The following is a 57,671-nucleotide window of genomic DNA, read 5'->3' on the forward strand; positions in this document are numbered from 1 at the left end:
GGTTGAGTTTACTGTGGGCGCAATAAACTGGCGGGATCTTAGTGCTGAGTAAGACTGATGGCCGGGAATCGCTGACTATGGGCGAGCAACAAAAGCCGGCGCCCAACCTTGCCACCATTGCCTACGCGCCCAGCGATGTCAGTGAATTTACGAATCAGATGCGGCCAACATAACTGACGTCGACTTTCAGGTACGCGGTTATAGCCTGCATAATCATCGGTTACCACATAACCGATGAATTCCCCTAACAGCGTATCCGCTGCCTCTTTACCGCGTGAAGCCTGAGTTAGAAAATAGCAGGCTTGCAGTGTGACTAATGACCATAACCAGCGACACTCGGTTCCATGGAAATGCCTGGTTTCATCCGCTTGCACGACCGGTTGGCTGCGAACGTAAGTGCCGATTTGCCGATACGGATCGCCTAAAGCTGCCGTGGCTTTTGCCTGGGCCTGAGAGATTGCACCCAGGCTGAAACTCAACTGCCAGTGCTCGTACAGATAATCCTGAATGTTGCGTATCGATAAATGGTAGCGCCCGGATAAATGGGCGATTAACGCCACCAGGTTCGGTCCCATCTGACCAGCCGGCACGCTATCGGGGGTCTGCGCACAATGATATTTACCACAACCGCGACACTGTCCGCCGAAGAGCTGGTGTTCGATCACAGAAAAGCGCACCTCCGGGATATCAAACACCTGATGGCGACAGCGAGGATCGGATTCTATCGCCACCGATCCACCACAACCACGGTTCAGCTGTGTCAATATCCTTCGGCGGTAGTCCTCGTCATCAATTCTACGTTCCGGGGAATAACCCATGATGATCCTCTGCTCGCCCTCTCTATGACTTTAATAGTGCCTCAAAACTGAAGCTCCAACTATCTTGACAGAGGGGGAGAGTGAGCTACCTATCGATCGCACACTCACTGGAATCAATATGATTTATCTCAGCACATGGCAGAATATTTTCAGCAGACCACGGTACTGTAAATGAAGTTACAGTATCGAGAGACTCAATCAGTGCTGTAAATGTATCGGGATCTCCATTGTTCGCATCGATTACTAGTTTGCTTTGATCCTCAGCAACTATTTCTAACTGACCCATTGCGTAGGTTGAAATCTTGTTATCAGAAGAGCGTGTTAGATCGGTAAAGTCTTGAGCAGTTGATAATGTGAATACACCGTTCGTGCTAAGCCCACTATTCACAGTGATATTAAAAATGCCAGTTATCGCTTGCGTTTGCGAGACCACCGAAACGGATGTTTCCATATTCGAGATATTATCTTGACTATCCTCAGTAATAAACACGTACTCTGAAGCAAGAAAACGACTTGTTGAAACAGCAGTGTTAAATGAATCGAATTTCTCGACACTTATTCTAACCTGATCATCAGCAGACCCAACAGCCTCATAGCCATCCCATCGTTCAGATAATAAAAGCCCAAAGGTTTGACTACTTGTGAAATTACCACCGTACGTTACGCCATTGGTAAGGCAGTCTTTTAAACTTATTGTATTAGATGCCGCAGCGCCTCCTACTTCATCCACAGTCTCGTACGTGCCTCCGCCATTGCATGCGTATGATTCTTCTACTTTGATGCCGTCGCTAGATTCGCTGACTAGCGTTACATTGTCATCATATTTCATGCTTTCAAAAGCGGGATCGTAAAAGCCTGCATACAGCCTTATAACCATTTGCTCAAGAATTGATTGATAGCTTGTAGCATTAATGACACCGCCCTGACTATTGCCTCGAACTTCAACCTCATTAAAGCGCTCGCCTGTAGAGTGGTTGATAACCAGATACGATCCCGGTTCGACTGCGCAGGAGCTTCCGCCGTTGCAGAGTGTTTCGCTACCGTCGGCAGTCTGCACCTGATACCAACCATTATCAGGCCATGTGATCGTATTGTCGTTTACTGTAATATCAGAAGGAGATACTGAGCCACTGACCTCTATTCCGCGAAAACGCTCACCGGTAGAGTGGTTGATAACTAGGTACGATCCCGGATCGACTGTGCAGGAGCTTCCGCCGTTACAGAGTGTTTCGCTACCGTCGGCAGTCTGCACCTGATACCAACCATTATCAGGCCATGTAATCGTATTGTCGTTTACTGTAATATCAGAAGGAGATACTGAGCCACTGACCTCTATTCCGCGAAAACGCTCATCGGTAGAGTGGTTGATAACTAGGTACGATCCCGGATCGACTGTGCAGGAGCTTCCGCCGTTACAGAGTGTTTCGCTACCGTCGGCAGTCTGCACCTGATACCATCCATTATCAGGCCATGTAATCGTACTGCCGCTTACTGTAATATCAGAAGGAGATACTGAGCCACTGACTTCTATTCCGAGAAAACGCTCACCTGTAGAATGGTTAATAACCAGATACGATCCCGGTTCGACTGCGCAGGAGCTTCCGCCGTTACAAAGTGTTTCGCTACCGTCAGCAGTCTGAACCTGATACCAACCATTATCAGGCCATGTAATCGTATTGCCGTTAACTGTGACAGTCGCATGTAAGCTACTGCATAAACCAAACATATAGGTAAATACTAGTAGTCTACTGTATTTTTTAGCTTTGACTGTTTTCACACAATCAATCCTGTCATGCGATACTGTAAAGATACACATAATTATCGTTTTCATGAATTATAAATACTTGTAGTTTGAACTCTGTCTACTCATTTTGGTTTAAAACACGTTGTATCTGAGTGGTATACTTTTTGAAATGCACTCATTGACAGCTCTATCGATGTTTGAAAAATCTATCTCAGTTCGATCTATGGCACTTCTTTCAGGCCAGCCGCTTTCGGCTCGTATGTCGCTAGTAGAGTCTGAAGTTCGATCATTAAGCGTTAATCTCCCAGAGCTGACATCTCTGGTGTTTCCGTCTACGACAACGGGTTTTTCAGTTGTCACTTGAATAGCAGCAGTCGAGGCAGATGCATTTAATGCAAATGAGGCTCGCAATTTGGACTTGTCGGAGGTTCTATCTCCCCATTCTACTGTAGCTATAAATGATGAAACGCCATAGTCTATGCCTTTTGGCAAAGACTTTTTCATTTCTTTAAACTTATATGTTTTGGTTCCATCGTATGCAGCATTAAAATAATGATCTGAAAATTCATTGACATAGCTAGCTCCAGAAAAGGAAACAGAAGTGCCGTCACTCGATTCTGATGTCATAAATAGGTCAGCTATTTCATAGTATTTTGTAGGTACATTCACTACTGAGTAGCTACCAACGTAAGACTTGTTGTGAAGAACACAGTTTTCTACAATATTCACAGCCTCGTGGTGGCTTAAGAAGTACTCCAATTGCTTAGTTGTGATGCTTCCGCCACCTGGACAACTCACGCGTACCTCTCTTACACCATTTTTATTTGAAACATCACGCGTGGCAAGTTGGTTACTCTCTATGCCGGCACTGAACCTTTCTATTGTCTGAAGATCAATGATTAGATCTATAAAATCAGGCGCTGCAAGCGTTTGTAATACCACTGCGTCTCTGGGGGAAATGCCATCTACATCGCAAATTGTATTTCTAAATTGCTGTCCGAACGCTGGGGTGGTAGTACAGACCACTGCAATAATAAATGCCAGTCTGTTCGAGTATTTTTGATCGATCATCAATGCTCTCCACTAAAGGTATTTCAGTTTGTAGTTAATTGAACGGTCGCTACTTGAGAACTGGCCCCTTGGTCGTCAATTGCTACAATCGAGAAATCATAGGATGTCGCGCCTTGCAGCCCAGTTATATATGCACTTTGAACGTAATCACGTTTTACTTCGGTTGATGTTGTTTCGTTCATAACAAGGTATTCAATAACACTACCATCGGAGTCTGTCGAATGATTCCAGAACAACTCCAGCGCAGAGCTTGAGTAAACAGCGCCAGTGAAATTACCCGGAATAGTAGGCGGCGAATTACCGCCTCCTCCGCCACTACCCCCACAAGGTACTGCTTGAACATTCCCTCCGGAGTGAGGTCCAAGTTCTATGCAAGCGACCGGAGACGATTGAGAGTTGACATCAACTGCCGATACTTCGAACGTATATTCCTGACTCGGTGATAGGTCTGTCATCCACCAGCTTTCACCGTTGCCTGAATACCCAAGCGACCCATTACGAGTTACTTCATAGTGATCCAATCCTGCACCAGCATTGGAAGGTGGATCCCACGCTATTTCCGCTGCGGTGTTGGAGTATCGAGTGCCAGCGACATTTCTGGGAACAGTGATTCCATTTCCACCGTTACCATTGTCATCAAAACTCCAAACTTTTACATAGTCGACCACCACATGATCCCTACCCGTAAGTCCAAAGTCTTCGGTACCGTCTTGGTTCTTTTTGCCAAGTTCAGCTAAATTACGAGCTATAGCTGCATTTTCGCCCTGAATACCTGGATCGTATGAGACATTGGAGCTTTGCCTCTGATCAAACACTCCAGAATTTATTTCTCTGGTCAACAGTAGATAGTGAGGAACGGTAGGTACATTCGTTGTATCTTCTACTACCGGGTATCCATCCAAGAACCAAACTAGTTTGCTGCTACTCCAATACAGTCCGATTTTATGCCACCCATCGGTTAACAAGCCACCAGGAAAACTGGATGTAGTTGTAACTTCTGTGCCTGTCCCACCACTATTTGAGTTTCCACCGCCAGAATAACTAATACCTGTAGGGCGATCCGCATTGTCTAGTGTATTGTTACTGTTTCCTGTTCCTCCATTGCTTATTGGATTACCAAGCACCTTCATATACAGAGTATTTTCAGTGCTAGCAGGGGCCGCTTCGTATTCGTAAATATCAATCTCCACGCCATTTGAAGGATTTGAATCGTAGGCAATATTGCCGCCGATCACATCACCATTTGCGTCGTAGTCCGCTGGCATTAACCAAAACGAATGACGGTGTCCTCCCATAGACATATTTTCAAAATTGACTTTTATTTCGAAGTAATGTCCTGGGCCCCATCTGTGTTGGGGTGTAGTGAGTGGCTGTCTATTTTGATCAGACACAAACCCATGTGTTGTGAGAAAAGAGGTGTAGGCCCTGAAATTGCCGTAATTTACATCTTCAGGACCATCTGGTTCCGAGTATGTTTCATCTCGCTCTGGGTCGGTAACTGAGTAATCAACAATTCCTCTTTGAATCAGCGCGTCTTCAGGATATGTCCAAGTATCAATGTATGACGTCTCACCCAAATGATTGTTGTACCAAGCAGACCATCTTCGTCCATCCTTGGTTGGATACACGTTAGATGTCTTGTGTTCCCCGGTTTGCATCGTTTCGTGGCGCCAATTACCGTTTCCGACTATACTCCCGCCTGAAAATCCATCATCCCATGCAAGAGAAAACTGTGGGCTCCCTACTATTGAAGGATCGTCAATACATGGTGTCGTATTGCTCGTGCACGCCAGAGATATTGTTGGAAATGCTAGCAGGAAGAATAACATGTATCTCATCATCTCAAAGCTCACGGGTTTTTTAGGGACAAATAATCGCTGCAATGGAAACTACGCTATCTGCATAGGCCTTCATACATAGTCACCAAAAAAGTAAGGTGGTTAGGTTTTCAGGCCAGTAATTTCACTGACTGATCAATGATTTTGCGAATCAGCGGAAGAATGGCAATGCTCGGGATGCAAAGCTGCTTTGCAGGAAATGCAATTGCATTCAACGCAACGCGGCTTTGCATTTTCTGCAATAGCCTAAACAATTGAAGATAAAAGAGATTAGCGAATACTCATAACTTTTTTCTGAGAAAATACTCGGATGCCAGGTGTTGCTTTGAGCGTTGACGAAATATGTTCGACAAATGTTCCAATGCGAATACTTCGGTAGCGTTCAGGTAAAAATACGGCATTGATGGACAGTGATCGTGGTTGCCACTCTGGTAGTATTTTAGTTAATCGACCAGTTTGGAGGTCGTCGTTTACATACCAATGAGGTAGCACACCAAATCCTAATCCATTGATTATCGAAGTGTGCATGGCAAAGAAGTTGTTGGTGGATAGCACAACATCGGGATAAATATATCGAGCTTGCTGGCTCTTCATCGAAGTCAGTTGGATCTGTCCCCCGTCTATGGGATCGAGTGCTACGCAGGGTAGCTTTTCTACACAAGCTGCATTTTTGATCGACTTGCTTCTAACTAACTCTGGGGCAGCGACTAAAGTGCGTTGCGTTATTGCAAGTTTTCGGCAATCTAGTGATGAATCATCATGGTCACCAAGGCGAATCCAGAGGTCACATCCGGTTTCGGAGAACTTTACCGATTCATCTCTTAAGATCCAAGTTAATCGCATTTCAGGATATAGCTTCTGAAACTCGACCGTAGATTCAGTCAGCACATGTTGCCCTAAGCCTATAGGAGCAATGACTTTGAGTGCGCCAGACATGGATTGTTCTGCACCACGGTATCTATCCTCCATGCGATGCCAACGATTGAGAAGATCCGTAGCCTCAGAGAGAAAACGATGACCGGTTTCGGTGAGCGCGAACTCATGCGAGTCGCGCTGGATCAACGACTGCTTGATGTGCTTTTCGAGTTTCTTGATCTTACGACTTATTGTTGATGGTTCAACGCCAAGTTCTTTGGCAGCTTGTGAGAATGAGCCGTTTTCTGCAGTACGTGCGAAGACTTCAAATAAATCAAACTTGTCGGTAGACATTAAGCATTGTTCCCAGACTCCTTACCGGCCGCCATTAGCATGAGGAATAGCAATGACAATGACTTGTCATGCTCTGTGTTTGGCTTCCTGCCTTGCCGATGCCCGAATGTACGCGTGAAGCGTCGGTTTGGAGATCTGCATCATTGAACAGATCGTTGCAATCGGCGTTTCCCCTTCTTGATACAACTGAACAGCGAGCTTACGTTTATCTTTGCTGAGAGCTTTGGGTCGACCACCTTTTTACCGCGAGCTCTCGCAGCGGCAAGACCGGCCTCTGTGCGATCCCGAATAAGATTGCGTTCGAATTCTACCAGTGCACCGAACAGATGAAACGTGAGCTTTCCCGCGGAGCTACTGGTGTCGATGGACTCATGCAAGCTGATAAGGCCAACACTACGTTCATCAAGATAACTAACCCAGGCAATGAGGTCTTTTAGCGTCCGTCCCAGACGATCCAGTCGCCAGACGACCAACACATCGCCCTTTCGCAGTTGCTCACGGACTTTCTCAAGACCAGGTCGAAAAGCGGTGACACCACTGACTTCATCCTCGATCACAACCTCGCATCCCGCCGATGTCAAAGCATCTCGTTGGAAGTCGAGATTCTGATCGACGGTCGACACTCTGGCGTAACCGATTTTCATTGCCGTACACCTCTGCAACAAGTAACGAAAGCCGTTGAAAAAACGTCTAGCTTGCCATTTGAAGAATCCAGCGCAGCACCTTTCCCTCGACCCACAGGACCATCCTCAACGTTCCAACACGCCAGCAAGACTATAATTCATGAGGTATCGATTTTTCAACGAGGTAGATCAGTGTCAGCCGGTAATTTTACTTTGGGCACTGTATGCCGTTCGTTTGACACATGAGTGTTAGGCGGATCATGAGTAGTGGACCCCAAAAACTGTACAGCGACCTGAGTGCCTCTCCAAGTTATGCAGCCTTCCTGCCTGCGGTTTCAGTGTATACCGTATCGGGGGTTTGATTGTCCAATGATTGATGACGGCGTTCAGTGTTGTAGAAGTTGAAATACTCACCTAGCCTGAAAATTTCGTCACACTGAACAAAACGGTAGTGTTGCTTCGGCTTGATCAGTTGTCGCGATTTTGTACCTTGTCAGTACCGTTCGGCAATCCAATAAACACAGGCCCCCTTTCCCCCAGTCGGCAGGCGGGTCGTTCCACTGGTCTATGACTATGTGGCCTGAAGCCGTTGAAGGGCGAGTAGAAAGTTGGATTTCTCCAGGGATGCACTGCTGAGTCGAAGCTCGATCCGGCGCGTGTTTCTCAACACCACTGCACCGATGTTGATTAAGCGTTGACGCAGGGTCCACACTTGGGCTTTGGCCAGCGTTGTGCCTGCCAAGCCAATTTGCCTGACGCTTTGCCAGAGCACGTAGGCCAATGATGAGAACATGACCCGAAGCTGATTGCTCCACCAGGCAGAACAACTGGTTCTGTCTGCGAACAAGCCCATCTGCAGCTCCTTGTGGCGGTTCTCCATGGTGCCTCTTTCACAATACACCTGGCTATAGAGTTGCTCGGCATCGCCTGGCAGGTCTGTGACGATGAATCGTTGATTGGCACCGATGGCGTTGCGTTCGAGCTTGGCAACAATCCGTCGACTTCGACGCCAACTGCCGGCCTGGTAGTCGATATTCAGGAAGTGCTTGATCGATGGCAAATCCACGTCGTGATAGTCAAGCCAGTGCCAGCCATTTTCCAGTGTGTCTACGGTTGTCTGGCACTCGCGCAGCAGAACCTCATTGCTTCGGTAACCAATGATGTAGCGAACATCATGACGTTCACACCAGCTCAACAGCAAGGGGCGGTAGAAACCGGCATCGCCTCGGAATACGATATTGACCTTGGGCCAATGGGCCCGGAGTCCTTTGACCAATAACGACAATACGGCTGCAGAGTGATAGGAATCAGTACGATTGACAGGGCGCAGATAACTCACCAGCAAATGATTCCCGCAGTACACATACAGCGGCAGGAAAGCATATCCGCCGTAGTGGCTGCTATAGCTTCGACCTTCCTGGCCGCCAAAAACTCTATCATCGGTGCCATCAAAATCCAGTACCAGAGATTTTGGCGGCCGGTCGTGCGAATCAATGAATTGCTGCAGTATCAACTCATGCATCTGAAACACCATTGTTCTTGCTTCAGAAGACGACAATTGACTGGCTACTGCTTCCATTCGACACAAGGTCGGCGCACTACCCATCGGCGCCATAACACCAACAGCACTTTGTAACGCGGCATCATGACGTAACTGCTGGTGATCATTCAGATCGGCAAAGCCTGCAGCAATGCCATAGACGCGCTGACGAAACAACGCCTCCCACTGGTGTGTTATGGCCGTTCGATCGCGCGGATCGGGCAGCAATCTGGAAGCGGCCTTGCACAAGCCGAGGCGATCGTCGGCGGCCCGTAACAGTTCGACGCCACCGATGCCGCTGACATCGCCACCGTCAAAGTTGATATGAAGGGAGCGTTTTTTTACCTTGCGGTTCAGGGTACAATTTGTCACTGGCGGAGTGTGTCTGTGTTTGATTGTAAAGCTTTGGTAGGCCTACAATTTTAGCGGCACTCCGCCACCTCTGCGCGAAATTTTCAGGCTAGGAGAATCTAATCACACGCAAATTCGAACCACGCTCCCTTAGGGTCAGTAAAAAAACGATCCTCGTCATACACCGTAAAACTACATTTTGCCATTTCTTTGAGGTTTTCTTCCAAAAATTCTGCATAGATTGTTGCTGAAATTACTCGATTTTCACTTACGAGTTTGAAGAACTTCGTCCACTCTAGGCTGGAGACAGATTCGTCGCAATGCTTTGACGAGTTTTCTTTGGCAACAACATTTAGGGGATGGTAATGCGTATCGTGAGCGAGAACCTCACCGCTTTTTACCTCTCTCGGTAGATTTGCTTCACCGTTTACGTCTTCAAATTCGAAATTCCTTTCATCGCCTGACCAAACACCTGTTTCCTTCCACTCAAGGATTATCGTGCAACCACCAACTTCAACGTCCATATTCTCCCAAATAAGAGCGTCGGATTTATTCCCTCGATTGGTATTCAAATAGCCGTTCGATTTGGCAGCCTTGACAACAACCTCGCCAGAATCAAATTCATGCTTCGCAATGATCAACCACTTGTTGTCTATGTATTCAGTTCTAGGCTCTGAAAAAAAAGCAAAAAATACTCCGCCTACTGCAATCAAAGATAAGATTAAAGAGGGTATTGATAACACATCAATTTCACGCTTGAGCGTCCAACCGTTCATGAGACCAAAACTCTGCCACTTCGCCTTTTCATCTGAATATTACTCGCATTTTGGCTTTGGGCGCGGTGCTGTACCTGCACACTCTGGACAAAATGCGTCAACGGATGACAAAACATCTTCATTTACAAGTTGATCCCATCCGCTCGAAGCTATTCTCCGGAAATTCTTATAGCTATCATCAGACAAAAACCAGATAGTCATACCATTTGTCTGAGCTTCCTCGAGGCTAGAAACCTGTTTCTCGCAGCCTCTTTTTTTCCTATCACTTCCACTTAATTTTCCTGCATCAAGTACTATTTCTCTAGTCTCGTCGTCCATCGAATCTAATATCATTCTAGAAATAATGAGAAAACTAGCGTCGTACGAATGGTTTGTGAACGTAAGCGAGATTTCACGACCAGCTAAGCCATATACTTGTTCGGAAGAAATTGTTGTCTCAAAAGCTGAAAATTGACCAATGTTAAACTGGCTCCATAAATCCTTCCAACCAACCGCCGAGGTAGAAAATCCAATGCTATTGGATAGCGATTCAAGCCCACTAGCATTCATGACCCTAACTTCTCGCCGGGCTAGATCTCTGGCCTCTGTTACTGGACTATCAGAGTAAATCTGGGCTGGTTTTTCTGACCAGAATGTTATTGGAACGAGTCCGTTCTCAGTAAGCGGCTCAATAACTTGAGCACTCGATTCGCTCATCATAAAGTCATGCAGTATTTCGGAGTCTCGGAATAAGAATGGGACCTGAAACAAATACATACTATCGCCGAATTGATGCAATTGATTTGTTGGTACTATCGATAATTCTAACAGGCCATTCGAAAGTGCAGTCACGGCATCGGAAGACTCATAAAGCGAAGAAGACGGAAATAATTCAACGCAAGTTTCCCCATCCGTCCTATCTTCGACTACACTCTCAAAAAGTTCAGCGCTCGCTAAATCATCTGGATCGTTGGAAGGTACGTTCAACTTTAAAGTATTCTCACAGGCGTGACCCGGCAGCGCAGTCAAAAGAAGAAAAGCTGACAAGTAAAATGAGTAATGCATTTGATAATCCTCTCTGATTTATAAAAAGTAGGAATCGACGCTGATCTGCGAACGCAATCTAAGCCACAAACGACTTACCGAACAATCGTTAAGAGCTGCTGCAAAAACTATTCTGACCGAGAGGGCCACCCAACGGCTAATGCGACAGGTTTATGCACCAAATAGAGAACGCCAGCTCCAATACTGATACCAGACTTAACAAAAACCCAATCATTTCATGCTTCGAACTTCAGAAATTGGCCGAAAGCAGTCCAAGAAATAAATATCGGAAACTGAAATCGGCAGATTACATTCACATTCTAATAACTAATTCAGACCTCCCCCTCAATCACCCTATTCCTCAACCGCATAGCCTCTGAATAATCATCATCCTCAAACCCTTCTCGCTTCAACACAACTGGCTCATCCATCAGTCCGTTGATCGCCTCTTCAATCTGATTCAGTTCCACGCGGAAGAATTCCTTCCGGTTATTGACTACGTTCACGCGTTTATCATCAAAATGCTGATGCAGCTCGTTCTCCATCCTGGGAGCATCTTCCGAGTAGATGATGCCGTGCACATCGAATGAAAATGGCACGCTGGCATCTCCCAGTTCCTTCACTCGGTCCATCGGATCGAGCCTGCGTGTCAAGCCTATCTTGTAAACACCCTTGCCGAATGAGCCTTCATTGCTGATCACGTAAATGAATCCACAGCGTGTCTGTTGTGCCATGCTCATCGCGCGCTGCTCGTTCTGGCGGGCACCTTCCAGCATTTCCTCTAGATACCGGATTCGCTCCTGCTGTTCCAGTGTCTGCTCTTCTGTCGCGCCGGAGATCTCTTCTCGCGCTTTCTCCAGCATCTGCTGGTAGGCCTTTTCTTCTTCCTGCGCCTTTTTCAGCGCAGCATCGTATTCACGCTGAGCCTTGCGCTCCTCTCTCAACTGCTCCCGTTGCTGCCGCTGTTCTTCTGCTTCCTCTCTGGCCTTGTACTTGTCCTGATAGATGAGCGTGCATTCGCGTAGCTTGGATTCCACATACTCAAGGGATATTCCAAAACGCTGGTCGTTCATCAGCTTTTCGAGGTCATGAGCCAACTTGCCAACGCGCTCAACGGTTCGAGCGTAATTGGAGTGTCTGATCGTTGCGAACAGCTTGTCGCACTCCAAATTGAATGACCTGATCAGCAGCTTTCCGTGCCGGGACGCCTGTGCTCGCTCGGAGGCATCCTTCAATACATCCATCCCCGTCAGTTCTTTCTTTTCGCTGATCAAGGCTCTTTGAAAGTCTCTCTCTCGCTTGATCTCTATCTTGAATCGATCACTGCTCTGATGCAGATATTCAGGCTCCTGATAATGTGCATAGGCCACCAGACTGTTCTGGCGATCATACAGGTCAAGCTCCAGCCTGAGACTTTGCAACTGCCGCTCCGCGCGCACCAGCTCCTCGGATTTCTCGGCAACTTTCCCCTGCAGATTCGCATAATGCTCATGCAGCGGTCCGGTGTTATCGAGAACACTCACGATATCCGAATGCCGGGATTCGAGCCGCTCGACATCGTCTTGCAAAGCTGCCTGCCGCTGTTGCAGCTCTTCGTAGACGGGGCGCATCTCGGCCGCTCGTTGCGAAATGGCACAGACCTCCGCATTCAACTGCTGTAGATCACTAGTCGCCCGCCGCCTGTCGTGTGCCGTTTCTTCCTGCCAGGCCAGAAATCCGGATTGCCGCTCCTCGAACTCGTTATCAAGCTCTACCAGCGACCGGTATACCCGGTTATAGCCGTGTCGAAACCGGTGATTGCGATATCGACTGACGCAATAACAGGCGAGTAGAAAGACGATCAGACCGCCTAGCGCAATCAGAAGATGTGTAGCGGGAACACGTAGATAACCATCCACCATCCCCCACCTGGGAAAATTTTCCAGTAGCCATTCCATGCTACTCAACCACCGAATCGATATAGCGCTTGCACAAGCTGTCGCGAGCCTTCACTCGCCGTTCCAGTGCTTGCTTACCTGCTGCAATGACAGCCTGGCGTGCGGCCTTGTCCCTGGCCTTCTGGCGCGCGATTTGTTCCTTTTCCTTCAGCGTCCGGCTACGCGCTTGTCTCTCCTGCTCCCTCAGTTCGGCAACTCGCTGCCGTTCCAGAGTCGCTTCTGCTTTCAGCTGCGCAGTGCGTTGTCGCTTTTCTTCACGCGCGACTTCACGTTCATGGCGCGCCTGCGCTGCAGCGGCCTTGCGTTCTTGCCGTTCACGCTCTCGCGCAGCTCGTCTTTGAGCCTTGTCGACTTCCTTCAACGCCTTGATGACAAGGCGACCAAAACTCCTTGCCATGGTCGCATCCTGCAAATCCAGTAATAAACATGATCAGCGAACCACGACACCAGTCGGTTGAGTTTCTTTCAAACCGAAGACGCTCGCCTGTCTACCCTGCAATATATCAGACAGCTTTCGTCAAAATCCACTCGAATAACCTCCCCTTTATATGAGTGGGTTTATCCGTGGTCCCGTCGGCTCACAACTCGATGATCATCGCTTGCCACATCGATCAATGACAGCGGAACCTCTCAATCGAGCTGACCATCAGCGCTACTCCTTCTTACTTCGGTTAGTAGCCTCCATCACCCCAGCGGCGGCATCAACACACACTGCTCCCGTTCCAGGTTCTGATGCCAGAGGGTGTTGGCAAGATCGCAGCCATTGACATCCCAACGACGAATCTCGGATACCGTCACGCCATCCACGGTGGACACCAGCTGGTAGGTCTCCGGATCGCCCGTACCGGCCAGCACTTCGAGCGTATCACCCGTGTCGCTGACAATACGCAGGCGACCGCTGTCGAACCAGGGTGCTTCTTCGCCACGGCCATCGAATACCGCGTCAATGTCGAGCGTCTGCCCATCGGTCCAACTGGCACTCACCGTAAACGTGGAATTCAGGCGATTCAAGGAATGCCAACCCGTTTCGGGGTCGAACCGATTGAAGCGATGATCCCAGTCTCTGACTGTCACTTCGACATCCCCGTCGGTGCAATCGTACTGCCCGTTTTCAATCCGCAGATAGCGACGCACGGTATAACGGTCGCTCGTACCGATCTGACGATGCGAGGTGTTGTCCTGAATCGAGGAGGCCGTCATCGTTTCACGAACATCTCCCTGCTCGACAACCAGTGCATCGTACGCGCCGCGATAACCTGTCCAGGTATTACCGCCATAATCAAAGCCGTCGTACTGATTGGTGTATGTGCCGAACCCTGACAACAGTCGATACCCCGGAATATTGCAGTCACTCACATTGAAGCCATGCCTGTAATAGGCGTGATAACCGAACTCGACTCGATGCTCGACACTGCCTCCATCGACGCAGCCTCGACGGTACAGCACATCTGACTCATACGTGGAATTACTACTGCCTTCCAGAAACTCCTCCGAGATGTAGTTGCCTGCCGAGGTGCGGTTGAGAAAGCGCAAGGTACCCTGATGCTCGGTCAATCCGTTATTGCGCATCAGGACAGTGAGCTGCTGAAGAAGACCGCCAGCACGGTCGAGCGACAGCAAGGCATCATCGCCAGGCTCGCTCGGATTGCCATCGCCACCCTCACCATCGCCGGCTGCCAGTGTCAACGCGCTTGGCGCCGAACTCGTGCCAGCCGCATTGCGTGCAACCAGCGTGACCTGCAACTGACCCGATTCATCGCGATAGGCCGTTTCGTCGCCGATGAAAAAGCTGGTGCCATCGGTACTGCCAACGGCCTCGCCATTGATCTCCACATCGTACTGGTAGGCTTGTCCCTGGACACGATCCCAGAAGAGCTCGAACGCCTGCGAGGAATAACGACTACTGCGTAGACCGCCTGGGGCTGCCAGTGCTGCCGAGTTGAAGGGCGGTGTTGCCGAACCGGTGTCGATACTTGCACTGACGCTTGACGAACGCTCGCCGCTACTGCTGATGGAGGCAATGGTGAATTCGTTTGCGGTGCCAGGCTGCAGGTCCGCGATGAACAGACTCAGAGCATCGCGTGTGTCAAGTACTTCACCATTACGGGTGATCTCGTATCCGCTGACATGACCATTATCGGTACTGGCACGATCCCAGAACAGTTCAGCGGCCGTGTGAGAATAGACGGCATATCGAAGGTTGCCGGGGGCCGTGGTGTCTGCCTGCGCTCCGGTTGCCAGCAAAACGCCGGTGGCAAGAAAAGCGCCCTGCACGAGTCGTCCTGAATTCTTCATCCTTTTCCTCCGTTTGCGGTTGGTCCAGCGACTTCAGAAAATCATTCTATTGCGTGGACCATGCGCTGACTTGGTAATAATGGCCACGGCAACTCAGACAGGTATCATCGAAATCCACTCGTATGACTGCCCCTTTTTGCTTGAGCAGGCCTATCTGAAGGCTCAGCAATACAGAGTGGACCGTACGGCAGAACCTGATCACCCAAGCGGAGGCATCAGCACACACTGTTCCCGCTCAAGGTCTTGCTGCCAATAGGTGTTGACCAGCTCACAGCCGTTGACATCCCAGCGACGAATCTCGGATACCGTCACGCCATTCACGGTGGACACCAGCTGATAGGTCTCCGGGTCGCCCGTGCCAGCCAGCACTTCAAGCGTGTCACCCGTGTCGCTGACAATGCGCAGACGACCGCTGTCGAACCAGGGGGCTTCCTCGCCGCGCCCATCGAACACCGCGTCGATTTCAAGCGTCTGCCCGTCAGTCCAGCCTGCGCTGACGGTGAAGGTGGCATTCAGACGATTGAAAGCATGCAGCGCCGTTTCCGGGTCGAATCGGTTGAAGCGAAGATTCCAGTCACGCACCATCAATTCGTCTTCACCCTGTTGGTAGTCGTATTCCCCGTTTTCGATGCGCAAATAGCGACGCACGTTATAAAGATCGCTGGAACTGATCTGTCCCAGCGAGGTGTTGTCCTGAACCAAGGAGGCCGTCATCGTCTCACGGGTATCTCCGTGCTCCATAACCAGTGCATCGTACGCCCCGGAACTACCTGTCCAGACATTACCCGCATAATTGAAACCATCGTACGCATTGGTGTATGTGCCGTACCCGGAAACAAACCGATTATCCGGAACCTGGCAATCGTTCATGATGAAGCCGTGTCTGTAAAAGCCGTGATAAGCGTATTCAACGCGGTGCTCGACGCTGCCACCGTCAACACATTCACGTCGATACAGCGTATCGGACGAGTAGTAATAGTTACTGGTGCCTTCCAGAAACTCTTCCGAAATGAAGTTACCTGCTCCAATACTGTTGAGGACGCGCAGGGTGTCCTGATGTTCGACAAGACCATTACTGCGCACCAATTCGGTGAGTTGCTGAAGAAGAGCGCCAGCACGTTCGAGCGACAACAAGGCATCATCGCCAGGCTCGCTCGGATTGCCATCGCCACCCTCACCATCGCCGGCTGCCAGTGTCAACGCGCTTGGCGCCGAACTCGTGCCAGCTGCATTGCGTGCCACCAGCGAAACCTGCAACTGACCCGATCCATCGCGATAGGTTGTTTCATCACCGACGAAGAAGCTGGTGCCATCGGTACTGCCAACGGCCTCGCCATTGATCTCCACATCATATTGGTAGGCTTGTCCCTGAACACGATCCCAGAAGAGCTCGAACGCCTGCGAGGAATAACGACTACTGCGTAGACCGCCTGGGGCTGCCAGTGCTGCCGAGTTGAAGGGCGGTGTTGCCGAACCGGTGTCGATACTTGCACTGACGCTTGACGAGCGCTCGCCGCTACTGCTGATGGAAGTAATGGTGAATTCGTTCACGGTGCCGGGCTGAAGATCCGCGATGAACAGACTCAGACCATCGCGTGTATCGAGTACCTCGCCATTGCGAGTGATCTCGTAACCGCTGACATGACCATTATCGGTACTGGCGCGATCCCAGAACAGTTCAGCGGCCGTGTGCGAATAGACAGAATAACGAAGATTGCCGGGGGCCGTGGTGTCTGCCAGCGCGCCGGTTGACAGCAAGATGCCCGTGGCAAGAGAAACGCCCTGCACAACTCGTCCCGATTCCTTCATCCTTTTCACCCGTTTGCGGTTGGTCAAGCAAATTCAGATAATCATTATATTGCATGAATCAACGGCGGGCCTGGTAATAGTGGCGAGGTTAACCGAGAGTCGTTGCTCGAAGATATTCTGATAACGTTGAGCTGCGACAAGGATTCCATCGAGCCCTCCCACCGCCAGAGACGGCATGAACTGCAACGGCAGTCTATCCGGACGTCATTCGTTCATGATGACGCATAACAATCGTCTTCAATCGAACACCATGAACGGTGTCCATCAGAATCCATGGGCAGAATCGGAATACTGGCATACGGCTCCCTGATAGAAGATCCGGGAATCGAACTCGGACCGCTGATTGTCAACCGAGTCGTCGATGTGAAAACACCTTTCAACATCGAATTTGCGCGATCGAGCCGAACCCGCGATGGCGCTCCAACGGTGGTGCCTGTGGTTGGCTTCGGTGCGGCGGTAATGGGTGTGGTTCTGGTCCTCGATGAATCCATTGATATCGAGCTTGCACGAGACCTGCTGTGGCGAAGAGAAACCCGAAGCGAAGGCTCGAACCGGCATTACCGGCATGCCAAGCGCCCGGTATCGAACCAGATCGTGGTTGCGCAGGTTGAGGACTTTCACAATGTGGATACCGTCCTGTACACCAGCATTACGTCCAACATCCCGAACCCAACGCCACCAATACTGGCCCGCCTGGCCATCAACAGCGCCGCTGGATATGCCGGTTCAATGGGGCGGGACGGCATAAGCTATCTGATTTCGTTGAAAAGACAGCTTATCGAAACCCCTCTGATGACCGACTACGAAGCTGAAATCCTGAAACTACTCGGCGCATCTTCCCTGCGCGGTGCACTGCAGCATGTACGAGAAATCGCCACCACCGGACAGGCACCACCCACGATTTTCTGAATGTTCTAGACGATCGCACTGTGATGAGCCATGGGACGGCAGCAATCCTAACCGCACTCCGGCGTCACCCATTCACAGGTTCAGCTTGCGCACCTGTTTCGACACTCTCCCGTCCTTCTTTTCGAGAAAGACAATCTCGCCAAACTCGATATTCAACCAGTCGTCAGCCTCTTCAGTCAAAGGCTCCGAGGCAAAGATCGCGGAGGTGGCCTCGTCGTCCGGGCACATATCCACCCTGTAGGAGTCTTTGTGCTCCTGAAAATTGCAACCCGTCAACAGGTACATCGGCTCCAGCAGCATCGACAGGGCATGGTCATCTGTTCCCGGTCCCGATTTTCGCAGCTCTCTCCAGTCCGCCGCCATCTCGGTTTCTCCGTTGTGCCCCAAACCGTAATTGATACCGATGATTCTATCGGGCCTGACCAGAGCAATCTTCAGCTTGGTCAGAGCCACCAGGTCATGCTTTTTCATCGACTGGAGAATGACGTCCAGCATATCCTCGAATGCCGATTGAATGCCGTCGTCGCTATCATTCTCGATCAGTGACAGCAACAGCACATACAGGAATTCCGTATCGGTGGTGCCTCGCATCTGCTCGAGATACTCGTTCTTGCAACGTGGCAGCAACTCTCTTTGCAGCACCTTCCAACCCGGCAGGGCACCGTTCTGGGCAATGATCCACGGGGTCTTCTTGAACGAAAACGGATGGCAATTCTCGTCCGCGATGACAGTAACCGAATCATAGGACGCAGCTCTCACATGAGCCAGCAGCGTACTGCTCTGCAGACTGGGAATGATGCCTTTGGCATTGTCATCGTAGAACGCCGCCATGGGGCGGCGGTAGAGCAATGGCTCTTCGGGTTTCAGCAGGTGTTCGCTCCACGCCCCGAACCCCCATCCCGCCAGTTGCAGAAGCGGGTGCAACTCCGGATCCAGGCTTTGATTGACCAGGCTGTTATCGGGTCCCAACAGCAGGCTTTCGATCGATATTTCCGGCCCGATATAGGCAAGCACTCGGCACATGCATTTCCCCAAGCTGTCGTATGAATGGAATTCGAATACAGTCGGTGAGAGGCATCGTTCACCCGGCAAGGACAAGCACATCGCCTTTGACCGGTCTTCAGTGAACAACGTCGACTGCATGCCTTCAGCCACCTGGCTGACTGCCAGCCTGACAATAGCGCAGACCGACCGCCAGCCCTTCCGCTTGTCGTATCTACTCGCTGGCAGAGATGACTGCGCGAGACATGGCATCTCCACTGGGACTTACCCCGACAACCCCGAATCTCATGACCAACAGACTCAGAAGGTTGTCCATGGACTCCCTCGCCGACAGGCGTCCTGCTGATAAACTCCAGCAGATCACCAACGAATCCGTGGTTGCGACGAGCGCTTGATGCGCCCTGCCGGCACCACACCGGGAGACAGCCATCCATACCGCACAGCCTGTACTGGGACGCAAGGGAACACTCCTCCTGCTGATCACTCTGGCAGCCTTGCCGCCGCTGACCATGGATCTCTACCTGCCCGCCCTGCCACAGATGGCCGAGACGTTCTCGACCAGTCGCAGCATGGTCAATCTGACGCTGGGCGCGTACATGGTGGCCTTTGCCATCGGCATGCTGTTCTGGGGGCCTCTGAGTGAGCGTTCCGGTCGCAAGCCCATCCTGTTCATTGCCCTGGGACTCTATATCGCCGCCAGCCTGCTGTGCACGCTGGCATTCAACATCAATAGCCTGATTGCCTTCAGGGTATTGCAAGGGTTTGCCGGTGGCGGGGTGACGGTCGTCGGCACCACGATCGTCAAGGACATGTTCGATGGCCGTGAGCGGGAACGGGTCATGGCCACGATCATGTCTCTGGTTCTGATAGCGCCGATGATCGCGCCAGTGCTGGGTGCCTTTCTGTTGAAGATTGCATCCTGGAGGGCGATGTTTGTTGCACTGGCAGTGTTCGGTTGCAGCGCAAGCGTACTCGTCACCCTGTATCGAGAAACCCTGAAAGAGAAGTCCACCGGCTCTCTGCCGAAAGCCTGGGGCCGATTGTTTGTCGTGTTGGCAAACCCGCGGTTCTGCTATCTGTTGCTGGTCTTTTCGCTGGTACCCATGTGCCTGATGTCTTTCCTCGGCATTGCCGCCTATGTCTACGTGGATGAATTCGGCATGTCGGAGCAGGCATTCAGTTTCCTGTTTGCCGCCAATGCCTGTTTTGCGATGATCGGGCCAACCCTCTACATGCGGTTGTCGCAAGTCATACCTGTTCGGCGACTCATACTGGGCAGCTTCATGGTGTTCATCGCCAGCGGTACAGCCATGCTGTTGTTCGGCCGACTGTCTCCCTGGTTCTTTGCCCCTCTGGCTGCCATATCGACCGTGTCGGTCATCCTGGTACGTGTACCCGGCGCGAACCTGCTGCTGGATCAGCAAACGCAGGACACCGGTTCCGCCGCCGCCCTCATTCAGTTCTGCGCAACCATCGCGGGCGCTACCGGCATTCAGATCGTGTCTGTCAATTCGCACGATCTCATTCGCAACTACGGCATTCTGCTGATCGTGATCGGCATCGCCTGTAGCGTGTTGTGGACACTGGTACAACACCGGACGTTCGTGGCCGACAAGCTGTTTCAGCCGTCGCGGGTGTAGCCGGCAGAGGCCTGGTATCGAGAAGCGATCGCGGCAGTGAGCTAGAGAGTCGCTGTCAACTTCTCGATGATCGAGCCCGACGCACCCACCAGCAACGGCGCCAATGCGCCGAGCGCGGTCAACAGTCGCTCTCGTGTGGTGTCACTCAGTAGCGTCTCCGGCAAGGAGGCATCGACTTGCAGCTCGCGCAGCTGCTGCCTGATCATCCAGCTGGCAGGGGCAAATATTGCCACCAGCGTGAGCGTGAATATCACCCCCCAGAACAGCGACAGGCTGTTCGAATAATGGCTCATCAGGGCCAGCGCATGTGGCTCCTGAATCAGACTGACAGGCAACTGATAGAACAGCATCATCGTGATCACGCTGGTCACCAGCACGAAGGCCGTCCCGCGAGAGGCCTGTTCCAGTTGATGAGCTCGCCTTTCCAGCTCCTGCTGAATGTCGTCACTGGCGACAATGGGGCGTGTGGCGACGCTGGTCACGGCAGCGGCGCTCGCAGCCGCCAGCAAACCGAACAGATACGGCAACAACGCCAGCCAGGCAAACGCACTGATGCCCTTCTCCGTACAGCTGCCCGGCAACAGGTGGGAGACCACGTCTCCGGCCACCAGCACCGAACAGATATTGCGATAGGTCAGCGTCAGCGCTCCCATCAGGCTCGGCACCCTGGCAATGAGGTTGACCGCGATCAGCAAGGTGATGATGCCAGCCAGGATCAGCAGCGCCTGTTGACGCGCCTTCGATGGCAAATGAAACGCCTGCACCATCATCATCGCAAAGACGGTCATGCAGGCAAACAGGTGAAACAGGCCAAAGGATATGAACGTCACCAGCCCCGGAAAGAAGCGCATGTCCAGATCATCCTGATAGAACGTGGGCAGCCCCGGCAGCTGGGAATTGATCGCGAGGTAATTGGAGACGTCGGCATCGCTGGCCCCACTGCCGGGGATCGGACCATTGATCAGGTCGAGTGCAAGAAACCCCGCAATCAGGGGGCTCAGTGGCAAGACAAGCCACAGGTAGGCGCTTCGCGTGTGAATGAGAACGCTCCATTACAAGCTCAGGACATGACTATTGCATGGAATCCACCCGACTTGCAGGATTTTTTGGCCCCTTCCCTTCACGCAGACAGGCTGCACCCGAACCGCGGAACGCAGCCGATGTGCAACTGATTCGTAGCGCCGAGCATGAACTGGCCAGTGGAAAATGCACACAGTCTCTACAGCGAACAAGAGAACCCATTTTTACCGCACGGCCTGTAACAAACTACCTGACAAACGGCCAGTCCGCAGGAATACACTGCGCGGTAGAAGCTGCCCTGTCTTGCAACCGAATCAAGGAGGTCCTGCAATGTACAAACTCACCTTCCGGCTCTGTACCGGTATCGCCCTGTTGGCTGGCAGCGGATCTGTCGTGGCTGACGATGTGTTCCAGGTGCTGGTGGAGAACCAGACCATGACCTGGGGCGCCAACACCTTTGGCTACATGCAGGTTCAGGACGCCACCACCTGGCAGACCCTGTGCGAGTATTCCGTGTACACCCTGCAGGACACGCCATCCGGTAACCGGGATGACACGAGCTGCACGGTAGACCCCGGCATCTACAACGTCATCAACCACACGACACGCCAGCGCATCCATGGAATCACGGTCGGCGATCTGGATGGGCTCTACACAGCGCCCAGGGTGGACACCATCGATGGCAGCTGGGTCCAGTACGACCCTTACCAGATCACTCAGGCCGATACCATCTACAGCGAACTGAACACCGTACCCTCGCCTGCCCAACTCAGCGCCCAGGTGTATTCGAGCACGGCAGTTGAATTGTTCTGGGATCGCTCGGATGTACCCGGGTTGCACTATGACATCTACCAGGCCGATCAGCTGATTGACCAAACAGAGGGCACCAGTCATTTTCTGAGTGGTCTGCCATCCGGTGAGCACCTGGCATTCACGGTCGTTGCCAGAGACGCCTCCGGCAGACAATCCACTGCCAGCACCATCATCGTAGAAACACCTGCGGACCCGAATACCGTCATTCCTCCGAGCACTCCGTCGGGGCTGCGTGCCGCGGTGTACTCCTCGAACTCACTGGAGCTGTTCTGGGACCGACAGGGACCGGGACAACAATTCCTGGTGTACGACAACAACAATGATGTTCTGACCAGAACCGATGGCACCAGCTACTTTGCCAGCGGCCTCCCCCTGCGAAACGAACATCTCTTTTCCGTTAGAGCCATCGATGATGCCGATCAGCTCTCCGACGCCGCCTCCATCATCGTCTCTGTCGACGATCCTTCTTCACCCTCTGCCATTACGCTGGACAACGCCGACAGCGTGCTCAAGGCAGTGGTCGAGATTGCCAATCGGGAACCTTTCGAGCAGGCGAGCGACCGCATGTCCCATGGTGTGGGTCCCGTACTGCAATCCGCCTACAACTTCTTCGCCGAAACCGAGCAGCCAGCCAACGGCTTGACCCTGATCGAGGGCACGGCCGGTGGCATTTCGAATGAAGGCTTCGGCGGTCTGAACGGTGGCGAATATGTCTGCAATGCCGGTGGCAGTGCAAACGCCTTGTCAGTCTTCGGGGGCGAGATCAGTCAGGGCTACAGAATCAGCCTGGACAAGTGTGTACTGCCTGACGGCACCTACAGTGGCACGGTCACCAGCTCTTCCGGCGGCCGCTCGGGGTATTTCGGCAGTCAGCATGAGAATACCGCAGTCACGCCGGTGGACGATACGCTCACCTATCAATACAGCGGATCGTACAACGGAACCTACAACCGTTATCAGGGCATTGGCACCGATACAATGACCGTCATCCTTTATTCCGAAGAATCAGCCGATGGCGTTCGTGTCATGAGAATCACGGATTTCGAGTCGGTATTCAACAGCCAGCTCAAGCGGGAGAACGGCTCCTTTCTCAACATTCTCTACGGCAGTATCGACGCCACGATCTCATTCGCCGCGGAGCTGCCCAGTGTCTCTACCGATACCCTGAGCGTCTTCATCGAGCTGGATTACAACCCTGACTCCGATGTCAACGAACCTGTCGGACTCTGGCATTCCGGTTCTCTATCCGTCACCGCCTCGGATGGCAGCTCCCTGCTGGCAAGCCTTGATGACACCGATGGGGACGGCACTGTCGAGAGCATTGTCCTCACGGTGGGCGATGACATGATCAACCGACCACTGGACGAGGGCTATCTGGTGTCCTGCCGAGTCGAGTCGTTTGAGGCTTGCAGTCCGTGATCGACCCATCAGACGGGTGTATCAGGGGCAGCAGCAGTCCTGGAACACCATGACTCGTGTTTCAGTGATGCGGTAGCCTGCTGCCTGGAATGGCAGGGCACCGGGAGCACCTTGCACCAACAGAGTCTGGCGTCCCCGGAAAAACCCGATGGACAGAGCGGACCGACCATACCGGCCCGCTCCGACCGACCACTACCTGACGCCATACCGCTCATGGAAGGCATCAACACGACTACCTGACACCGACGTCACCACTTTGCCCGTGTAAGCGGGATGGCAATTCGAGCAGACTTCAAGACTGGCGTGATCCGATCTGGTGGAGGCTGTCGAAATCTCTGTCCCGCAGTTGCCACAGGCAAAGACCGTGGGCTTCAGGACCGGATGTATATGCTTTTTCATGGCAGTTTTCTCGTTGTTGGTTTGAAACAGGATCAATTGCGACCTGCCATCACCCCACCATCCACGTTCAGGATGGATCCGGTGATCCAGGACGCCTCGTCGGACAGAAGAAACTGAACCGCTGCTGCCACCTCATCCGCTTTACCGATACGACCAATGGGGTGGAAGGCGTTGAAGCCTGCCAGCGCCTCGGCAACCTGCTCTTCGGGGATGAAGCTGTTGTACACCGGCGTTTCCACCACCGCCGGAGCTACCGCATTCGCCCTGATGTTCCTGTCACCCAACTCCATCGCCAGGTGCTGCGTGAACGCGTGCAGGCCTGCCTTGGCCATGGAATAGGCCGCTGAAGGCGTCGCCTTGATGGCCTGATGGGCCCACATGGAACCGACATTCACGATGGCACCCGGACGATCGGCATTGATGAGTTGCCTGACAATGGCCTGGGTCAGAAAATAGGTACCGCGATTGATATCGTGGTAGCTGTCGTAATCCTTACGTTCGGCATCTACAAACGGCTGCGGAATGAAGACGCCCGCATTGTTGACGAGGTAGCGAATGCCCGGAAAGTCGCTGTCCAGACGGCTTGTCAGCCGTTCGACATCAGCCACATCGCCCAGATCAGCCTGTACAAAACTGGCACCGCTGATGGTGCTGGCTGCCGCTTCCCCTTTCTGCGCATTGCGACCGATCAGTACGGTTCGCGCCCCGGCCTTGCTCAGACGCTCGGCAACGCGCAAGCCGATTCCGCTGGTACCACCCGTGATGACGACTGTTTCATTGTTGAACATGATTTTCTTCCTTTGTTGGCATCCTATTAGAAGGTAGGACAATGGATCAAATAAAAAGCGACCTTGCTGAAACGGCTCGATCGCAGACTTTCTCCTGATTCATCCTACTGAATGGTAGGCTGAACGGACGTACTGACACTCTCTGGCAGGACTTTTGACATTCACCTCAGACACCCAACTAGTAGGTAGGTTCAATCGGCAAATGAAAACCAATCGGTTAATGAAAACTATGACTTCAACTGAGAAACCAGTGTCTGCTTCAACTTCTTGAAGACAGCGTCATCTCCCATGGCGTTCGCCATCAGCAGACCCCCTTGCAACGCCGCCAGAAAGGCACTTGCCTGGGCAGGCGCCGAGCCGTCGAAGTTCAACTCTCCGGCACTCTTGCCAGCGGCCAGAACCTTGGTCAACCACTCCATGTGCTCCCGAAAAAAACCTTCCAGTGAAGGTTTCAGCTGCTCGGGCAACGCGCCGACATCCGATGCCATCATCCCTGCCAGACAAATGCAGTGATTGCTCAGGGTATTGGTATACAGCTGTGCATATCGCTGCAACCGTTCGACGCTTCCTGACACACTGGATTCGATGGAGTTCAGCTCGGCGATGAATGTCGCTCGGTATCGCTCGAGCAACTCGGTTTCCAGAGCGTGCTTGGTTGGAAAATGATGGTGAATACTGGCTTTTCTGATACCGACTTCTGCCGCAATATCGGCATAACTGAACCCGTTGAAACCACGAGCCTGCGCCAGCGCTTGCGCACTGTCCAGAATGAGATCTCTTGTCGGGTTGCTGTTCATGTGGCGAGATTACCTTCCTACTAGTAGGGTGTCAACACCATTTCGATGAAAACCCCTACCAGCACTCGTTCCGCGCCCTCAGCGTCAGCCATTGACCGGCACTCGCCCCTCGGCCATCCGTTCAATCAGTGTGTCAGGCACTCCGAACACCAGCCCGGCGATTGCCCCCAGCGCCATGGCACGTCCACAGCTGTCTCCGCCGCAGCGAATGTTGTCACGTACGGCGGATTCGAAATCGGTGGCATGCCTGAGCAGATGCCAGACCACTGGCATGGAATGCTCGGCATAGCAGGCCAGGCCAAAATGACTGGCTGTCTCCAGCGGCTGATAGGCATCGAGGGTCAGCGCTTCTCGCATCCTCTCACCCACATGACCGGGCATCGCCTCTGCCGATGAGGTCAATGCATCAGTCAGGGACTTGCCTTGCAGGATTTCATCCAGACAGTGATATAAGGCACCGGCGGCAGCCAGCACATCCTCATTGACCGAAATCACCTTTGCAGCAGAGTTCGCCGTATCCGCTGATTGACCGGCAGCGAACAGACCCGCAACCACACACAGGGCCGGCATCTGATTGTCGTCCATACCCGATGCGTCAGCGATATCCGCCTCTTCACGGATCATGCGAGCCACGAGTTGTTTTGTGGGTCGGTCTGCATAGCCCACGTAGTGCCCGCACGGGCCAAAGGACTCGAAGAAGTGTTGTCGATGCGTGTCTGTCTGGTATTGCCCATCGACAGCCAACTGCCCAACGATGCGCGCAGATTCCCCATAGTGTGACAACTGACCTGCACGCCTGGCCGCATGCGCAAAGTAGCCCTTCTTGCCTTCATACACGGCAGCATCCGGCTGGCGGAACAGAACATCACCACTGCGGGCAATCGTCTCGATCTGCTCCTGGTCATACAGCCAATGCAAACCCATCGCTGCCGCATCGGCGACCAGTACGCCCGCCAGGGCATCTTCACGGTTCATGTGTCTCTCCACGGTGGTCTCAAAGCGCTGAGTGTAACAAGCCCCCCGGGTCAGGGAGCGAGGCTGCACCAGCGTCAGGTCACCACCGGCAACATCATGGACACCAGTCAGATGTCACTGACAGACCAGACTGTCACGCAGGAGCTGAAGAACAGGCTGTACTGATAACTGAACGGCGTCAGGCCATCATGTCCACCAGCTGCCCGGTGCGTTGCGAGCCCGCAGAGAAATCGCCGTCATCGGTGGCGAGCTGCCTGTCCACGAAGGACTGGATCTCGTCGACGCTGGCACCGGAATCGGCAAGCTGACCTGTTCCTGCGAACAGAGCGTTCTTCGCATCTTCTGGCAGTGTGCCGCCAAGGGCTTCCATCGGGGCGACGCGGGAGGAAGGGCCGCCATCGCCTCCACCAGGAGGCATGGGCGGAGCGGTCTGTGCGTGTGACAAGGACATGGCTGTCGACGTCAAATCGTTGGAGGTGCTTACATTCATGTTCGGACACCTGTTACAGAGCTATATCTGCTCTTCTACGGTTAACGACTCAAGAAATATCCATCTTGAACGCTGTGGCAGGAGACGAGCGTTCTGCACGAAAGACGTGTGTGAAAACAGGCAACAGGCCGCAAACCAGCGTCAGAAAAATGCGACTGATCGCGTTTTCCTGCCATGCGAACGCAGCCACGTCACACGACGTGACAGGCTGCAAACCGCTGTGGCGCAATCTCGCGCAGCACCGGAGCGTCACTTGCACATCTGGCAACCGCCTGTGAGCAGCGATCGCGGAACGGGCAGCCAGACATCTGTCGCAGGCGACTGGGCGGCTCGCTGACTTCCACGGCCCCGGTGATGCGCTTCGATGGGTCCGGTCGTGGAATGGCGGCCAGCAGCAGCTTCGTATAGGGGTGTTGCGGGTTGGTGAACAAGGCGCGAGCAGAGGCCAGTTCGACCACCTCCCCCATGTACAACACCGCCACCCGGTCCGAGATCTTGGCCACGACCCCCAGGTCATGACTGATGAACATCAGTGTCAGGCCCAGTCGTGACTTCAACTCTGCCAGCAGGTTCAGCACTTGCGCCTGAATGGACACATCCAGAGCCGATACCGGTTCATCGGCAATCACCAGTTGTGGCTCAGGCAGAATGGCCCGAGCGATACCCACCCGTTGCCGCTGCCCACCGGATAATTCATGGGGATAGCTTGCGGCGAAGTTGGCGCCCAGCCCGACCAGATCTAGCGCCTTGCCGACACGTTCTGCCCGCTCCTTCCTGCTCTGAAATATTCCATGTATGTCCCCTGTTTCGGCGACAGAGTCGCCTACAGAGCGTCTCGGGTTCAGCGATGCATACGGGTCCTGAAACACCATGCGCAGGTTCAAACGTGTATCGGCCATCTTACGCCGGCTCTTGCTTAGCAGATCCTGCCCATCCAGCAGGACCTGCCCGCCATCGGCCTGTGTCAATCCCAGCAGAACGCGAGCCAGGGAGGACTTGCCGCAGCCGGATTCACCGACAATTCCCAGCGTCTCTCCTCGACGTACACTCAGTGAGATGCCATTGACAGCGTGAATGGCATGAGTCACGCCCTTGCGCCGTACCTTGAACACCTTCTTCAGATCACGAATGTCCAGGATCAGGTCGGAATCACTCGTCATGCGGTAGCCTTCTCGTTCAGCGGGAAATGACAGACAGCTTCCTGACCGAGTGCGCCACGGGCGGTGGGAACCGTACCAGAGCGGCAGGTGTCTGCCGCCCGTTCACAACGGGGTGAAAACGGACAACCGGGAGGGATGGCATGGGGTCGTGGCGCGGATCCGGAAATGGTGGCCAGCAAGGGCTCGTCGGATTCCGGGTCTGGCAGACAATCCATCAATGCGCGGGTATAGGGGTGCATGGGTGTGCGGAACAATGGCAGCACACCGGCCGTCTCCACCAGCTTCCCGGCGTACATGACGGCCACTCTATCAGCCAGCTGTGCCACGACACCGAGATCGTGCGTGATGAACAGAACCCCCATGTCCAGCCTGTCGCACAGATCCCGAATCAATCCCAGCACTTGCAGCTGCACCGTCACGTCCAGCGCGGTAGTGGGTTCGTCGGCAATCAGAAACTGTGGCCGACACGCCAGAGCAATTGCAATCATGACCCTTTGCCGCATGCCGCCGGACAGTTCGTGCGGATACGCCCGCAGTTGATGCGCTGCATCGGGAATACGCACCATGTCCAGCAATTCCCGGGCACGCGGGGCAGGATCAACCTCGGGATCGTGTACTCGCACTGCCTCTTCGATCTGTTCACCGATTCTCAGCACCGGGTTGAGAGAGGTCATGGGTTCCTGGAACACCATGGCCATCTTGCCGCACTGCCGACGCACTCGCTGGTGCGGGGCCAATTGCGTGACATCGGCACCGTCCAGCGTGATCGATCCAGCGCTCAATTCCAGGGCAGGTGGCAGAAGTCCCATCAGTGCCAGAGAGGTCATGCTCTTGCCGGAACCGGACTCGCCCACCAGCGCCATGATTTCACCCGGCGCAATCTGGAAAGAGACACCCCGTACGATCTTCGGTCCGCGTCTGACCGAGACTTCGATATCGTCGACCTTCAGCATGGCGCTCTCACTTGCCCACCATTTCACGGAACCGCGGATCCATTCGGTCACGAATAGCGTCACCAACCAGGTTCAGCGAAAATGCCGTCAGCACGATCATCAGCCCCGGCCACATCAACAACCAGGGCGCACGCGTGATGTAGATGCGGGACTCTGCCAGCATGTTCCCCCAGGAGGGAATTTCCGGAGGCGCTCCCAGCCCGAGAAAATCCAGCGAAGCGGCGCCCAGCTGGGCAAACGCAAACACGAAACTGGCCTGCACCAATAACGGAGAAATCATGTTGGGCAGGATATGCCGCGTGATGACCCACCAGCTGCCGGCCCCGGCGCTTCGCGCGGCTTCGACATAAGGCTCTGCCCGCAGCCGCAGCGCCACGCCATAGACGATTCTCGCCGTGGTCGTCAGATAGATCAGGCCGATCGCCAGTATGGCGTTGAACACGCCCTGACCCAGAATGACAATCAGGCCAAGCGCCAGCAACAGCGAGGGGAAGGACATCAGCACGTCAACCATGCGCATCAGCACGCGGCCCAGAGCCGGGTACAAGGCCGAGAGAATACCGATGGGTACGCCTGAAGCCAGAGCAAAGCTCACCACACCCACACCAATCAGCAACGCAAGCCGAGCACCATAAACCAGCCGACTGAAGGTATCGCGACCGAAGTGATCGGTTCCCAAGAGGTGCTCCCCACCGGGAGGCAACAGGCGATTCACCGGGTCGATCTGGTCCGGCGGAAACGGAGCGATCCAGGGCGACAGGGTCGCGCAGGCGATGATGCTCAACAGGAAGACAACGCCCAGGGTAGTCAGCGGGCGTATTGCCAGGGTCCGCGCGGAGGATGACAGGATGTGTATCATTCCAGCTCCACTCTTGGATCGAGCAACCGGTAGGACAGATCCACCAGCAGATTGATGACAAGGTACAGGCAGACCGTCACCAGAATCACCCCTTGTATGACCGGGTAGTCACGACGCAGGATGGATTGCACGACGGTGCGGCCTATGCCAGGCAGTGCAAAGACGGTTTCCGTTACCACCGCTTCGGATATCAGGGCAGCGAAGGTAAAGCCGAAGGCTGACACCACCGCCAGCAAGGCGTTTCGTAGAATGTGCCGTCGGACCACTCTGGACGGACTGATGCCCTTGGCGCGAGCGGTGCGTACGTAGTCTTCACGGGCAACATCCAGCATGGATGCCCGGGTGAGCCGCAGGATCAGGGCCGCGTTGGGCGCTGCCAGCGCCAGCGATGGCAGGATCAGATAGCGCAGGTTCGCCAATCCGCCGTCTTCGAAAATCGATGGGTAGCCCGAACTGGGAAACCAGCCAAGCCCTGCTGCGAATATCAGGATCAGATAAAGCCCCACCCAGAAGGTGGGTACGGACGCCAGCAGCATCGCCAGACCCGACAGACCTTGATCAATCCAGGTTCCCTGGCGAATGGCCGAGAGAATGCCGATGGGCACACCCAGCAGGATGATCCAGACCATGGTGATCAGCGCCAGCAGAATCGAGGTCTCCGCGCCTTCTCGAATGACGTCCGTCACGGGTGTTTCAAAGAAGATCGATTCTCCGAGATTGCCCTGCAGTGCATTACCGGCCCATATCAGATATTGAACCACCAGCGGCTCATCCAGACCCATCCGGGTACGCAGGGCCGCCACCTGTTCCGGTGTTGCACCATCCCCCAACATCACATACACAGGATCGCCCGGTATCAGGTGTATGAAGGAGAAAACGACCACTGATGCGGCAATCAGGGTAATGATTGCCGCACCGGTGCGTTTCATGAAATAGCGACCCATTCATTCAGTCCCTGGTTGGAAGACAGCCCAATTGCGAACCCCGTGCGCCGTACTCTATCCTCCGGTTGCAGCAAGACTCATCCGCCACCGGAGGACCATGGCGACGCCGCTACTGGTTGGACGCACCCCAGAAATGAGGGAAGGCAGGCGCCTTTTCCCACTGCGTTTTCAGCTTCTGCGATGCGATGTCGTAGGAGAGAATGTTGCCGACCTTCACCACGGGCAATTGCGTGTAGATCAGTTCCTGCAGCTCGGCCCATGCAGCCTGCCGCGCTTCCAGATCGGAGGTACCGGTGAACTTCGCCATGAGTTCGTGTTTTTCATCGGACTTCCACCAGCCGGGATAACTGTCATTCAGCACCGTCAGCAGCACCGGATCGGGCACGGTACCGTGATGCGTCATGAACATGTCCCATTCGGCAGGCTGACCACGCAGTTGCAGTAATGTCGCCCAGTCAACGACAACCATCTGCACATTGATGCCGGCGTCCGCCAGATGTCGCGTGAAGACACTTGCATCATCGAAGTGGGCCTTGTAGTTGGTCGATACCAGCAATTTGATGGGCTGACCGTCATAACCGGCCTCTTTCGCCAGCTCGCGGGCCTTCTCCGGATTACCCTGGTTGTAGACTTCCGTGCCTGCATCGGTGTTCCAGATGTTGCCTTCGGGGAAATAGGCGCCATCGGCCTCATAGAGCTCTGGCTCACCGACCGACACCTGCAGGGCCTGCTCCATGTTCAGGGACGCCATGATCGCCTGGCGCAACAGAATATTGGTTGCCAGGGGACCGGCTTCCGAGTTCATGAACATCAGCCCGAACAGTGGCGCTGCACTGATCTTCACCTGGGTGCCCGGATCCTCACTCACCTGACCATACAGATCGCCAGAGATGTATTCGGCATAATCGTAATCACCTGCCTGTACCCCACTGACTCGCGTACCGACATCGGGCACGGGAATGAAGCGCAAGGCATCGAAGTTGGCAACTCTTGCGCCCGCCTCACCATCACTGGCAGCCGGGTTGGCGCTGTGATCCTCGAAACGCAGCAACTCCACATAGCGGTTGGGGCGTAACTCGCCAAACCGGTATGGCCCGGTACCCACGTAGTTCTCGGCGGATATCGGCTCGTTACCCGCAGCAGTCACGATCTCGGCCGGGTAGATGACCGGCCCGCCATTGACGAAGGCCAGCACACTTTTCCATGCACCGTTGGGCGCCGACAGGTTCAGGGTCACCTCCAGTTCTCCGGAGGCCTCTGCGCTCGTCAGACCCAACAGCTTGCCTCGTGACCCGAACTCGGCCCAGCGGTTCAGCGAGGCGGCGACATCCTCGGCATCCATCGTATCGCCATTGTGAAACGTCACGTCGGAACGCAGCGATATGACAATGGCCTTGCCATCGTCTGAAATGGTTTCACCCGTGGCCAGATACGGCTGAGGGGCCTTGGCGGCATCAAACGCGTACAGTGGTTCGAACATGTGCTGTGCAATGGTCGACACCAGTGTCGCCGTACCCATCTGCGCATCCAGACTGGGGGGTTCGCCGATGGTGGCGTAGCGGAACGTGTCCGCCAACAATGGCGGCGGCATCACAGCCACCAAGGCAGCACCACAAAGCAGGCGTTTCAATTTCATGGAATTCTCTCCCTGTTAAACACACATTCAAAGCCAGGCTGTCCGACAAGCGTGGTCAGCCCTGCGTCCTGGTGAATCGCACTGCATCTGACGCAGGAAAGATGGCAGGCGTAATGATGAAACTGATGTCTACTCCATGAGATCCGTGCACGATGCCGCAAACCAGCGGCTGCCGTGCATTCGGTGTCCCTTTCTCATGGTCCTGTGTTCAAACCGATTTCCACTCCCCTCCGATGGAGATACCCACCGGTGTCAGTCGGCGATCGAACGACACGCTCTCGCCCACGGCATCCACCAGATCGATGTCGCCTTCGACTTCATGGAACACGCTGATATCCCCCACGGCACCAGCACGCAGATGACCTCGATCGGTCAGGCCGAGAACACGTGCGGGTGCGGCGCTTGCCGCTTCGATGACCTCGGGCAAGGTCCAGCCCAATGCCAGAAATTTCGTCATCACATGCAGATTGTCATGGGCTGGTCCATCCAGACAAAACACGTGGACGTCCGAGGAAATCACATCGGGCCGAAAATCACGCGACAGCATGGCCCGGGCGGATTTCCAGGCAAAGGAACCCATGCCATGGGCGACATCGAAGAAGACCCCACGTTCACGGGCATCATGAATTTCCGGACGAATGTTCCCCTGGCCATCGACAGGCGCATTCGGAAACGGGCGAAAGCAATGAGTCAATACGTCACCCTTGCGCAGACGAGCCACCACCTCGCCATAACTGGGCGGGGGTTCGTCGATGTGCACCATGAGGGGCAAACCCGTTTCTTCGGCAACGGCCATGGCAACATCCAGTGGTGCAATGCCCGACGGCCCGCTGGCGTGGGCGCCGAGACGCACCTTGATGCCGACGATGGTATCGGGGAACTCGGCAACGACCCGTACGGCATCTCGCGCCGCCATCAGTCGCATGTCGTGACTTTCGCCAACCCTGACCCTGTCCGAGAATCCATAGATGCCGGCGAAACTGATGTGCAGAAAAGCCAGAATGCGTGCAAAGGCGGGCTCGATGACGTGCCTGGAGAAGCCCGGATAGTTCCCGGGCCCGGCGCTTCCGGCATCCACCAGCAAGGGGCTGGCGGATTTCAGGGCATAGGCATCGGGATCGACCCCCAGGGAGGTACCGCCCCAATACACATGCGTGTGCAAATCGATCAAGCCCGGCGTTACAATCTTGCCACTCACATCGACGGTGCTTGCGCCGGCCGCGGGCGACACATCCAGACCGGCTACCTTGCCACCGGTAACGACAACATCGGCTATCCGGTCGATGCCCTGGGAGGGGTCGATCACCCGGCCTCCTTGTAGTACCAGATCAGCGTTCATCCGTTCACCGCCTCAGCGAGTGCCAATTGCCCCGCCGACTGACTGCATGCAGCAACATTCACGATCATGTTCTCCGTTAGCATGACGGTCGCCTGTCATCGGACGGCCGATTTCCGATCCCTTGAGGTCATCGCTGACCCCGGGGAACGGGTCTACAGATCTACTGCCCACAATCCTGTAACTTTGCTACATTCATGTCAACATCTTTTTTAGCCGTGACGAATGTGGCTTTGTTTACAAGAACTTGAAGAGCTACACGACCTGTAATTTAGTAACAAACCGAGTTACTGCGTCGTGAGCTTCCACGCATCAGCGAGAAGGAATCCAGTTATGCCTGACAGTTCAACCCTGCCCGAAGGGCCTGCAGACCCTTCAGCGGAGGCGCGGCAACACGGACAGATCATCGACATCCTCGGACGTATCAAGGATCAGATGGCCTTGCTCAGCCCGGCGGAACGCAAGGTTGGCGCAGCCGTGCTCGCCGATGTACCACGCGCCGTCGACGACAACATTGCCAGCCTCGCTCAGCGTGCCGGTGTCAGCGAACCCAGTGTCACTCGCTTCTGTCGGGCCATCGGATGCATGGGCGTACGGGATTTCAAACTCAAGCTGGCGCAGAGTCTTGTGGTCGGCGAATCCTATCTCAACCCGGAATTGCCCCCTCGCCCCGCAGATTCCGAGCTGCCCGCCTATTGGACTCCCATCCTGTCGGATGCGCGTGGCGCCTTGCGTGAAGTGGAGAGACAGATCAGCCCTTCGTCCATCCAGGCCGCCGCGGAGGCTGTGACCAGCGCACGCAGGGTATTCACCTTCGGGCTGGGTGGCAGCGCAACCACGCTTGCAGAAGAAGCGCAATACCGCCTGTTCCGCTATGGGGTGAACGTGTCATGCTGTCCCGAAGCCTACTTCATGCGCATGACGGCGGCCACCATGAACCAGAATGATGTGGTGCTGGCCATATCCCTGTCAGGAAGAACGGCCGAGCTCATCGAAGCCGTCAATCTGGCTCGTGGTTATGGCGCAACAACCATTGCCATTACCGCAACGGCAAGCCCGCTGGCAGAGGCTGTCGACCACCCCCTGACCGTCGCCATTGCCGAAACACACGACACCTTGACGCCGACGTCGGTACGCTTTGCCTACCTCGCCGTCATGGACCTGCTATCTGCAGCGACCGGCTATATCATGGGTCCCAGTGCACAGGAAAACCTGCGACGCATCAAATATACCTTGCAGAATCACCGTTCGGGAAACCTGCTCGAACCACTGGGCGACTGAGTCGAAAAGCCAGACAGGGCGGACTGGGTGACTATACTTCTACCGCTTCCCGTTCAGGCAATTCTCCGGGGCCGAAAGTGGTCACGATCGGGCAATCCGGCGAGGTCAACACCACCAGGATATCGGGCTGATTTACCACGCGGCCCAAACGGGTTACCTTCGTAGTATGTTTGCGGCATCGGCTGTGAATCCAGGCACTCTCCCCCTGCTCGGGGACGTCGGACCAACCACACGCCAGTGCCGCGCCCTGTCGATCCGATTCCAACGACAAGCCTGCCCAGAGAAACCGACCGATGGCGACACATTTCAGCAAGGCTACCTGGCTGATCTTCATGGTTTTCTTCATCCTGCTGGCGAGCCCGGGTGACATCCGCGCCCAGGAGGACAACGAGGACAGGTCGTTGCAACGCTGGAATGTCATGCTGGACTGGATCGAGCTGGAACTCAACGAAAGCGAGATTCTGACGGCCGATTTCGATCATTATGAACAGCGGCTCGGAGCACTGATCGACAATGCCGGGCAGTTCAAGGCGCGCACCAACAAGGCGCTCGAAACTCCACAGCTGGAACTGGACACACTGGGCACACCTCCCGAGGAGGGTGAGCCGGCGGAGACCAGCGACATCAACGCCCAGCGTGATGCCATTCAGGAAGAGATCGCGCAGCTTTCACAGCGGGTCAAACAGGCAGAGCTGATTCAGGTCCGGGCGGAGCAGCTGCTGAAACAACTCGGTGGAACGCAAAGACAACAGCTCGAAACACGACTGCTGACGCGTTCACCTGCCATTTACACCAGCCGTTTCTGGACAGACTTTCTGGCGGACGCATCGCATATCGGCAGAGGACTGTCAGCTGATGCACAGGCGTTGCTGCGCGGGCAGGGGCGGGGCAACGGGTCAGCCTGGCTGATTCTGGTTCTCGTGCTCGCGGCAGCCCTGACCACCATCCCGGGGGGGCGCTGGCTGACGGACAGATATGGACGCCGGCCTCAGGCCAATGAGTCCTCCTACTCGCAGCGCACACTGAGCGCATTTGCCGAAGGTGTTGCCAGTGGCTTGCTGCCGGCCGCCATCTTCGGCGGTATCGGCTGGGCACTGGTCAGCCAGGGCCTCGTCGGCGAACAATCGGCGACATTGGTCAAGGCAGTGACGACCAGCCTGGTACTTGCCATCGTCATCGTGGCGCCAGTCCAGGCGGCGCTGGTACCTCATGCCCCCAACTGGCGTCTGGTGTCGGTCGACTCCACAGTGGCGGCACGAGTCAACCGGCGAATACAATGGCTGGTGGTATTCTGCGCAACGATGCTTGCCCTGTACCTGGCCACCGAGCGCTATCGACCCTATGCCAATGAAATCGATGTGGTCAGCAATCTGGTCATCACGCTGGTTATCGGCACCCTGCTGCTGAGTTCCCTGCATCAGCGATTCTGGCGACCAGCAGCCAGCCAGCAGAGCGATGAGCAATCGCATCGAGCACTGGAGGCCATCCGGCGAGTGCTGATGATGATCGTCGTCTGTGCGCTGGCACTCGGTCTGTTCGGCTACCTGGACCTGAGTGCATTCCTGGTATCACGGCTTGCAATAACCATAGGAACGGTCTGCGCCCTGCTGATGGTGCGGCGATTGCTGCATGAATTCCTCGAACGTCTGTCCAGCGCCTGGCACCGTATCGCCAGGCTCGGGCGCGAGTCCAGCACGGGCACATCCGGCATGCTGATACGAGGCATACTGGATATTCTGCTGCTCGGCCCCATGCTGTTGCTGCTCGCCAAGGCCTGGGGAATCCCACAAGCGGTCATTCAATTGTGGAGCCGGCGCCTGCTCGATGGTGCAACGATCGGTGAGTTGACGTTTTCACCAGGCAGTCTCCTGCTGGCCATACTCGTGTTCTCCATCGTGCTGATCGCAACGCGTTTGCTGCGACGGATCGTCTACGACCGTGTGCTTCCCGAAACCCATATGGACTTCGGCCTGCGGCACTCCATCTTTGTCGGAATCGGTTATCTGGGAATCGCCCTTGCAGCGATTCTTGCGGTGGCAACACTGGGGGTCGGCTTGCGCAACATGGCACTGGTTTTCGGTGCCCTGTCGGTTGGCGTCGGATTGGGTTTGCAGGGCATCGTCGGCAACTTCATGTCGGGGCTGATACTGCTGGCTCAACGACCGGTACGTGTCGGCGACTGGATAGCCGTGGGTGAGCACGAAGGCATCGTCCGCAACATCATGAGTGTCTCCACGGAAATCGAGACCTTCGACAAGGCGAGCATCATCATTCCGAACAGCGAACTGGTGTCGAATTCTCTGGTGAACTGGACACATACCGATACTACGGTACGCGTGATCATCAGTATCGGTATCGAACACGGCGCCGACGTGGACCAGGTACAGGCGCTGCTGCTGGACTGTGCAAGCAGACACAATGAAGTTCTCACGACCCCTGAACCTTATGCGCTACTGACGGATTTTGGCGAAAGTGCCTTGCTGTTCGAGCTGCGTGTCTTCGTCACCGATGCCGAGCGCTACCATATCGTGGCCAGCCAGTTGCGTATCATGATCAATCAGGCCTGCCGAGAGGCGAATATCGAGATTCCGTACCCGCAACGGCACTTGCACATGGATGCGCAGGAAATCCGTAGTTGCATTTCGCCCTCAGCCGAAGACGCACGATAGCACCATGAATTTTCATTCCAGAAAGTTTGCAGCAGTTCTCTTTTCGGGAATTGCTCTGACGATATCTTCGACAATGCCGAACTGAAGGGCCATTCCGTAGTACCTTTCTGAACAGACCATAGCGCGAGATCATGATGAGCAAGACTTGCAGTACGCGAGTTGGGCGGTTTGTCCATCTGCTGGCCTTGACGGGGGGCGCGTGGCTACTCTGGTCGATCTACACACTGGTTGTGCCGGAACCTGAAGACCTGCTCCCCGATTCACTCGACCGAGTCAAGGCCGCGGCCGCACCGGTAGCAGGGCAACATGAAACGCCGGATCTGCTGACCACTCTGGAAACTGTCTTGCACAGCCCGGTAACTTCCGGCAATCAGGTCGAGGCACTGATCAACGGCGATGAAATATTTCCTGCCATGCTCTCCGCGATATCGGAAGCCAGGCAATCCATTCATCTGCTGACCTACATCTACTGGTCTGGGCAGATTGCGGAAGAGTTCGCCAAGGCCTTGGGCCAGGCGGTCGATCGCGGCGTCGATGTGCGATTGATCATCGATGGCTACGGTGCGCGTACCATGCCGAGTGAACTCTTCAATCGACTCGAGAGCAGTGGTGTCCAGGTGGTCTGGTTCCACCCGTTCACCTGGTACAACATCCGGCATTTCAACCGACGGACTCACCGGAAAGTGATGATCGTCGACAATACCGTGGCATTCACCGGAGGCGTGGGCATCGCTCAGGAATGGACCGGCAACGCCCGAAACGCCGACGAATGGCGAGATGACCATTTCCGGATCGAAGGACCAGCAGTACGAATGCTGGCGGGCTCGTTTGCCGAGAATTGGTTGAATGCCACGGGCAAACTGATGCAGCTGGACGCTGCCCCACAAGGCGAGGGTTCAACGAAGACGCCGAAACCCGACAACGACGACGGCGCTCGCCTGATGGTGCTATCGACATCGCCTCGCGGAGACCTGTCGCCAGTGGCACTGTCCTATTGGACCGCATTGCAACTGGCCACCCACTCGGTCAATATTGCAACACCCTACTTTGTACCGGACGCCGCGCTGGCCAGGGCCTTGCTCGAAACGGCAGATCGTGGTGTGTCGGTCAGACTGCTGCTGCCCGGAGATTACAACGACAGCTGGCTCGCTCGTTATGCGAGCCTTGCCTTTTACCAGGACCTCGTCGGCGCCGGCATCGCCGTCCACGAATACCAACCGACGATGATGCACACCAAGGCCATGGTCATCGATGACCGATGGAGCCTGTTCGGGTCACCCAACTTCGACAACCGCTCATTCGAACTGAACGATGAGATTCTGGTGCTGGCGGACGATGTCAAGCTGGCGAAGTCGTTGAATGCCAGCTTCGAGGCAGACCTCGAACAGGCCAGACTCATCGCACTGAATGGCAGTGACCTGACCGATCGTATAGGGCAATGGGCTGCTCATGTCCTACTGATCTTCCGGGAGCAGATTTGACAACGAGAGACAGTCTGACTGACAGACAGACCAAGCTCGCTCATCGCACATGCTCAGGCGCTTCACGAAGACACGCCAAAGCTACAGGGAATACGAATCGCATCGAACATCTGTTAACGTCTACTCTTCCTGCCGTATTTCCTGACAGTTTCCTGCCCATATCATGTTCATGACTGCCGTCTTCCTGGTGACTGAGATTCAGTGCCGGAATCAGCCTCAGACTGAATCGGCATGCGATGTCTGATCGGTTGATGGCAGACAGAGAGTTCGATATCCCTTTCCCTGATCCATGCCGACCCGGAAGACATGAGCAAGACACCCGCTGAATTGATGCAAGAGGCCACACGCCTGACACTTTCCGGTGATGCCGCCGGTGCTGCGACGCTGATCCAGGAAGCTCTGTCCAACCAGCCGCTGACAACCACGGACGGCGGAACGGGCAGGCAACCAGGTGATGCCGAGCCCCTGGCAAGGAATCGCATGCGACCGCCCGAAAAGGCAAGCGGCTCGTTCAACGATGGCGTGTTCTCCCGTCATGGCGCGGAAATGCACTACAAACTGTTCGTGCCTGCCCGGGAGAGTCTTGAACCCGCTCCGCTGCTGCTCTTGCTGCATGGTTGTGGACAGGATCCCGGCAGCTTCGCCACCGCCACCCGCATGAATGCCATCGCAGAGGCAGCGGGCATGATGGTGCTCTACCCTGCGCAGTCAAGCTCTGCCAACCCCAACAGGTGCTGGAACTGGTTCGAACCGGCCCATCAGCACAGGGGCGGTGGGGAGCCGGACATGCTGAGCGAGCTGACACGGCATGTCATGGACAGTCTGCCGATTGATCCTCAGCGGGTGTTTGTTGCCGGATTTTCGGCAGGTGCAGCAATGGCACTGGTGCTGGCGGAACAGTACCCCGACTTGTATTCTGCCGCTGGCGTGCATTCCGGCCTGCCGACAGGCGAAGCCACCTCCGACCGGGAAGCATTCGCCATGATGATGGGCAACAGGGTGAATGGTGCAGCATCAAGTCCACCGGCTGATGCGAACTCCTCCGTTGCTGCAACGCAGCCGGCTGACAGTCACACGCCGCTTATCCTCTTTCACGGCAGTCAGGATAGAGTGGTCAATGTCGCGAATGCTGAACGCATCATTGCCAACTGGCTCGCCCGAGAGCAATCCGGAAACGTGCCGACAAACTGGCTGCCCTTGAGCCTGACGCATGACACTGCCTCTGGTCATCACTACGTCGTCACCCAGTATGTCGCGGAAGAGAATCCGGACAGAATCGGCTGCGAGTACTGGCAGATGAGCGAAGGGGGTCATGGCTGGTCAGGAGGCAATCCCGGCGGATCGTATACCGAGCAGAACGGCCCCGATGCATCAACCGAGATCGTTCGCTTCTTTCTCGAACGCGACACCACCGGCTCTTCCTGAGCAGGGTGAACAAGGCGAGTCGGTCGTATCAGTCTTGCCTTGTGCCAACCGACGGTTCCGCTGTGCGCGCCACCCCCAAACCTTCACGATAAGGTCCTGTTCGCTCGCAGCGCTCGGAGATAGATTACCGTTGCCTGATCTCGCGCGCCACTGACTGCAGCCGGCAGAATGCATCAAACCGCGCCTGGTGTAGTGTCACCATGGAGCCCTCGCTCGGTGTGAACGTCTTGCCCGGCGAGGTCATGGCAGTCATGGCGGTTTGCATGTCGCTGAACGAGCCGGCGGCAACGGCCCCCAGGATGGCAGAGCCCAGCAGTACCGGCTCCTCACAGGAGACCGACAGCACCGGCTTGCCCGTTGCATCAGCCAGCAGCTGGCGCACGAGATCGGATTGTCCGGCACCACCGCTGATGACGATGCGCTTGACCGCCGCACCGCTGGCTTCCTGAGTCTCCATGATCTGGCGCAAGCCATAGCCCAGACCGCACAATCCGGCGACGTAGAGCGCCACCAGACTGTCGATCTCCCGGCTCATGCCAAGACCGCAGATGACGGCGCGTGCCTCCGGGTCTGCATACGGTGCTCTGTTGCCGATGAACTCCGGCACCACATGCAGTCCAGCGGCCAGATGGACCACCGCCGAAAGATGATCATCGCTATCGCTGGTGCAACCGGCTTCCATGGCACGATCGGCCAGCCACTCCGGCAAGCTCTTGCCGGCCTGCCGGGCGGCCCTGTCTGCCTCTTGCGAAGCCGGATGCAAGGCAAGGAGCTGGTCGATTGCCGCACCTGCCGCCGATTGACCGCCTTCGTTCAACCACAGGCCCGGAACCATGGCAGAGTGATAGGGCCCCCAGACGCCGGGAACAAATACCGGCTCTGGTGTTGATGTCATCGTGCAGGAAGACGTGCCGAAGACATAGGCCAGATTCTCGCTCGGCGCACCGATGACACCCACGGTACCAATCCCCCCGGCATGCGCGTCGATGAGACCGGCCGCTACCGCTGTCCCGGCAGCCAGTCCCAGATCACTAGCGGCAGCTTCGCTCAGGCCTGACCCCAGCGCCGTGCCTGGTGCGACGACCTCCTGTCCGATCCTGACGAAGTCTTCCTCCACCAGCTCGGCGAGATCGATCTGGCGGAAAAATCGCTCGTCCCATCCGTTTTCGTGTGGCAGATAGGTCCATTTGCAGGTGACCGTACAGGAAGAGCGCGTGGCACTGCCAGTCGCTTTCCAGGTCAGAAAATCGGTGAGATCGAAAAAGTGGCGTACCTCATCGTACACCGCTCGACGGTTTTCCTTGAGCCACAGCAGCTTGGGCGTTTCCATCTCTGGCGAGATGGTGCCGCCAACATAGTCCAGAACAGCGTGTTTTCCGCTGTTGATTCGCCTCGCCTGATCAACGGCACGATGGTCCATCCAGACGATGATGTTGCGCTCCGGATGTTCCGGATCTCCCACCGGCAGTGACGCACCGCCTTCCCCGACCAGGACGAGTGAACAGGTGGCATCGAAACCGATACCCACCACAGACTCCGCCTCGATGCGGGCGGCTGCCAACGCTCCGCGCACGCAATGCCCGACAGCGGCCCAGATCTCTTCGCTGGATTGTTCAAACGTGGTGCTGCCCTCACGGTGCAGCGAGATCTCCTGCTTGTCACTAGCGACAAGCTCCCCACTCAGGCTGAAGACACCCGCTCTTGCACTACCCGTACCGACATCGATACCGATCAGAAAACCCTCGTTGGGCATGTCACTACTCTCCTGTCAGAGGTCCACCGTACCGGACAGCCATGTCCCGATTCACGTCAAACAGGGCGAATATATCAGACATGCTCGCCACACCGCACCACCACCAGCAATAGCAGTGCAGCGACGGCAGGTCACTCGCTCGAGCAGGAAACGAGCGCAGTGGCAGAAACGGCAAGGTCTGATGGGTTCACAGCAAGGCCATGCACTCGATGAGCTCGACCGACCCCTTGCCCTTGAGTTCCACCAGTCCCCTCGACTGACCGCTGCAGGCGTCATCCAGCGTTCGCCAGACCGGGGCACTGACCAGCACGGCATCGGCTCGGGCAGAGGACGTGATGCGATCAGCGACATTGACCGTATCGCCCCAGACGTCGAAACAGTACATCCTCTTTCCGACAACCCCGCCGACCACAGGCCCCGAGTGGATACCGACTCGCACTTTCCAGCCAGAGTCCCGTTTCCGGGCAGCTTCGATCATGTCGAAAGCGGCCGATACGCTTGCCAACGCCCGCTTGTCCACATGCTTCAACAGTCCGGCAGTCGCCATGAAGGCATCACCGACGGTCTTGATCTTCTCCAGTCCGTGCCGCTCGACAATAGCTTCGCAGTCCAGCACGAAAGCCTGCAGATGAGCCACCACTTCCTCGGGCTGGTGCTCATCGCAATACCCGGTGAAGCCGACCACATCGCAGAACAATACAACGACATCCTCGAAACGCCTGGGCCGTACACCGGCAGTCGCCTTGAGCTCGTGCACAGCGGCGGCTGGCAAGGTTGCATGCAGCAGATCATCACCGCGCTTTTTCTCATGCTCGATCTGCTTCAGGTACTCGGTCTGTTGATCACGCAGTTTCTTCCTGTCCAGACTGGAACGAATACGCGCCCTGAGCAGGGCCGCATTGAACGGCTTGACCAGATGATCTTCTGCTCCGGCCTCGATGCAGCGCACGATACTATCCATTTCATCCACGGCTGAAATCATGATCACGGGGATTTCGCGCAAGTGCATATCCTGTTTCATGGCCTCCAGCGTGTCGTGACCATTCATCACCGGCATCATGATATCCAGCAACACCAGGTCATAGGACTCTGCCCGCAGTCGTTCGAGGGCGGTCTGACCATTATCCGCCCAGGCGAGATTCTCGTAACCTTCACGCTTCAAACGTCGCATCAGGGTATAACGGTTATCTTCGTTATCATCCACGATCAACAGCGAGGGCGCCTGTTCGTTCATGTTGCCTTCCCGGCCAGAAGCGTGTGGATCTTGCCCAGCAAACGAGACATCTCGACGGGCTTGGTATCGAAGTCGTCACAACCCGCGCCGAAGGCCTCCTCTCTGTCCTCAGCCATGGCATGTGCGGTAAGAGCGATGATCGGGATCCCGCAGGTGGCGGATGCCGCCTTGATTCGTCGTATCGCTTCCCAGCCATCCAGCACGGGCAGACTGAGATCCATGATGATCAGCGCCGGCAACTCACTGCTGGCCAGCGAAACTCCCTGCTCACCGTCCATGGCAACGATTACCTCGAAGTCGTTGCGCTTCAAACGACGGCTCAACATGTAGATATTGTCCTCGTTGTCTTCGACGTAAAGTATCTTGACCATGGAACGGCAAACCTCAATGAGACAGGGAATCGTGACTGGTAACGTCGGGGTCGGGCGACGTATCCCTAGTGCCATGCTTGCACCTCCAGACGCGAGCGGAATCGTATGAAAGCGGGTCAGTCATGACTCATTCCCGGGTCGTACCGCAGAGCGCGGCAGGATCTCGCGAATACGGGTAATCAGGTCATCCCGGCCGAGCCCTTCCTTGTGCAGTATGTCCAGGACACCGCCATTCAGACGCGCATGGTCAGCCGGAGAAAGGTCGGCGGCGGTCAGCACCACAACCGGAAGATTGCCGGAAGGATCAATGGTCCTGAGACGCGCCAGAAATTCGAATCCGTCCATACCCGGCATCATCAGATCCAGAACAATCAGGTCTGGACGCTGCCGACCGATGCAATCGATCCCTTCCTCTCCGTCCGCCGCTTCATCGACTTGCCAACCTGCTGCTTCGAAATTGCGCGATAGCCGGTATCGGGTGTCACCATCGTCTTCCACCAGCAGCACCTTCGGTGATTCTGCCGATCGATGAAACCGGTCCAGAATCCGATGCAAGCGATCCCGATCGATCGGCTTGGCCAGGAAATCAACGGCACCCAGTGAATAGCTTCGGTCCGCCTGATCGGACATGCTTGCCATGACGACCGGAATATCCATGGTCTTCGGATCCGATTTGAGTGCCGCCAGTACATCCCAACCATCCATCTCCGGCATGAGCACATCGAGCGTGATCATCGAGGGCGCCATGCTGCGAGCCAGCTCGAGCGCCTGCGATCCATCCGCAGCGGTAATGACGTCATAGCCTTCGCGGGCCAGCATGACTCGCATGAGCTCGCGTGCGGTCTTGTCATCATCCACCACCAGCACCCGAGCCGTAACGCTCTGATGGTCGGTAACTCGGGAAGGCGGTTCCTGCGCGCCACTACCGAGCTGTTCACCACTCACCTGAACATGACGTGGCAATTTCAGAGTGAACACCGCTCCTTCACCGGGCTGGCTTTCCACGGTGACGTCTCCACCCATCATGCGTGCCAAGCGACGACTGATCGCCAGGCCCAGACCGGTCCCGCCGTAGCGGCGTGTCGTGGAACTGTCAGCCTGGCTGAACTCCTCGAAAAGACGACCCAACTGCTCCTGACTCAGGCCGATTCCCGTATCGGAAACGACGACCTGGAGATGTTCCACGTCATCGATCAGACAGGTGTCGATTTCCAGTCCGACAACGCCGTCCTTGGTGAACTTGCAGGCGTTGCTCAGCAGGTTCAGCACGATTTGCCGCAGTCGCGTCTGGTCGGCATGAACCTTCAGCCCAGCGTCGGGAATGCTGTATTGCAGGCTGTTGGCATTCTGTTCTGCCAGCGCGGAAACCGTACTGAGCGATTCGTGCAGCAGGGGAAGTACATCGAATTCCTCGATACACAACTCCAGTTTGCCCGCTTCGATCTTGGACAGGTCGAGAATCTCGTTGATCAGCTTCAACAGATGCTTGCCGGCTCTGAGAATACGCTCCAGTGGCTCGACGATATCGTCCTGATTGTCTTCTATTGCATCCTCGGTCAGCATTTCGGTAATGCCGATGACCGCATTCAACGGCGTACGCAGTTCGTGGCTCATGTTGGCCAGGAACTGGCTCTTGGCCCGATTGGCTTCCTCTGCTTCTTGTTCACGTCTTTTCAATTCGGTCAGATCGGTATAGACGGCAACAATGCTGCCATCTTCGGTCTTGCGCTCACTGACGCGAATCCATCGACCATCGGTCCGCTGCAACAATTGCGGGGCTCCCGGATTGCGATGTGAATGCAATCGTTCAGCCAGCCATTCGTCCTGACTCTCCCTGACGTTCTTGACGAGCCCCTGCTGCGCCGATTTGCGAATGATCTCTTCGAAGGTGGCACCCACCACGACGACGTTGTCTTCGGCCAGATTGATGAGTTCCTTGTAACGACGGTTGTAGATGACCAGGCGATCATCCGCATCATAGAGACTGAACCCGTCAGCAATGCTCTCTATGGCGTGACGCAACTGGCTCTGGGCATTTTCCGCATTGCGTGTAGCCTTGGCCAGATCACGGGTTCGCTCTTCCACTCGCCGCTCCAGATCGTCACGCGCCTTGCGCAGTGCCTCCTCGTCGGCCTGTTGCTGCGTCTGCATCTCATTGAAGGCCAGAACCACCGTCCCCATCTCGTCCCGACTGTGCCAGTTCACCGGGATGCGCTCACCACCGCTACGGGCCTGATTGATGGATGCCAGCAACCGCTCCAGTGGCCGGCCAATGGTCGTGAGATGGGCAATCAATGCGGTGGCCACCACCGAAACCAGCAGCAACGCCGCCAGTCCTATCCCCAGTTTCGTGCGTCCCCAGGAGTCTGCGATGATCTGGCTATCGTCCAGCGCGATGGCAAGTCGACCGATATTGATTGCCTGGTCGCCGTAGACATACAGAATCTCCTTCTCTGCGTAATACGGATCCTCTGTCATGCCGTCAATATCACCGACGAAGGCAACCAGCACCTCCCCATCGTCATAGACGGCTGCCGCCTGCACATCCGGGTCGATATCCAGCGACGACAGAATCAGTTTGATCTGCTCGTCTGCGACATTCCACAGGGATTCTGAAATGACCGAACTCTGGATCGCTACCAGTTTTTCCAGCTTGCTCTGCAGCTTCTGCTCGGCCGCCTCGCGTGCATTGCGCTCGGCCATGGCAAAGACCAGCACAATGGTCAACAGAACGAAGGGGACTATCAGTGCGAGAAACTTGGTCTGAATCGACCGAAAGCGGTATTTCAGAAGCACATCAATGACCCTGTCGCTCGTCCATGAATCCGTTCAGTCGGCAAACTCGGTGGCGACATAGTCTTCGGTAATGGCCTCCGGATCAACGCTGTCCAGCCCGAGGTTGAATTGCTCCTTCACCTGATGCCCGGTCTCATCATCCCGGAAGCACAGATACAGAGTCTTGTCCTCCAGTGGGCGTTCATCGAACTTCAACTTGGCGCGACTGTCTTCGAGACTGGCTTCCGTCGATTTCAGGTATTCCAGCACGAACTTGTCGATGACCACGGCATCGATGCGTTGACGCGAAAGCTTTTTCAGATTCGTCAGGTCATCGTTGGAAGGAACGACCATCACCCAACCTGTACCCACCTTCTTGTCGAATTCATCCGTATTCGCATAACCCAATACCGTCCCTATCTTCAACTGTTGCTCACCCAGTGAATCCACGTTGGTCCAACTGATTGGCGCATCGGTATTCTCGGCCAGTCCGAGGGGTCCGCTGCCGATCGGATTCGAGGAGATGAAACCTTCCTGATGACTGCAGTGATAACCCGGAAAATAGGCTATGACGTCATCCGTTCCCTTGGCGGCAGAGTCGATCGCGCGTTTCCAGGGTCGATAAACGACTTCCACCTCATAACCGGCCGCAACAAAGGCCTGACGTACCACCTCGGTGGTGGCGCCGCCGTTGCGCAAACTGCCTCCGGTGTACGGTGGCCATTCCAGCGTCGAGACGACGACCGTCTTGTCCTGTGCATACAGGGTCGATGCCAACAGTGAGAGGAAACTGCAGAGAACCGTCGAGTACAATCTTTTCATTTTCGACTCCTTTTTCTTCCATCGCGCAGGCCATGGCACGCAAACCCACTCCCGGGCCTGCAGCATCATCGCGACTGTTCACCAGGGAAACAGCCGATCACAATCCATATCTGGACTTCAGCTCCAGATACTCGGGTCTACTCTTGAAGGTCTTCAGTGCGCGCGAAAAATCCTGAGCCAGGACGTCATTACCCGGCTTGCGACTGAAAAACAGGTAGCCCGGCGTTTCCGCCAGACTGGGTTGAAGTGCTCTGATTTCGTCGCGCCTGCCCATTCGCGTCGTGTCATCAACCATGGGCAGTATCGAGTCCAGTGCGGTGTCGATCCGGCCGATCAGCAACTGATTCCACAGGCTTTCACGACTGGTGGCCTCCAGCCGGATCATGCCCTCTTTCTCCAGATCCTGTTCTATATCGCCGAATGAATACCCCGTGACGATGCCGAAGGAGCGCCCGACGAGCCTGTCGCTCGCCGATGTCTGCAGATCGGAATCAGCACGAACAAACAGTGTTGCGTCATAGATCAGCAAGTGCTCGCTCGGATAATGGCTGTATGCCGCTCGTTCCTCGGATCGTGTACCGCACAGACCGGCATCGACTTTCTGCTCCTCCACCGAGCGCAATACCCGGCTCCAGGGGAAGCGTCGATATTCAACGGTATCGCCCATGAGTGCAAAGGTGCCGGATACGATATCGATGCAAGGACCTGTCGGTTTTCCGTCTGTCCAGACGTAGTAGGGAGCATAATCCTTGTCTTCCACCGCGATGGTCCTGACGTCTGCGAACGCGGGAAACACGGTTTGAAGGCACAGGAACAGCAGGAACGATGCAGATGAAACAGACGGCTTTGCATTGAAAAAGTACACCATTTTCAACTCCCGGTTCCACGCCATGCAGTCCTGCCACGTCGACCATCCGCATCATTGCAATATCTGGCACTTCAAGAAGTGCGCAATATTGCATTTTACGGGTCTGTCCAGGTTGTTCGAGCAGAACCGTGTCGGCAACCGTACAGAGCTTGCCGATGTGCAATGATCAGATACTACTGCAATAGCTCCGTACAGTCGATCCCAATCGACAGAGCGCGACTTCGAGTGCAGGCAACCATGCATTATCCGACCACGGCATAACCTGCCTGCCCAAGTCAACGCCATTGCATGACCGGAAACACACAGTAGCTGCAATGATCAGGACCTTGCGCCGAATGCCTGCGAAGCATGTCCACGATAGCGTGGGCCGAGAACACGTCGTTACCAGCAGGTGCATTCAGCTGGCCCGTCCGGGATAGTGATGATTGCCAGCGGTCAGGGCAGGCGAATCCGGCCTGCCCATGACTTTCCATCAATGGCTCATTGCGTCATCAGACCTGCATGACCCGGGACGGTCGGGTCGGAACTCACGATTCACGGCGTTCAGAAATCGAAGTCAGCGATATTGTCCGCGTTGAAAGTCGTCAGTGCGGATTGTGTGTTGATGGAGTTGTTTTCATTGATGGTGATGGTGCCCAGATTCGGGACTTCGAAGGTTGCACCCACTTCGTTCTTCATGGAACCGTCCTTCAACCCTACCGAGAAATGAGCGGCCAACCATCCTTCGTTGTACGGCGACCAGAGCTGGAAGCCCTCGACGGTGCCGTCCTCGATGAAATCTCGCATTTCTGATGGCAAGCCCAATCCTGTGACCTTGACGGTATCCGAGATGCCTCGACTCTGTACGACCTGAGCGGCCGCAGCGATACCGACCGTGGTGGGCGCGATGACCCCTTGCAAATCCGGGTAGTTGGCCAGCAACGCTTCCATTTCAGTGGTGGATTTCTCAGGCTGATCATCTCCGTATACCGTTGCTACCAGTGTCATGTCCGCGTACTTGGGATCATCGCTGATGGTCGCCTTCATGCCTTCTATCCAGAAGTTCTGATCCGGTGCTTCGGTAGTTGCCGACAGTATGGCCACCTCACCCGAATAGTCGATCAGCGAACCCACCATTTCAACCTGATCGGCACCGACCTTGGAGAAGTCGGTTGGCAGTATCGTGGCGTCACGATGCTCTTCATTGCCGGTGATGTCACCATTGACAGTCAGGACGATGATGCCTTTCTCCCGCGCTGCATCAAACACCTGGTTCAACGCATCGGGAGAATTCGGGGAAATGGCGATGACATCCACGCCACGCTGGATCTGCGCCTCGAGAAAGGGGATCTGCGAGGTGGCTTCGGCAGTTGCCGGCGCGACAAATGTGAAGTTGCAGGCTATGACTTCACAGGCATCCACAAACCCTTGCGTCAACGAATCAAAATACGGGTTTCCGGTGTTCTTGCCAACAAATACGACTTCGACATCGTCAGCAATGGCGACATTTGCTGACGCCAATGCAACAACGGTGCTTGCTGCAATGATCGACTTCTTGAACATGGCTCTCTCCTTCGGTGGTGTTGAACGGGGTTGACCCCTTTGGTATGACTGACTTCCAGCGCAATGGAACGGCTTGTCGAGGCTAGCGCTGGGTTCGTGCGTAAATGAAGTTGGTGGCAATGATGGCGACAATCAGCAACACACCCAGTACGGTCAACTGGATAGCCGGAAGCATATTGGCCACCGTCATGCCGGTGGAGACGATGACCAGCAACCAGGCCGCCAGAAAAGTGCCGAGGATGGTGCCTCGTCCGCCAAAGATGTAGGTGCCTCCCAGCATGGCCATCAGCACCATCTGCAGCTCACCACCCAACACCAGATCGTAGCGAACCGAGCCGAGCCGCGAGGCCGCCATGATGCCAGCTGCCGCACTGACCACACCAAGCAGCAGAAATAGGCCGGTCTTGATTCTGTTGGCATTGATACCTGCGTGCAGCGCTGCTTTCTGATTGGTCCCTATCTGATAGATCTGTCTACCGATGACGGTGGTGCCCAGTACCAGACCGAGGATGATGGCAGCGACGACGAAGATGACAACTGGCAACGGCACACCCAACAGCATGACGTTATTGATACCGATGAAGCTCTCCGGCAAACGGATTGAACTGTCGCCCGCAATGATCTGGGCAATACCCCGATAGAAGATCAAGGTGCCAATGGTGACGATGATGGACGGCAGTTGCAGGCGAATGGACATGAAGGCATTGATGGCCCCCATCAGCAGACCGGCCAGCAAGCCAAGCACGACGGCAAGCGGTAAAGCCAGACCCGCATCATTTGCCCAGGCAAACAGACAGGCAGACAAGGCCATATTGGCGGCTGGCGACAAGTCGATCTCACCCGATATGACAACCATGGTCAGTACCAGAGCAACAATGGACATCTCGGCTGTCAGCGTGAAGCTGCGCAGAATGTAGTTCACATCCAGAAAGAACGGAGACAGGATGCTTGCACCAATCAAACCGAATACCAGCAGCAGAAAGGTCATCGACTCCGGCCGAACCAGCAATACGTGCCACCTGGGCCTTGGCGTTGTCAGTTCCCGACGGGGCATCCCGATACTCTCGCTCATGTTGTTATCCTGCCCGGGACCTGATTGGCACCCCGTTTGCGCACCGATCGGTCTATCAGCAGTGCGATCAGAATGACGGCTCCATAGATGGCGTTCTGCGTGGACCCGGGGATACCCAGCAGTGGCAATGCGGCTGCCACGCATCCCAGCAGCAACACGCCCAGAACAGTGCCCATGACCGTTCCCACACCGCCATTGATGGATACCCCGCCGATGACGACGGCTGCGATGACCTGAAATTCAAAGCCAGCCCCCGTATTCGACGGGTTGACGAAACCCCAGCGGCTGGCATACAGAATACCGGCAAGGCCGCTCAAGGCCCCGGAAAGCGTGAATACGATCAGCGTGACTCTGGTCACATCGATTCCCCGTAATGGAGCGGCGTTCGGGTTGGAACCCAGCGCATAGATCTGTCGTCCCAACTGCGTATGGCGAACGATGAAATAGGTCATCAGAGCGATGGCAAAGGCGATGAGAATGATCCAGGGGATGTCGAACACGGGAGAGGTGCGTGACATGCTCTTGAGTTCGGAAGGGATATTGGAGCGATTGATCTGGCGGGCATCGGAAATGATGAATGTCAACCCGCGAAACAGACTCAGCGTACCCAGGGTCACGATGATCGATGGCAATCTGAAGACGGTAACCAGGAAGCCATTGAAAAAGCCCAGCGCGGCCCCGGTCAGTATGGCAACGGGAAATCCGATCAACCAGGGAATCTCCGGATATTCCCGGTACATCAGCCCCACGACCATGGCCGAGAAACCCAGTATGGAACCGATCGACAAGTCAACGTGACGGGCAACCAGAACCAGCATCTGAGCCATGGCACCTATCATGATCAGTGGCGTCAGCAACAACACGATGCGCAGGCTCTGTCCGGTGAGGAACTGCGGCTTGTACAGCCCCACCGCCGCACAGAACAGGACGATCATGACCGCGATACCGGCCTCACGTCGCATGAAAATCGAACGCAGCTGTGTCATGCCACAGCTCCGGCACGCGGCACGGCTGCCTGCATGATGTTTTCCTGAGTGGCATCCTCTCTGGCGATGTCGGCAGTGAGCCTGCCTTCGGACATCACCAGCACCCTGTCGCACAGCGACAGCAGCTCCGGAAGCTCTGACGATATCAGCAGAATGGCTCTGCCAGCCTCGGCAAGTTGCCCGATCATGTCGTAGAACTCGGCCTTGACGCCGATATCGATTCCTCGTGTCGGTTCATCCAGCACCAGGATATCCGGCTCGGTCAACAGCCAGCGAGCCAGTATGACCTTCTGTTGATTCCCGCCGGACAACTCCACAATGGGTTGATTCAGGGACGCCAATCGAATGGAAAGGTCCTTGACCGACTGTTCTGCCAGAGCCTTTTCATCCGCGCGACGAATGAAGCCACCTGGCGCAATCTTGTGCGGGATTGCTGCGGTCAGATTGTTCTCGATGGACAGGGTTGCAAATATGCCGTCTACAGCCCTGTCCTCCGGGACGAACGCCAGCCCGAGTTCGATGGCATCGGTGGGTTGCCGAATGCTCACCTCACGACCGGCAACCTTGATACTGCCCGATTCTGCAGGCGTGACACCGAAGATGGCTCGAGCCACGTCGGTACGCCCGGCCCCGACAAGACCACCCAGACCGATGATTTCACCCTTGCGCAGCGTAAAGCTGACATCCTGAAAGGCTCCCGGCAGAGTGAGACCCGATACCTCGAGTGCCGTATCGCCGATGGTCGCCGTGTGTTTGCGCCGGTATTTCTTGAGTGTTCGACCAATCATCTGCCGGATGATGTCTTCGTCGGATACGCTCTGGGTAGTATCAGTGGCAATACGAGCCCCATCACGGAAGATGGTGAATCGATCGCACAGCGCCCTGACCTCTTCCAGTCGATGCGAGATGAAGACAATGGTACGACCCTCCTGTCGGAGCCGTCGTGCAATCCTGAACAGGGTATCCACTTCACGCGGGGTGAGCGGTGCAGTGGGCTCATCCATGATGATGAGACGACTGTCAGAAGCGAGCGCCCGGGCAATTTCGACCATCTGTTGACTGGCGATCGACAGTCCACGCATGGGGGTGCTGACGTCGATCGACACTTCGAGCATATCCATGTACCGCCGAGCATCGCTCATGATGCTCGTCCACGGCACCCTTGCCAGCAGGCCGCCGCCCTGTCGCCCCATGACAATGTTTTCGGCCACCGAGAGGTCCGGAAACGATATGGGCTCCTGATGGATCAACGAGATACCCAGACGTTGCGCAGCAATGGGGCTGCTCACATGCACAGGCAGGCCATTCATGTGCAAGCTGCCACGCGTCGGCTGATGAACACCCGCCATTATCTTTGCAAATGTGGACTTGCCCGCGCCGTTTTCCCCCAGCAGCGCATGAATCTCGCCGGTATACAGGTCGAGGTCGATATCACCGAGCACCTCGACTCCGCCGAACTGCTTGGAGATGCCACGAGCCTCCAGCAGTACCGAGCCACTGTCGATCACGACTGCTCGTCCACTGGCGGAACGGGGGCATCGGCATCGAGCAGCGCTTCGGCCTTGAGGTCCGACCAGAATTGCGCCGGTATGGAGACATCCATGGATGAGATGTTGGCATTCATCTCCCGAGCGTTGGCGACGCCCGGAATGATGGAAGACACCGCCGGATGAGCCAACGGGAATTGCAGCGCCGCGGCCTGCAGGGAAATACCGTGCGCCGCACAGATGCGCTCGATACCACGAACCTTGTCGATGATGTCATTGCTGGCAGACTCATACGCATAATGAGCTGCCCCGGCCGAGCCGGTTGCCAGAATGCCGGAGGCAAAGGGAGCACCCACGATGACACTGATGTTGCGATCCAGACAGGCCTTCATGCCGGTATGCAGCGCTTCCTGATCGATCAGTGTGTACGGCATGGCGACCAGCACGAAATCCAGATCGACCTTCTGCGCCAGATCCATCAGTTGTTCCTTCCTGTTGATTCCCATCCCGACCGCCTGGATATCTCCCGATGACTTCAGCTCCTCCAGGGCTTTCATGCCACTGTCCGACAATGCTTGAGTATGCTCCGCCAGTGCCTGTTCACCATGAAAGAGACTGTCCAGGTCATGAATGACCAGAGCGTCAACCGTATCCAGTGCAAGACGTTGCAAGGCCTGTTCGTACGATCGCATGATGCCGTCGTAGGAATAGTCGAAGTTGACATCGAAATTCAGTCCGCCGGCCCAGGGGGTACGATCGAACGTGGCCGGCTTGGCCGGCCTGTGCAGTGTTCTACCCACCTTGGTGGTTATCTGGAAGTCTCGCCGCGCCCGGGTACGCAGGAAGCCGCCCACTCGATGCTCCGCCAGGCCGCGACCGTACCAGGGCGCCGTGTCGTAGTAACGCACTCCCGACTGCCAGGCAGCCTCGAAGGCCTCCTGCGCAACAGACTCTTCAACGGTTGAATACAACTCCCCCAGATGGGCCGTGCCCATGCCGAAAGCAGGTAATTGCAGCGTTGTATCACCGACCTTGCGGCAACGTTCGAACAAGCGTGTCAAGTGTACGACCCTCCCGGACTGAAGTTTGGTAGACATCCAACCTGCGAGTCATTGTATACTTGTCTTACAAATATTTGTTTGACAAATTTTCAGCCTGTCCCTGCAAGGGCTTGATGAGTGGTGCCAAAGGCAGACCCGCGTTCACGAACAACGGGCTCTGAAACCGAGTCATCCACTATCGAGTGGCACACTTTCCGGAGGAACGACGAGATGCCAGATTTTCCGATCATCGATACACATCTGCACATCTGGGACATGCAGCGCCTGAACTATTCGGCTTTCGAAGGCCATCCGATATTCGGCAAAAGCTGGCTGATTGAAGATTATCAACGCGACTGTGAGGCATTGGACATCGAGGCAATGGTCTTTCTGGAATGCTATGCCGACTTCGATGAAAACGGTGGCCAATACCTGGAAGAGATCGAATTCGTGGAAGAGAGCGCCCGGCGTGATCCTCGAATCAAGGGTATCGTGCCCATGGCACCACTTGAATGGGGTAGCCGTGTCGAGCCCATGCTGGAAACAATGCAAGCCAATCACCCGGCGGTGAAGGGCATTCGACGTATCATGGAGTTCGACAACGATCCAAGGGCTCTGACCCTGTCCAGGGACTTCATCGACGGTGTCAATCTGCTGAAACAATACGGCTGGCATTTCGAAATCAACGTCAATTACACGCAGATGGACATCATTCACGAATTCGTACAACACATTCCCGATGTGCGAATGATTCTGGATCATTGCGGCAAACCCGGCATCAGACAAGGAGCAATAGAGCAGTATCGACAGGACATTCGCACACTGGCCGAACACCCGAACATCTGGATCAAGCTGTCAGACCTGCCCGCCTGTGCGGATACCGAGCACTGGAGCGATGCTGATCTTCGACCCTATATCGATGCCACCTTCGAGACCTTCGGCTTCGACAGAACACTGTTTGCCGGAGACTGGCCCATCTGCCTGCAGGCCACCAGCCTGACGCGATGGGTCGATACCCTCGACGCTGCACTGGCCGGTGTACCAGAAACCGATCGTCGCAAGTTCTACCGCGACAATGCCAACGACTTCTACCGGCTGGGACTCCAGCCTCAATGAGAACGCCTTGCCAGCACGGCTGACCATCTCGCTGAGGATTACCTTGTTTCCCGATCGACCCATTTGCCCTCTGCAAACCGAAGACAACCACATGCCAAGCCTGCCGAAACCATGAATCCGAAAACCATCGACACCGAATTTGCCGCCATGGTTCAGGCCCAGAATACGGAAAGCCTGAGCCATCTGTTCTCGGGGGAACCCCTGGTTCGCGCCCCTATCGCAGAGCAGGTGTCCGGTCGAATTCTGGCAATGATCAAGTCGGGCAACCTGAAATCCGGCGACAAGCTGCCCACTGAGCAGCAGATGTGTCTGGCGTTCGGCATCAGCCGGCCACCACTGCGCGAGGCCCTGAAATCCCTGACACTGATTGGTGTGCTCAATAGTCGACAAGGGGGACGGTATGTGATTACAGACCTGACCCCCAGCCGACTGGTGACGCCGTTCAATGTAATGCTCTCTGTCGCCGAGCATGATCTGCAGGTTCAGTTCGAAGCACGTGCCGTCATAGAACTCGAATTGGTGAGATTCTGTACCGAGCGTGCCAGCAAGGAGCAACGGGAACGAATACTGGAACTGGCCAGAGACGGTCATGCATTTTCTGATGACCCCGTGGGATTCCGTCTCCTTGATGCCGAATATCACCAGGCCATCAACGCCGGTGCCAACAATACGATTCTCGCCACTTTGTCGGAAGGCTTGTACAACGTGGCCATCGATGCTCGACGAGTGGCGAGCACCAAGGCTGGCGTCATCGCCACCTCCATTCAACAACATTGTGATGTTGCAGACGCCATCGCTGCTGGCGACGCCGAACAGGCCGTGCAGGCTTACAGACAGCATCTCATCCACGTGCGGGATACCACCATCAGCGCTATGGACGAACTACCGGGGACACTCGATGACTGAACAAATCGCATTTCAGAGCAACACACAGATGCCATTCACAGACGAGTGCCTGTGGTCGTGAACCGTTCATTCCGTATCAAGGACATTCGCGTCTGGATGGTATCCAGAGAGAGCAAGGGTGGTGACTACTTCAATCAGGGAGCCGGCGAGCACTGGCTGGTAGACAGCCTGATTTCCAACCCGATGTCAGCCTACGACGACTACAAGGCTCGCAGGACTTCGTGGGGAATCGGCGTCCTGGGCTCCATCGTCGTCGAGATCGAAAGCGAAGACGGCACAGTCGGTGTGGCAACGGGAACCGGTGGTGTACCGGCTGCCTGGCTCATCCAGCATCATCTCAGCCGTTTTCTGGTGAACCAGGACGCCCGCAACATCAACCGCATGTGGGACCAGATGTATCGCGCATCCCTCCCGTACGGACGCAAGGGCATCACCATCATGGCAATCAGTGCTGTCGATCTTGCTCTATGGGATCTGCTGGGCAAGATCAGACAGGAGCCGGTCTATCACCTGATTGGCGGATTGGCACGCGATACCATCGACTTCTATTGCACGGGGCCGCAACCGTCAGCCATCAAGGAACTGGGGTTCTGGGGGGCGAAGGTACCCCTGCCTCACGGCCCCGCGGATCGCGATGCAGGGCTCGAGAACAACGTCGCGTTTCTGCAG

At 55.3% G+C, this 57,671-nt stretch carries 48 protein-coding genes (1 of these 48 running past the window's edge); 10 read left to right on the forward strand and 38 right to left on the reverse strand.

Annotation, left to right across the window (positions count from 1 at the left end; all coding sequences use genetic code 11):
- Positions 1-38: 38 nt before the first annotated feature.
- From tnpC to ACUNV4_RS18010, 14 genes are all read right to left on the reverse strand, one after another.
- Positions 39-818, reverse strand: a complete 780-nt coding sequence (gene tnpC, locus ACUNV4_RS17945) for an IS66 family transposase (protein WP_430879971.1) — start codon at positions 816-818, stop codon at positions 39-41.
- Between the two features lie 85 nt (positions 819-903).
- Positions 904-2,595 (reverse strand): hypothetical protein, encoded by a 1,692-nt coding sequence (locus ACUNV4_RS17950; protein WP_430879972.1) that lies wholly within the window; start codon positions 2,593-2,595, stop codon positions 904-906.
- Between the two features lie 99 nt (positions 2,596-2,694).
- A complete protein-coding gene (locus tag ACUNV4_RS17955) occupies positions 2,695-3,633 on the reverse strand; it encodes a hypothetical protein (protein ID WP_430879973.1) in 939 nt (312 codons plus the stop codon).
- A 23-nt stretch (positions 3,634-3,656) separates the two neighbouring features.
- The gene (locus tag ACUNV4_RS17960) at positions 3,657-5,261 is read right to left on the reverse strand and encodes a fibronectin type III domain-containing protein (RefSeq protein WP_430879974.1); all 1,605 of its coding nucleotides are present in this window, start codon (positions 5,259-5,261) and stop codon (positions 3,657-3,659) included.
- 480 nt (positions 5,262-5,741) lie between these two features.
- Positions 5,742-6,680 carry a LysR family transcriptional regulator gene (locus tag ACUNV4_RS17965; RefSeq protein ID WP_430879975.1) on the reverse strand — a complete coding sequence of 313 codons (939 nt, stop codon included), beginning with the start codon at positions 6,678-6,680 and terminating at the stop codon, positions 5,742-5,744.
- A gap of 66 nt (positions 6,681-6,746) precedes the next feature.
- Positions 6,747-6,866 (reverse strand): hypothetical protein, encoded by a 120-nt coding sequence (locus ACUNV4_RS17970; protein ID WP_430879976.1) that lies wholly within the window; start codon positions 6,864-6,866, stop codon positions 6,747-6,749.
- Positions 6,821-7,324, reverse strand: coding sequence for a recombinase family protein (locus ACUNV4_RS17975; protein WP_430879977.1), 504 nt, complete (start codon positions 7,322-7,324; stop codon positions 6,821-6,823). The genes ACUNV4_RS17970 and ACUNV4_RS17975 overlap by 46 nt, the downstream gene beginning before the upstream one ends.
- A gap of 550 nt (positions 7,325-7,874) precedes the next feature.
- Complete coding sequence (locus tag ACUNV4_RS17980) at positions 7,875-9,215, reverse strand: IS1380 family transposase (RefSeq protein WP_430879978.1); 1,341 nt, start codon at positions 9,213-9,215, stop codon at positions 7,875-7,877.
- A 98-nt stretch (positions 9,216-9,313) separates the two neighbouring features.
- The gene (locus tag ACUNV4_RS17985) at positions 9,314-9,970 is read right to left on the reverse strand and encodes a hypothetical protein (protein WP_430879979.1); all 657 of its coding nucleotides are present in this window, start codon (positions 9,968-9,970) and stop codon (positions 9,314-9,316) included.
- Between the two features lie 39 nt (positions 9,971-10,009).
- On the reverse strand, positions 10,010-11,014 hold the full coding sequence (locus ACUNV4_RS17990) for a TRAP transporter substrate-binding protein (protein ID WP_430879980.1): 1,005 nt from the start codon (positions 11,012-11,014) through the stop codon (positions 10,010-10,012).
- A 311-nt stretch (positions 11,015-11,325) separates the two neighbouring features.
- Positions 11,326-12,930 carry a DUF4041 domain-containing protein gene (locus ACUNV4_RS17995; protein WP_430879981.1) on the reverse strand — a complete coding sequence of 535 codons (1,605 nt, stop codon included), beginning with the start codon at positions 12,928-12,930 and terminating at the stop codon, positions 11,326-11,328.
- 1 nt (position 12,931) lies between these two features.
- Positions 12,932-13,327 (reverse strand): hypothetical protein, encoded by a 396-nt coding sequence (locus ACUNV4_RS18000; RefSeq protein WP_430879982.1) that lies wholly within the window; start codon positions 13,325-13,327, stop codon positions 12,932-12,934.
- 287 nt (positions 13,328-13,614) lie between these two features.
- Complete coding sequence (locus ACUNV4_RS18005; protein WP_430879983.1) at positions 13,615-15,225, reverse strand: hypothetical protein; 1,611 nt, start codon at positions 15,223-15,225, stop codon at positions 13,615-13,617.
- A gap of 198 nt (positions 15,226-15,423) precedes the next feature.
- Positions 15,424-17,034 carry a hypothetical protein gene (locus tag ACUNV4_RS18010; protein WP_430879984.1) on the reverse strand — a complete coding sequence of 537 codons (1,611 nt, stop codon included), beginning with the start codon at positions 17,032-17,034 and terminating at the stop codon, positions 15,424-15,426.
- 273 nt (positions 17,035-17,307) lie between these two features.
- Here ACUNV4_RS18010 and ACUNV4_RS18015 point away from each other — a divergent pair, with 273 nt between their 5' ends.
- Positions 17,308-17,943, forward strand: a complete 636-nt coding sequence (locus ACUNV4_RS18015) for a hypothetical protein (RefSeq protein ID WP_430879985.1) — start codon at positions 17,308-17,310, stop codon at positions 17,941-17,943.
- A 72-nt stretch (positions 17,944-18,015) separates the two neighbouring features.
- On the opposite strand, the gene ACUNV4_RS18020 is transcribed toward ACUNV4_RS18015, so the two are convergent.
- On the reverse strand, positions 18,016-18,966 hold the full coding sequence (locus tag ACUNV4_RS18020; RefSeq protein ID WP_430879986.1) for a class II glutamine amidotransferase: 951 nt from the start codon (positions 18,964-18,966) through the stop codon (positions 18,016-18,018).
- Positions 18,967-19,418: 452 nt separating this feature from the next.
- Between ACUNV4_RS18020 and ACUNV4_RS18025 the strand changes: the two genes are divergently transcribed.
- On the forward strand, positions 19,419-20,585 hold the full coding sequence (locus tag ACUNV4_RS18025) for a Bcr/CflA family efflux MFS transporter (RefSeq protein ID WP_430880304.1): 1,167 nt from the start codon (positions 19,419-19,421) through the stop codon (positions 20,583-20,585).
- Between the two features lie 41 nt (positions 20,586-20,626).
- On the opposite strand, the gene ACUNV4_RS18030 is transcribed toward ACUNV4_RS18025, so the two are convergent.
- Positions 20,627-21,592, reverse strand: a complete 966-nt coding sequence (locus tag ACUNV4_RS18030) for a hypothetical protein (RefSeq protein ID WP_430879987.1) — start codon at positions 21,590-21,592, stop codon at positions 20,627-20,629.
- 343 nt (positions 21,593-21,935) lie between these two features.
- Here ACUNV4_RS18030 and ACUNV4_RS18035 point away from each other — a divergent pair, with 343 nt between their 5' ends.
- The gene (locus tag ACUNV4_RS18035; RefSeq protein WP_430879988.1) at positions 21,936-23,837 is read left to right on the forward strand and encodes a hypothetical protein; all 1,902 of its coding nucleotides are present in this window, start codon (positions 21,936-21,938) and stop codon (positions 23,835-23,837) included.
- Between the two features lie 192 nt (positions 23,838-24,029).
- Here ACUNV4_RS18035 and rpmE read toward each other — a convergent pair whose 3' ends face one another.
- The 11 genes from rpmE to ACUNV4_RS18090 form a co-directional block, all read right to left on the reverse strand.
- Complete coding sequence (gene rpmE, locus ACUNV4_RS18040; protein ID WP_430879989.1) at positions 24,030-24,236, reverse strand: 50S ribosomal protein L31; 207 nt, start codon at positions 24,234-24,236, stop codon at positions 24,030-24,032.
- Positions 24,237-24,268: 32 nt separating this feature from the next.
- Positions 24,269-25,024, reverse strand: coding sequence for an SDR family NAD(P)-dependent oxidoreductase (locus tag ACUNV4_RS18045; RefSeq protein ID WP_430879990.1), 756 nt, complete (start codon positions 25,022-25,024; stop codon positions 24,269-24,271).
- A 227-nt stretch (positions 25,025-25,251) separates the two neighbouring features.
- The gene (locus tag ACUNV4_RS18050; RefSeq protein WP_430879991.1) at positions 25,252-25,821 is read right to left on the reverse strand and encodes a TetR/AcrR family transcriptional regulator; all 570 of its coding nucleotides are present in this window, start codon (positions 25,819-25,821) and stop codon (positions 25,252-25,254) included.
- Between the two features lie 84 nt (positions 25,822-25,905).
- Positions 25,906-26,796: an ADP-ribosylglycohydrolase family protein gene (locus ACUNV4_RS18055; RefSeq protein WP_430879992.1), complete on the reverse strand. Its 891-nt coding sequence runs from the start codon at positions 26,794-26,796 to the stop codon at positions 25,906-25,908.
- Between the two features lie 178 nt (positions 26,797-26,974).
- Positions 26,975-27,286: a hypothetical protein gene (locus ACUNV4_RS18060; RefSeq protein ID WP_430879993.1), complete on the reverse strand. Its 312-nt coding sequence runs from the start codon at positions 27,284-27,286 to the stop codon at positions 26,975-26,977.
- A gap of 191 nt (positions 27,287-27,477) precedes the next feature.
- Positions 27,478-28,446, reverse strand: coding sequence for an ABC transporter ATP-binding protein (locus ACUNV4_RS18065; RefSeq protein ID WP_430879994.1), 969 nt, complete (start codon positions 28,444-28,446; stop codon positions 27,478-27,480).
- Positions 28,443-29,399, reverse strand: coding sequence for an ABC transporter ATP-binding protein (locus ACUNV4_RS18070; protein WP_430879995.1), 957 nt, complete (start codon positions 29,397-29,399; stop codon positions 28,443-28,445). Before ACUNV4_RS18070 ends, ACUNV4_RS18065 begins: the two co-directional genes overlap by 4 nt.
- A gap of 7 nt (positions 29,400-29,406) precedes the next feature.
- Positions 29,407-30,258 (reverse strand): ABC transporter permease, encoded by an 852-nt coding sequence (locus tag ACUNV4_RS18075; protein ID WP_430879996.1) that lies wholly within the window; start codon positions 30,256-30,258, stop codon positions 29,407-29,409.
- Positions 30,255-31,202, reverse strand: coding sequence for an ABC transporter permease (locus tag ACUNV4_RS18080; protein ID WP_430879997.1), 948 nt, complete (start codon positions 31,200-31,202; stop codon positions 30,255-30,257). The genes ACUNV4_RS18075 and ACUNV4_RS18080 overlap by 4 nt, the downstream gene beginning before the upstream one ends.
- A gap of 109 nt (positions 31,203-31,311) precedes the next feature.
- Positions 31,312-32,838 (reverse strand): ABC transporter substrate-binding protein, encoded by a 1,527-nt coding sequence (locus ACUNV4_RS18085; protein ID WP_430879998.1) that lies wholly within the window; start codon positions 32,836-32,838, stop codon positions 31,312-31,314.
- 208 nt (positions 32,839-33,046) lie between these two features.
- Positions 33,047-34,177, reverse strand: a complete 1,131-nt coding sequence (locus ACUNV4_RS18090; protein WP_430879999.1) for an amidohydrolase/deacetylase family metallohydrolase — start codon at positions 34,175-34,177, stop codon at positions 33,047-33,049.
- Between the two features lie 330 nt (positions 34,178-34,507).
- Between ACUNV4_RS18090 and ACUNV4_RS18095 the strand changes: the two genes are divergently transcribed.
- From ACUNV4_RS18095 to ACUNV4_RS18110, 4 genes are all read left to right on the forward strand, one after another.
- A complete protein-coding gene (locus ACUNV4_RS18095; RefSeq protein WP_430880000.1) occupies positions 34,508-35,455 on the forward strand; it encodes a MurR/RpiR family transcriptional regulator in 948 nt (315 codons plus the stop codon).
- Between the two features lie 293 nt (positions 35,456-35,748).
- Positions 35,749-38,124: a DUF3772 domain-containing protein gene (locus ACUNV4_RS18100; RefSeq protein ID WP_430880001.1), complete on the forward strand. Its 2,376-nt coding sequence runs from the start codon at positions 35,749-35,751 to the stop codon at positions 38,122-38,124.
- Between the two features lie 134 nt (positions 38,125-38,258).
- The gene (locus tag ACUNV4_RS18105) at positions 38,259-39,605 is read left to right on the forward strand and encodes a phospholipase D-like domain-containing protein (protein WP_430880002.1); all 1,347 of its coding nucleotides are present in this window, start codon (positions 38,259-38,261) and stop codon (positions 39,603-39,605) included.
- Positions 39,606-39,911: 306 nt separating this feature from the next.
- The gene (locus tag ACUNV4_RS18110; RefSeq protein WP_430880003.1) at positions 39,912-41,030 is read left to right on the forward strand and encodes an extracellular catalytic domain type 1 short-chain-length polyhydroxyalkanoate depolymerase; all 1,119 of its coding nucleotides are present in this window, start codon (positions 39,912-39,914) and stop codon (positions 41,028-41,030) included.
- A 124-nt stretch (positions 41,031-41,154) separates the two neighbouring features.
- Here ACUNV4_RS18110 and ACUNV4_RS18115 read toward each other — a convergent pair whose 3' ends face one another.
- From ACUNV4_RS18115 to ACUNV4_RS18165, 11 genes are all read right to left on the reverse strand, one after another.
- Positions 41,155-42,783 carry an FGGY-family carbohydrate kinase gene (locus ACUNV4_RS18115; RefSeq protein ID WP_430880004.1) on the reverse strand — a complete coding sequence of 543 codons (1,629 nt, stop codon included), beginning with the start codon at positions 42,781-42,783 and terminating at the stop codon, positions 41,155-41,157.
- Between the two features lie 187 nt (positions 42,784-42,970).
- Positions 42,971-44,017, reverse strand: coding sequence for an adenylate/guanylate cyclase domain-containing protein (locus tag ACUNV4_RS18120; protein WP_430880005.1), 1,047 nt, complete (start codon positions 44,015-44,017; stop codon positions 42,971-42,973).
- Complete coding sequence (locus tag ACUNV4_RS18125; protein ID WP_430880006.1) at positions 44,014-44,388, reverse strand: response regulator; 375 nt, start codon at positions 44,386-44,388, stop codon at positions 44,014-44,016. The genes ACUNV4_RS18120 and ACUNV4_RS18125 overlap by 4 nt, the downstream gene beginning before the upstream one ends.
- A 120-nt stretch (positions 44,389-44,508) precedes the next feature.
- Positions 44,509-47,184, reverse strand: a complete 2,676-nt coding sequence (locus ACUNV4_RS18130; RefSeq protein ID WP_430880007.1) for a response regulator — start codon at positions 47,182-47,184, stop codon at positions 44,509-44,511.
- 33 nt (positions 47,185-47,217) lie between these two features.
- Positions 47,218-47,985, reverse strand: coding sequence for a substrate-binding periplasmic protein (locus tag ACUNV4_RS18135; RefSeq protein ID WP_430880008.1), 768 nt, complete (start codon positions 47,983-47,985; stop codon positions 47,218-47,220).
- A 97-nt stretch (positions 47,986-48,082) separates the two neighbouring features.
- Positions 48,083-48,853, reverse strand: a complete 771-nt coding sequence (locus tag ACUNV4_RS18140) for a substrate-binding periplasmic protein (protein WP_430880009.1) — start codon at positions 48,851-48,853, stop codon at positions 48,083-48,085.
- A 543-nt stretch (positions 48,854-49,396) separates the two neighbouring features.
- A complete protein-coding gene (locus ACUNV4_RS18145; protein ID WP_430880010.1) occupies positions 49,397-50,395 on the reverse strand; it encodes a substrate-binding domain-containing protein in 999 nt (332 codons plus the stop codon).
- 82 nt (positions 50,396-50,477) lie between these two features.
- Positions 50,478-51,467, reverse strand: a complete 990-nt coding sequence (locus ACUNV4_RS18150) for an ABC transporter permease (RefSeq protein ID WP_430880011.1) — start codon at positions 51,465-51,467, stop codon at positions 50,478-50,480.
- Positions 51,464-52,453 carry an ABC transporter permease gene (locus ACUNV4_RS18155; protein WP_430880012.1) on the reverse strand — a complete coding sequence of 330 codons (990 nt, stop codon included), beginning with the start codon at positions 52,451-52,453 and terminating at the stop codon, positions 51,464-51,466. The genes ACUNV4_RS18150 and ACUNV4_RS18155 overlap by 4 nt, the downstream gene beginning before the upstream one ends.
- Positions 52,450-53,961: a sugar ABC transporter ATP-binding protein gene (locus tag ACUNV4_RS18160; RefSeq protein ID WP_430880013.1), complete on the reverse strand. Its 1,512-nt coding sequence runs from the start codon at positions 53,959-53,961 to the stop codon at positions 52,450-52,452. The genes ACUNV4_RS18155 and ACUNV4_RS18160 overlap by 4 nt, the downstream gene beginning before the upstream one ends.
- A complete protein-coding gene (locus tag ACUNV4_RS18165) occupies positions 53,958-55,001 on the reverse strand; it encodes an aldo/keto reductase (protein ID WP_430880014.1) in 1,044 nt (347 codons plus the stop codon). Before ACUNV4_RS18165 ends, ACUNV4_RS18160 begins: the two co-directional genes overlap by 4 nt.
- A gap of 210 nt (positions 55,002-55,211) precedes the next feature.
- Between ACUNV4_RS18165 and ACUNV4_RS18170 the strand changes: the two genes are divergently transcribed.
- The 3 genes from ACUNV4_RS18170 to rhmD form a co-directional block, all read left to right on the forward strand.
- Positions 55,212-56,096 carry an amidohydrolase family protein gene (locus ACUNV4_RS18170; RefSeq protein WP_430880015.1) on the forward strand — a complete coding sequence of 295 codons (885 nt, stop codon included), beginning with the start codon at positions 55,212-55,214 and terminating at the stop codon, positions 56,094-56,096.
- 111 nt (positions 56,097-56,207) lie between these two features.
- Positions 56,208-57,002: a FadR/GntR family transcriptional regulator gene (locus ACUNV4_RS18175; protein WP_430880016.1), complete on the forward strand. Its 795-nt coding sequence runs from the start codon at positions 56,208-56,210 to the stop codon at positions 57,000-57,002.
- A gap of 57 nt (positions 57,003-57,059) precedes the next feature.
- Positions 57,060-57,671 carry the 5' portion of an L-rhamnonate dehydratase gene (rhmD, locus tag ACUNV4_RS18180; RefSeq protein WP_430880017.1) on the forward strand. 576 nt of this gene lie beyond the right edge of the window, so 612 of the gene's 1,188 nt are visible here — the first part of the coding sequence; it begins with the start codon at positions 57,060-57,062; its stop codon lies off the right edge, out of view.

The sequence above is a fragment of the Granulosicoccus sp. 3-233 genome, from assembly GCF_052681095.1.

Bases quoted from the DNA above. Each gene is read 5' to 3' on its own strand.
- ACUNV4_RS18135 (WP_430880008.1), bottom strand. From the start codon at position 47,985: ATGAAAAGATTGTACTCGACGGTTCTCTGCAGTTTCCTCTCACTGTTG.
- ACUNV4_RS18060 (WP_430879993.1), bottom strand. From the start codon at position 27,286: ATGAATGTAAGCACCTCCAACGATTTGACGTCGACAGCCATGTCCTTG.
- ACUNV4_RS18000 (WP_430879982.1), bottom strand. From the start codon at position 13,327: ATGGCAAGGAGTTTTGGTCGCCTTGTCATCAAGGCGTTGAAGGAAGTC.
- ACUNV4_RS18175 (WP_430880016.1), top strand. From the start codon at position 56,208: ATGAATCCGAAAACCATCGACACCGAATTTGCCGCCATGGTTCAGGCC.
- ACUNV4_RS18015 (WP_430879985.1), top strand. From the start codon at position 17,308: ATGGGCAGAATCGGAATACTGGCATACGGCTCCCTGATAGAAGATCCG.
- ACUNV4_RS18125 (WP_430880006.1), bottom strand. From the start codon at position 44,388: ATGGTCAAGATACTTTACGTCGAAGACAACGAGGACAATATCTACATG.
- ACUNV4_RS18095 (WP_430880000.1), top strand. From the start codon at position 34,508: ATGCCTGACAGTTCAACCCTGCCCGAAGGGCCTGCAGACCCTTCAGCG.
- ACUNV4_RS18050 (WP_430879991.1), bottom strand. From the start codon at position 25,821: ATGAACAGCAACCCGACAAGAGATCTCATTCTGGACAGTGCGCAAGCG.
- ACUNV4_RS18005 (WP_430879983.1), bottom strand. From the start codon at position 15,225: ATGAAGAATTCAGGACGACTCGTGCAGGGCGCTTTTCTTGCCACCGGC.
- ACUNV4_RS18105 (WP_430880002.1), top strand. From the start codon at position 38,259: ATGAGCAAGACTTGCAGTACGCGAGTTGGGCGGTTTGTCCATCTGCTG.
- ACUNV4_RS17975 (WP_430879977.1), bottom strand. From the start codon at position 7,324: ATGAAAATCGGTTACGCCAGAGTGTCGACCGTCGATCAGAATCTCGAC.
- ACUNV4_RS18120 (WP_430880005.1), bottom strand. From the start codon at position 44,017: ATGAACGAACAGGCGCCCTCGCTGTTGATCGTGGATGATAACGAAGAT.
- ACUNV4_RS17990 (WP_430879980.1), bottom strand. From the start codon at position 11,014: ATGCATTACTCATTTTACTTGTCAGCTTTTCTTCTTTTGACTGCGCTG.
- ACUNV4_RS18155 (WP_430880012.1), bottom strand. From the start codon at position 52,453: ATGACACAGCTGCGTTCGATTTTCATGCGACGTGAGGCCGGTATCGCG.
- ACUNV4_RS18140 (WP_430880009.1), bottom strand. From the start codon at position 48,853: ATGGTGTACTTTTTCAATGCAAAGCCGTCTGTTTCATCTGCATCGTTC.
- ACUNV4_RS17985 (WP_430879979.1), bottom strand. From the start codon at position 9,970: ATGAACGGTTGGACGCTCAAGCGTGAAATTGATGTGTTATCAATACCC.
- ACUNV4_RS18055 (WP_430879992.1), bottom strand. From the start codon at position 26,796: ATGAACCGTGAAGATGCCCTGGCGGGCGTACTGGTCGCCGATGCGGCA.
- tnpC (WP_430879971.1), bottom strand. From the start codon at position 818: ATGGGTTATTCCCCGGAACGTAGAATTGATGACGAGGACTACCGCCGA.
- ACUNV4_RS17995 (WP_430879981.1), bottom strand. From the start codon at position 12,930: ATGGAATGGCTACTGGAAAATTTTCCCAGGTGGGGGATGGTGGATGGT.
- ACUNV4_RS18075 (WP_430879996.1), bottom strand. From the start codon at position 30,258: ATGATACACATCCTGTCATCCTCCGCGCGGACCCTGGCAATACGCCCG.
- ACUNV4_RS17965 (WP_430879975.1), bottom strand. From the start codon at position 6,680: ATGTCTACCGACAAGTTTGATTTATTTGAAGTCTTCGCACGTACTGCA.
- ACUNV4_RS18110 (WP_430880003.1), top strand. From the start codon at position 39,912: ATGAGCAAGACACCCGCTGAATTGATGCAAGAGGCCACACGCCTGACA.
- ACUNV4_RS18035 (WP_430879988.1), top strand. From the start codon at position 21,936: ATGTACAAACTCACCTTCCGGCTCTGTACCGGTATCGCCCTGTTGGCT.
- ACUNV4_RS18170 (WP_430880015.1), top strand. From the start codon at position 55,212: ATGCCAGATTTTCCGATCATCGATACACATCTGCACATCTGGGACATG.
- ACUNV4_RS18085 (WP_430879998.1), bottom strand. From the start codon at position 32,838: ATGAAATTGAAACGCCTGCTTTGTGGTGCTGCCTTGGTGGCTGTGATG.
- ACUNV4_RS18070 (WP_430879995.1), bottom strand. From the start codon at position 29,399: ATGCTGAAGGTCGACGATATCGAAGTCTCGGTCAGACGCGGACCGAAG.
- ACUNV4_RS18080 (WP_430879997.1), bottom strand. From the start codon at position 31,202: ATGGGTCGCTATTTCATGAAACGCACCGGTGCGGCAATCATTACCCTG.
- ACUNV4_RS18065 (WP_430879994.1), bottom strand. From the start codon at position 28,446: ATGACGAGTGATTCCGACCTGATCCTGGACATTCGTGATCTGAAGAAG.
- ACUNV4_RS18145 (WP_430880010.1), bottom strand. From the start codon at position 50,395: ATGTTCAAGAAGTCGATCATTGCAGCAAGCACCGTTGTTGCATTGGCG.
- ACUNV4_RS17955 (WP_430879973.1), bottom strand. From the start codon at position 3,633: ATGATCGATCAAAAATACTCGAACAGACTGGCATTTATTATTGCAGTG.
- ACUNV4_RS18150 (WP_430880011.1), bottom strand. From the start codon at position 51,467: ATGAGCGAGAGTATCGGGATGCCCCGTCGGGAACTGACAACGCCAAGG.
- ACUNV4_RS18115 (WP_430880004.1), bottom strand. From the start codon at position 42,783: ATGCCCAACGAGGGTTTTCTGATCGGTATCGATGTCGGTACGGGTAGT.
- ACUNV4_RS18020 (WP_430879986.1), bottom strand. From the start codon at position 18,966: ATGTGCCGAGTGCTTGCCTATATCGGGCCGGAAATATCGATCGAAAGC.
- rpmE (WP_430879989.1), bottom strand. From the start codon at position 24,236: ATGAAAAAGCATATACATCCGGTCCTGAAGCCCACGGTCTTTGCCTGT.
- ACUNV4_RS18100 (WP_430880001.1), top strand. From the start codon at position 35,749: ATGGCGACACATTTCAGCAAGGCTACCTGGCTGATCTTCATGGTTTTC.
- ACUNV4_RS18090 (WP_430879999.1), bottom strand. From the start codon at position 34,177: ATGAACGCTGATCTGGTACTACAAGGAGGCCGGGTGATCGACCCCTCC.
- ACUNV4_RS18010 (WP_430879984.1), bottom strand. From the start codon at position 17,034: ATGAAGGAATCGGGACGAGTTGTGCAGGGCGTTTCTCTTGCCACGGGC.
- ACUNV4_RS18045 (WP_430879990.1), bottom strand. From the start codon at position 25,024: ATGTTCAACAATGAAACAGTCGTCATCACGGGTGGTACCAGCGGAATC.